This window comes from Kitasatospora sp. NPDC085464, assembly GCF_044541955.1.
GTDB lineage: Bacteria > Actinomycetota > Actinomycetes > Streptomycetales > Streptomycetaceae > Kitasatospora.
In genome coordinates this window covers 57165-109836 of sequence record NZ_JBITTM010000019.1, presented here as the reverse complement: position 1 = coordinate 109836, position 52672 = coordinate 57165, and the positions used below count along the sequence as shown (strand labels likewise).

The following is a 52672-nucleotide window of genomic DNA, read 5'->3' as shown; positions in this document are numbered from 1 at the left end:
TCCAGCTCGTAGATGAACTGCTTGAGGTTGAGCGGCTCGGCGGCGCTGGAGACGTGCTCGGCCGAGACGGTGGTGCCGCGGATGACGAAGACGTCGACGCCGGCGTCCACCACGGCCTTGGAGAACTCGGCGGTGCGCTGCGGGGAGAGCGCGGCGGCGGTGACCACGCCGGAGTCGCGGACCTCCTGGATCCGCTGCTTGATCAGCTCGGCGCGGATCGGCGCGGCGTAGATCTCCTGCAGCCGACGGGTCGCGGTGGCCTCGTCGGTGATCGCGGCGATCTCGTCGAGCAGCGGCTGCGGGTCCTCGTAGCGGGTCCAGAGGCCTTCGAGGTTCAGCACGCCCAGGCCGCCGAGGCGGCCGATGGCGATGGCCTGCTGCGGCGAGACCACGCTGTCCATCGGGGCGGCCAGGAACGGCAGCTCGAAGCGGTAGGCGTCGATCTGCCAGGCGATCGAGACCTCCTTCGGGTCCCGGGTACGGCGGCTGGGGACGACGGCGATGTCGTCGAAGGCGTACGCCCGGCGGCCGCGCTTGCCTCGCCCGATCTCGATCTCGGTCACTTCGAGCCCTTCTGCTGTGTTGCTGTGCCCGCCGGGTCACCCCGGCCGCACCCCAGTATCCCGTACTACCGGCGGCCGCGCCCCGACGGCCCGCTCCCCGGACGCGCCGGAGGGGCCCGCCGCTGCGCTCAGTGCGCTCAGCGACGGGCCCCTCGGTGGCTCGGGTGGTGCGGACCGGTCAGCGGGTCGAGTAGTTCGGCGCCTCGACGGTCATCTGGATGTCGTGCGGGTGGCTCTCCTTGAGGCCCGCCGAGGTGATCCGGACGAAGCGGCCCTTGCTCTCCATCTCGGCGATGGTGCCGGCGCCGACGTAGCCCATGGTCTGGCGCAGGCCGCCGACCAGCTGGTGCAGCACGGCCGACAGCGGGCCGCGGTACTGCACCTGGCCCTCGATGCCCTCGGGGACGAGCTTGTCGTCCGAGGCCACCTCGGCCTGGAAGTAGCGGTCCTTGGAGTACGAGCGGCCCTGGCCGCGGGACTGCATGGCGCCCAGCGAACCCATGCCGCGGTAGGACTTGAACTGCTTGCCGTTGATGAACAGCAGCTCGCCCGGGGACTCCTCGCAGCCGGCCAGCAGCGAGCCGAGCATCACAGTGTCGGCACCGGCGGCCAGCGCCTTGCCGATGTCGCCCGAGTACTGCAGGCCGCCGTCACCGATGACCGGCACGCCGGCCTCGCGGCAGGCCAGGGCGGCCTCGTAGATGGCGGTGATCTGCGGGACGCCGATGCCGGCGACCACGCGGGTGGTGCAGATGGAGCCGGGGCCGACGCCGACCTTGACGCCGTCCACGCCGGCGTCGATCAGCGCCTGGGCGCCGTCACGGGTGGCGACGTTGCCGCCGACCACGTCGACGCCCACGGCCGACTTGATCTTGGCGATCCAGGCCAGCGCGTTGTGGCTGTGGCCGTGCGAGGTGTCGACCACCAGGAAGTCCACGCCGGCCTCGACCAGGGCCTGGGCCCGGTCGAACGCCTCGGCGCTGGCGCCGACGGCGGCACCGACCAGCAGCCGGCCCTCGGCGTCCTTGGCGGCGTTCGGGTACTGCTCGGCCTTGACGAAGTCCTTGACGGTGATGAGGCCCTTGATCCGGCCCTCGTCGTCGACCAGCGGCAGCTTCTCGATCTTGTGGCGGCGCAGCAGCGCCATCGCGTCGACGCCGGAGATGCCGACCTTGCCCGTGATCAGCGGCATCGGGGTCATGATCTCGCGGACCTGGCGGCTGCGGTCCGACTCGAAGGCCATGTCGCGGTTGGTGACGATGCCGAGCAGCTTGCCCGCCTCGTCGGCGATCGGCACGCCGGAGATGCGGAACTTGGCGCACAGCGCGTCGGCCTCGGCCAGCGTGGTGTCCGGGCCGACCGTGATCGGGTCGGTGACCATGCCGGACTCGGAGCGCTTCACCAGGTCGACCTGGTTGGCCTGGTCCTCGACGGACAGGTTGCGGTGCAGCACGCCGACGCCACCCTGGCGCGCCATCGCGATGGCCATCCGCGACTCGGTCACCTTGTCCATCGCCGCGGAGAGCAGCGGGATGTTGACGCGGACGTTCCGGGAGACCCGCGAGGAGGTGTCCACCTGGTTCGGCAGCACCTCGGAGGCCCCGGGCAGCAGCAGGACGTCATCGAACGTGAGCCCGAGCATGGCGAACTTCTCGGGTACGCCTGCGGCGTTGTAAGACATTTGGGGGGTACCTTCCGTGGCCGGCCTTATCCGCTCACGCCCTGAGGGTGGGGGCGCATTCATCGCTCACTCGCGCAGACCGCCGAAAGCCGGGCGCAATAGGAGGATCCTCCAAGGGGACCCCGCGCGCACCCGTGAAACTTTGGCAACCCGCCCAGGCGCCGATACCCCATGGTACTGGCACCGCGAATGTGTCCTCGTGTGCCCTTGACAACAACCCCGCCCGCTGCCTGATTCCGCCTGATTCCGTCCCGCCCGCGGAGCCCCGCCGAGCGGGCACGCCCCGCAACGGCCGAGGTCACGCGCCCCGCAACGGCCGAGGCCAGGGGTCAGGAGGACTCCTCCGCGAGGGCCCGCAGCCGACTGAGCGCCCGGTGCTGGGCCACCCTGACGGCGCCCGGGGACATCCCGAGCACCTCGCCGGTCTCCTCCGCCGACAGCCCGGCGGCCACCCTCAGCAGCACCAGCTCGCGCTGACGGGCCGGCAGGTTGGACAGCAGCTCCTTCGCCCAGGCCGCGTCGCTGCTCAGCAGCGCCTGCTCCTCCGGGCCGAGCGCCTCGTCCGGCACCTCCGGCAGGTCGTCCTGCGGGACGACGGTCGACCCCGGCCCGCGCATCGCGGCCCGCTGCAGGTCGGCGATCTTGTGCGCGGCGATGCCGTACACGAAGGCCTCGAACGGCCGCCCCTGGTCCTTGTACCGGGGCAGCGCGCAGAGCACCGCGACGCAGACCTCCTGCGCGACGTCGTCCACGTGGTGCCGGGCTCCGCCGGGCAGTCGCACGAGCCTGGCACGGCAGTACCGCAGCGCCAGCGGGTGGACGTAGGCGAGCAGGGCGTCGATCGCCGGGCCCTCGCCGCGCACGGCCGCCGCGACCAGCTCGCCCACCAGCGGCGAGCCGCCCGTACCGAGCACCGGAGGGCGGCCCGGTCCGCGGTCGGCGCCGGAGCCGTCCGGACCGCCGGGATCGGCGTACGACGGATCGTGACCCGGACCGGAGGGCTCGGCCTCCACCGGGTCCGCCTGGCCGGCCGCGCCGGCGACGTCGTCGCGCATCGGTCCATGGTGCCTGGTCGAGCGGGAAAACGCGGCACCGCGTCCGGAGTTGTGCACCGGAACGTTATGCGCTGCCGCACCGTGGGGCGTGCCGCGCACCACCGGCCCCTCCTGCACCGTGCCGCCTCCCGCCCCGCCGTCGGTGGTCCCGTCCGTCGCGCCGTCCGCCGAGTGTCCTGCGGCCGCGCGGTTCGCCGCAGTGCCCGTCCGCTGGTCCCCGAGGTGCTCCACTCCTCCATGGTGCAACCTCGGGACCGTGACGTCACACACCTGTGCGGTACCCGCCACGGGGATCACCGGTGGCGCGCCGCACCCGGCGGCGCCGCCGGTGGTCAGCGGACCAGGCCCCAGCGGAAGCCCAGCGCCACCGCGTGCGCGCGGTCGGAGGCCCCGAGCTTCTTGAACAGCCGTCGGGCGTGGGTCTTGACGGTGTCCTCGGACAGGAACAGCTCGCGCCCGATCTCGGCGTTGCTGCGGCCGTGGCTCATGCCCTCCAGCACCTGGATCTCACGCGCCGTCAGGGTCGGCGCGGCACCCATGTCGGGGCTGCGCAGGCGGCGCGGGGCGAGCCGCCAGGTCGGGTCGGCGAGGGCCTGGGTGACGGTGGCCCGCAGCTCGGCGCGCGAGGCGTCCTTGTGCAGGTACCCGCGGGCGCCCGCGGCCACCGCGAGCGCGACACCGTCGAGGTCCTCGGCGACGGTGAGCATGATGATCCGCGCGCCCGGGTCGGCGGACAGCAGCCGCCGGACCGTCTCGACCCCGCCGAGGCCGGGCATCCGGACGTCCATCAGAACGAGATCGGAGCGGTCGGCCACCCAGCGGCGGAGGACCTCCTCCCCGTTCGTCGCGGTGGTGACCCGGTCCACACCGGGTACGGTCGCGACCGCGCGGCGAAGCGCCTCGCGGGCGAGCGGGGAATCGTCGCAAACGAGAACGGAAGTCATGACCGTCGTCCTCCGCAGCTGATCCGCGTCACGTTGAGCCTCCTGGCTGGTACGAACCTCTCCGACACGGCCGATCGGCGACAGACTCCGTGCTGATCGCCCCAACCTGCCCGCGATCGTTCCCGACGTCCGGCGCCCGCTAACCGCCTCCGCACTTCCAACGACCGTCACTCGAATGAGTTACGGCCTTCGGGGCCATCTCCACCACTGTACGTGGCCAACCCGTTACCGATCAGCCGCATCGCGGTGCACACGCCGCACTTTTCCGCAGCTCGCGCGCGGTCGGCGTACGACCCGCACACCGATTCGGCATGTCGTGCGCCCGTCGGCCACCCGATTGCCACGCCCGCGCCCGCCGAGGACCCTTGCCCACTTTGCCCGTTTTTATAGCTTTCGTATGGTCATTGACTGTTGTGCCAGTGTGTGGGTGACTTGTCCATGGAGTTGCCTTAAGTCATATTTCCAGGTGTCCACACCAGTGCATCGAAGCCCCGCCGTATCGCTCGGCAGCAGCCCGCCGAGCGCCCGGCCGACGGCCGACGGCCTCTGAAGGGAATGAGCCATGGCAGATTTCTCCCGCCTCCCCGGTCCCAACGCGGACCTCTGGGACTGGCAGCTCTCCGCAGCCTGCCGCGGCGTGGACAGCTCGCTCTTCTTCCACCCCGAGGGCGAGCGCGGGGCCGCGCGCAGTTCGCGCGAGGCCAGCGCCAAGGAGGTCTGCATGCGCTGCCCGGTGATCGCCGAGTGCGCCGCGCACGCGCTGGCGGTCCGCGAACCGTACGGAGTCTGGGGCGGGATGACCGAGGACGAGCGCGAGGAGATGCTGGGACGCTCGCGGCACCGGCTGGTGGAGGTCCCGCTGACCCCGCCGGCGGTCGCGCAGCGCTAGACCCGCCTCCGCGACGCGCCGTGAAGAAACGTTTCTTCGCGGCGCCTCAGGCCGGTCACGGCCGGTACGGGACCTGCGGGAGTTCCGTCACCCACCGTCAGCGGGCGGCCGCCGCCCCCGCCAGCCGCTCCAGCATCAGCGCCACGGCCGGCACCTCGGCCAGGTCCGGCAGGGTCAGCGCGACCACCTGTCGCACCGCCGGCGCCCCCGAGGCCGTCCGCACCGGCACCGTCGACACGCCGTCAGGGCGCACCGACTGCAGCGCCAGCCGCGGCAGCACCGCGACGCCCAGCCCGGCCGCCACCAGGCCGACCACCGCCGGGTAGTCGTCGGTCGCGAAGTCGATCCGGGGCTCGAAGCCCGCCCCGGCGCACAGCTCCACCAGGTGCCCCCGGCACTGCGGACAGCCGGCGATCCACTGCTCCCCCGCCAGCTCGGCCAGCTCGACCGGCCCGCCCCGCCCGGCCAGCGGGTGGGCGGCCGGCAGCAGGCCGACCAGCGGGTCGTCCAGCAGCGGGGTGACCACCAGATCGGACCAGTCGGTCCCGGCGGTCAGCTGCTGGGCCTCCAGGTTGGCCTCGGCCCGCGCCTCGCGCGGCGTGCCGTGCGCCGACGGCGGCAGCACGACGGCGCCGTCGGACTGCGGGTAGCGGAAGGCCAGCGCGATCTCGCACTCGCCGCCGCGCAGCATCGCCAGCGACTCCGGCGGCTCCGCCTCGACCAGCGACACGCGCACCCCCGGATGGCCGTCCCGCAGCCGGGCGACCGCGGGCGGCACCAGGGTGGAACTCGCGGTCGGGAAGGACACCAGCCGCACCCGGCCGGCCCGCAGCCCGGCGATCGCGGCCACCTCCTCCTCGGCGGCGGAGAGCCCCGCCAGGATCCCGGTGGCATGCTTGAGCAGGACCCGCCCGGCCTCGCTGAGCTGCATCCCGCGGCCCGAGCGGACCACCAGCGGGGTGTCCACGGACTTCTCCAGGGCCTTCATCTGCTGGCTGATGGCGGGCTGGGTGCACCCCAGCTCACGAGCGGCGGCGGAGAAGGAGCCGGTGCGGGCGACGGCACGCAGGACGCGCAGGTGGCGGGCCTCGATCATGCCTTAGTTATAAGGCAATCTTTGCGTTCTGCAAAATTCTACTGATGATTGAAGCGGCCACGACCCGGCGGACGACCGGGCGGGCGACAGCCGGAGGCCCGGCCCGCGTCCCCTCGCGGGGTGCGGACCGGGCCTCCGGTCAGTGGTTCGGGCCTCAGTGCGAGTGGCCGTGACCGTGGGAGTGGCCGTGACCGTTGTCGGCCTCCTCCTCCTTCTTCTCCACCACGAGGGTCTCGGTGGTGAGCAGCAGGGAGGCGATCGAGGCGGCGTTCTCCAGGGCGGAGCGGGTGACCTTGACCGGGTCGATGACGCCGGCCTTCACCAGGTCGCCGTACTCGCCGGTGGCGGCGTTGTAGCCCTGGCCGATCTCCAGCTCGGAGACCTTGGAGGTGATGACGTAGCCCTCCAGGCCGGCGTTCTGGGCGATCCAGCGCAGCGGCTCGTGCAGCGCCTTGCGGACCACGGCGACACCGGTGGCCTCGTCACCCGACAGGCCCAGGCCCTCGTCCAGCACCTTGGCGGCGTGGACCAGGGAGGCGCCACCGCCGGCGACGATGCCCTCCTCGACCGCGGCGCGGGTCGCCGAGATGGCGTCCTCCAGACGGTGCTTGCGCTCCTTCAGCTCCACCTCGGTGGCGGCGCCGACCTTGATGACGCAGACGCCGCCGGCCAGCTTGGCCAGGCGCTCCTGCAGCTTCTCGCGGTCCCAGTCGGAGTCGGTGGCGGCGATCTCGCCCTTGATCTGGGCGACGCGGCCGGCCACGGCCTCGGCGTCACCGGCGCCGTCGACGACGGTGGTCTCGTCCTTGGTGATGGTCACGCGGCGGGCGGTGCCCAGCACGTCCAGGCCGACCTGGTCGAGCTTGAGGCCGACCTCCTCGGAGATGACCGTGCCGCCGGTCAGGGTGGCCAGGTCGCCCAGGATCGCCTTGCGGCGGTCACCGAAGCCCGGGGCCTTGACGGCGACGGCGTTGAAGGTGCCGCGGATCTTGTTCACGACCAGGGTCGACAGCGCCTCGCCGTCGACGTCCTCGGCGATGATCAGCAGCGGCTTGGAGGCACCGCCCTGCAGGATCTTCTCCAGCAGCGGCAGCAGCTCCTGGATGGAGGAGATCTTGCCCTGGTTGATCAGGATGTACGGGTCCTCCAGGACCGCCTCCTGCCGCTCCGCGTCGGTGACGAAGTACGGCGACAGGTAGCCCTTGTCGAACTGCATGCCCTCGGTGAAGTCCAGCTCCACGCCGAAGGTGTTCGACTCCTCGACGGTGATGACACCGTCCTTGCCGACCTTGTCGATCGCCTCGGCGATCAGCTCGCCGACCTGGGTGTCCTGGGCGGAGAGGGACGCGACGGCGGCGACGTCGTCCTTGCCCTCGATCTCGCGGGCGACGGACAGCAGGTGCTCGGAGACGGCGGCGACGGCCTTGTCGATGCCCTTCTTCAGGGCGGCCGGGCCGGCACCGGCGGCGACGTTGCGCAGACCCTCGTTGACCAGGGCCTGGGCCAGCACGGTGGCGGTGGTGGTGCCGTCACCCGCGACGTCGTTGGTCTTGGTGGCGACCTCCTTGACGAGCTGCGCGCCAAGGTTCTCGTACGGGTCGTCCAGCTCGACCTCACGGGCGATGGTGACACCGTCGTTGGTGATGGTCGGGGCGCCGAACTTCTTGTCGATGACGACGTTGCGGCCCTTGGGGCCGATGGTCACCTTGACGGTGTCGGCCAGCTTGTTGACACCGCGCTCCAGCGAGCGGCGGGCGTCCTCGTCGAACTGCAGGATCTTCGCCATGTTCCCTATTCCCTCGGGGCTGCGGCCGGCCCACCGGCCGCCGAACTACGTGAACCAACAACCACGCCCCGGGCCCCTGTCACTTGGGACACGGATCCGGGGCGGGTCGGAACGACTTACTTCTCGATGCTGCGTTTACTTCTCGATGATGGCGAGAACGTCACGAGCCGAGAGGACGAGGTACTCCTCGCCCTGGTACTTCACCTCGGTGCCGCCGTACTTCGAGTACAGGACGATGTCACCGACGGCGACGTCGAGCGGCAGACGCTGGCCGTCCTCGAAGCGGCCCGGGCCGACGGCCAGGACGACGCCCTCCTGGGGCTTCTCCTTGGCGGTGTCCGGGATGACCAGGCCGGAGGCCGTGGTCGTCTCGGCGTCGAGCGGCTGGACCACGATGCGGTCCTCAAGCGGCTTGATGGCAACCTTGCTGCTGGTGGTCACGTCCGAGCTCCCCTTCGGAGATTACGGGGTTTTCTAACGGGTAGGGGCGAGCCTGCGGGTCTGCCGTCGCGGGGGTCAGACACACGTCTTCGCGTTAGCACTCCCCCGGTGGGGAGTGCCAAGGACGACCATAGGCCCGTGTTAGCACTCAGTCAACCAGAGTGCCAACGGCGCGCCCGGACAGCCCCGGCTGACGGATGAGTACCCGTACTCATGTGCGACCGTCGGCGCCCTCGGCACACTCGTGCCATGACCGACACCCCGGCACGCCTCGGCCCGTCCGACGCGCAGGACGCCGTGCTCGCGGTGGCGCTCCTGCCCGTACTGGCCGCCCTCCCGCTCGGCGCCTTCTGGCTGGGCGCCGCGGTGGCCGAAGCCTTCGGCTCCGACAGTGGCGGCTGCGTCGCCTACGGCGCGCTCTGCGCCCTGGTCATCGGCTGGGGCGTGCCGGTCGCCGTCGCCGTGCTCGGCGAACGGGCCGACTACCGGCTGCTGCCGATCTCCGCCGCGGTCGCCCCCTCCGCCCTGCCCGTCGTGCTCTGCCTGGCCGCCCTCGGATGAGCACGCCGCCCGCCGCCCGCAGGGCCCGAGCCGGGCTCCGCCCGCTCGCGCCCGCCCCGGGCACGGCGCCGCGCCGACCGGCGAGAATGACCCCGTGGACACCGAGAACCTCCAGCCCCTGCTGACCCCCGAGGGCCAGGCCCTGCTCGCCGAGCTGCGCGAGTTCACCCCCGAGGAGGAGCTCGCGCTGGCCACCCGGCTGCGGCGGGAGCACCCGGCGGAGCTGGTGTCGGCGGCCTTCGGGCAGGCGCGGCTGCGGCAGCGGGCGCGCGCGAAGTTCGGGGCGGACGCCGACCTGATGTACTTCACGCCCAACGGGGTCGAGCAGTCCACCCGGCGCAGCGTGGCCGAGTGGCGGGCGCGACGGTTCGCCGAGCTGGGCGTACGGCGGCTGGCGGACCTGTGCTGCGGCATCGGCGGGGACGTGCTGGCACTGGCCCGGGCGGGCATCGAGGTGCTGGCCGTCGACAAGGACCCGGCGGCCTGCGCCGCCACCGCCGCGAACGCCGCCGCGCTGGGCCTGGCCGAGCTGGTCGAGGTGCGCTGCGCGGACGTCGCCGAGGTGGACGTCACCGGCTACGACGCGGTGTTCACCGACCCGGCCCGACGGACCTCGCGCGGCCGGGTGTTCGACCCCGAGGCGTACGCCCCGCCGCTCTCCTGGGCGATCGAGGCCGGCCGGCGCACCCCGATCGGGGCGCTGAAGGTCGCACCGGGCATCCCGCACGAGGCCGTCCCGGCGGACGCCGAGGCCGAGTGGGTCTCCGACCACGGCGACGTCAAGGAGGCGGTGCTCTGGTTCGGCACCAGGGCCGCCGGCCCGCACCGCGCGACCCTGCTGCCGCACGGCGACAGCCTCACCGGCGGCGACCTGCCCGACCCGCCGGCCGGCCCGGTCGGGCGCTACCTGTACGAGCCGGACGGCGCGGTGATCCGGGCGCACCTGGTGGCCGAGGTGGCCGAGCAGGTCGGCGGCCGGCTGATCGACCCGAAGATCGCCTACCTGACCTCGGACGAGCTGGTCGCCACCCCGTACGCGCACGCCTTCGAACTCACCGACGTGATGCCCTTCCACATCAAGAAGCTGAAGGCGCTGCTGCGCGAGCGCGGGGTCGGCACGGTGGTGATCAAGAAGCGCGGGATGGCGATCACCCCGGAGGAGCTGCGCCGCCAGCTCAAGCCCTCCGGGCCGAACACCGTCACGGTGATCCTCAGCCGCACCGACCACGGCCCGCTGATGATGCTGGGGCAGCCGGTCCGGGCCTCCGGGGCCTAGGAGGCGGGGGCCTGGATGTAGTCCTCCAGCCGGGCCACCGAGAAGCCCTGCTCCTGGATCCGGGTCAGCAGGTCGCCGAACATCTGGGTCATCGTGGCGCCCTTGAGCTCCTTGGGGCCGCGGAAGTGCGCCAGGATGATGTCGCCGGGCTTCAGCTTCTTGTCCCCCGCCTGGTACTGCATGTCGTGGATCTGCATCGACTCGCGCCACAGCACGACCGCGCGCGGGCCGCACTGCTGCACCGCGGTGTTGAGCGTCGGGGTGTTGGCACCGTCGCCGAACGGCGGGCGGAACAGCAGCGGCGCGGTGCCGTACTGCTGGGTGAGCGCGGCCTGGTCGTCGCAGACCTCGGACTTCTGCTTGTCCGGCGACAGCTTGCTCATCACCGGGTGGTCCACGGTGTGGTTCTGGATGTGGTTGCCGAGCGCCTGGAGCGGCTTGAAGTAGCCGTAGTCGTTCTTGACGATGTCCTTGGTCAGGAACATCGAGATCGGCACCTTGAGGTCGGTCAGCATCTCGACGAACTTCGGGTCCTTCTCGGCTCCGTCGTCGATGGTGATGAAGACCACCTTGTCGGTCGTCTTCACGTCGCTGAACACCGGTACCGGGCCGGTCCGTTCGAGCTTGATGGGCTTGTCGGCGGGCGGCGCCGGGGCGGGCGGGAGCGGGGTGAGGTTCCACTTCGCCCAGGCCGCCGCGTTCGCGCCCGCCGGAGCGGCCCCCGGGGTGGCGGCCGCGCTGCTCGGGGCTGCCGCGGCCGGCTGGGGCGTGCCCGACGCCGCCGACGTGCCGGCCGGCGCGGCCGTGCCGCCGCCTCCGTTGTCGCCGCACGCGGTGGCGAAGGCCAGCAGGGCCAGCGCCCCCGCCGCGTACGTCCTGGTCCTGCTCCGCCCGTCCCTGCTCACCGCACCGCGCTCCCGGTTCCCGTTCAGCTTTCTATCAGCTGATTCACGGTAGCGGCCGGGGTCGCGGTTCCCGGTGACGACCTATTCGACCTGTTCGACCTGTTCGACGTGCTCGCTGGTGAAGGACCAGCGGTGCACCGGCCGGCCCAGCAGCTCGGCCGGCGGGTCGGCGACCGGCACCGGCGCGCCGCTCCACCAGGTGATCAGGAGCACCCGCTCGCCCGGGGCGGAGAACATTTCGAGGCGCTCAAGACCGGCCGTGCCGCGCACCGCGGGCAGCACCGACTCCCGCACCCAGGCGGCGAGCTCGGCCCCGCGGCCGTCCGCCGCCCGGGCCTCCCACATCGCGGCGACGGTCATCCGGCGCCGCCGCCCAGGGCGTCGTAGGCCTGGCCGTGGACGTCCCCGTGCCCGAAGCCCGCGGCCGGCACGTGGACCTCGGTCACCGGCAGCGAGGAGTCGGCGGACAGCTCGAACGCGGACGGCGCACGGTCGCGCCACACCATCTCGGAGCCGAGCGCCGCCACCATCGCGCCGTTGTCGGTGCACAGGCCCGGCCGCGGCACCCGCAGTCGGATGCCGGCCCGGTCGCAGCGCTGCTGGGCCATCTCGCGCAGTCGCGAGTTGGCCGCCACGCCGCCGCCGATCATCAGGTGGTCGACGCCGTTGTCCTTGCACGCCTTGACGGCCTTGCGGGTGAGCACGTCGGTGACCGCCTCCTGGAAGGACGCCGCCACGTCGGCGACCGGCACCTCCTCGCCGGCCCGGCGCTTGGCCTCCACCCAGCGGGCGACGGCGGTCTTCAGACCGGAGAAGGAGAAGTCGTACGCGGGGTCGTTCCGGCCGCTCAGGCCGCGCGGGAAGGCGATCGCCTTCGGGTCGCCCTCGCGCGCCCTCCGGTCGACCACCGGGCCGCCGGGGAAGCCCAGGCCGAGCACCCGGGCGACCTTGTCGAACGCCTCGCCGGCCGCGTCGTCGATGGTCGCGCCGAGCGGGCGGACATCGCTCGTGATGTCCTCGCTGAGCAGCAGCGAGGAGTGCCCGCCGGAGACCAGCAGGGCCATCGTCGGCGAGGGCAGCCGGCCGTGCTCCAGCTGGTCGACGCAGATGTGCGAGGCGAGGTGGTTGACCCCGTACAGCGGCTTGTCCAGCGCCCAGGCGTACGCCTTCGCGGCGCTGACGCCGACCAGCAGCGCGCCGGCCAGGCCGGGGCCGGCCGTGACGGCGATGCCGTCCAGGTCGCTCGCCTTGATCCCGGCGGTGTCCAGGGCGCGCTGGATGGTCGGGACCATCGCCTCCAGGTGGGCGCGGCTGGCGATCTCCGGGACGACGCCGCCGAAGCGGGCGTGGTCGTTGACGCTGGAGGCGACCGCGTCGGCCAGCAGCGTGGTGCCGCGCACGATGCCGACGCCGGTCTCGTCGCAGGAGGTCTCGATGCCGAGGACGAGCGGTTCGTCAGCCATGGCGGGTGTCCTCAATGTCCTTCGGGTCAGTGCTGTCAGTACTGGGGTGGTCGAGGCGCATCACCAGCGCGTCGACGTTGGCGGGCTGGTAGTAGCCGCGCCGGATGCCCACCGGTTCGAAGCCGTGGCGCTCGTACAGCCGCTGGGCCCGCGGGTTGTCCACCCGCACCTCCAGCAGCAGTTCGGCGCAGCCGCGCCGGGCGGACTCCCGGATCAGGTCGGTGAGCAGCGCCGTGCCGAGGCCGGCGCCCTGGTGCCGGTCGTCGACGGCGATGGTCTGGACGTCGCCCTCGCCGGCGATCGCCATCAGGCCGGCGTAGCCGACGACCGAGCCGTCGGCGGCGGTGGCGACGGTGTAGTGGCGGGTGCCGCCGGGGTGGGTCTCCGCCAGCTCGGACCAGAACATCCCGGTGGACCAGGCGTCCTCGGGGAACAGCCGCAGCTCCAGCTCCATCACCGGCGCGATGTCCCACCAGCGCATCGGGCGCAGGGTGGTGCCGTGGTTCACGCCGGGAGCACCGCCTTGTAGGCCGCCGGCACCTGGGCGTCCGGGCGGCGCAGGTACAGCGGCACGTTCGGCAGCAGCTCGCGCCCGGCGGCCAGCTCGGCGGCGGCGAAGCCGGCCAGGGCCCCGGCGGACACGTGCTCCGGGCCGTGCGCGCCCGGGAAGGCGTCCGGGTAGAGCAGCGCGCCGGCGCCGACCGAGCGCGGCGGCGCGGTCAGCTCGGCCGGGCGGTCCACGCCCGGGCCCTCGGTGCGGCGGCCCTCGGCGTCGTACGAGGCCCAGTAGACCTCCTTGCGGCGCGCGTCGGTGGCCACCGTGAACGGCTGCCCCGCCAGCCCCTCGGCGCGGGCCTGGAAGGCGATCGCGTCCAGGGTGCAGACGCCGTGCACCGGCAGCCCGAGGGCGTGGCCGAGTGCGGCGGCGGTCACCAGGCCGACCCGCAGACCGGTGTACGGGCCCGGGCCGACCCCGACCGCGATGCCGGTCAGCCGGTGCTTGTCCACCCCGGCCGTGCGCAGCACCCGGTCGATCGCGGGCAGCAGCAGTTCGCCGTGGCGCCGGGCGTCGACCTGGTGGGTCTCGGCCAGGACGGCGGTTCCGTCGTGGACGGCGGCGGTGACGGCGGGGGTAGCGGTGTCGAACGCGAGCAGCAGCACGGGTCAAGGTTAGACCGACGTTGGGCCGACCGGACGATCGGCAGGACGTGCCAACCGGGAACACACATCCGAGGCGCTGCGACCCGGACGGACGGACCTGGCACGATAAGCCCGTACGAAAAGGGACGGCAGCGGGAGCGGCACGTGGCGAAGATGGGTCCTGGAGTGGTGGTCACGGGGCTGACCCTGGGGGCCCTGGCGGTGGTGAGCCTGCTGGCCTTCCAGGCCAACGGCGCCCAGGACCGGGCGGGCGGCGCCAAGCCGACCCCCACCATCACGGCGACGGGCACGGCCACCGCCGCGGCGCCGACCGCCTCGGCCACCCCGACCGTCCCGCCGCTGCCGGCCACCTCGGGCACCGGCATCCGGGTGGTCTACTCGGTGAGCAGCCACTACGTCTGGCTGGTCGACCCGAAGAAGACCCCGCAGGTCGCGGCGGCCTTCCCGGTCAGCCCGGGCACGGTCGAGCCCGCCCCGGGCAGCTACGCGGTGTACAGCCGCACGGCGACGGCCACCGGCACGGACGGCCGGCAGATCGAGCACGTGGTGCGCTTCGCGCAGCAGAGCGGCGTGGTGTTCGGCTTCAGCGCGGCGGTGGACGGCACGACCCCGTCGGCCGACCCGAAGACCAAGACCGGCGGCATCCGCAGCGGCCGCACGGACGGGCAGCTGCTCTGGGACTTCGCGCCGAAGGACACCAAGGTGGTCGTGGTCGCCTGAGGCGGCCTCACGCGGCCCGGGGTGCCTGCGCCTCGGGCTCCTCGGCCTGCCCAGGCTCGGGTCCGGGCGGGGTGGACACCGCCTCGGCGGCCGCGCGGGCGGCCAGCAGTGCCCGCATCGGCTCCCCCGGAGCGCAACGGGCGGACTCTCCGGCCCCGGCGGCGCGGACGGCGCGCTCCGGGGCGGGGGTGGTGCTCGACATGGCGCCTCCCTAGTTAGGCAGACCTAACCGCAGCACCCATCCCACCACGCCCGGCACTCCGCCCGCAACATCTTGCCGACAGTCTGTCGGCAAGTCGCCGCGACCCGCCGCTACTCCTGCCCCGCCAGCTTCGCCAGCGCCACGTCCGCCCAGCGCGGACCGATGCCGGTCAGCAGCACCCGGCGCGGATCGTGGTCGTCCCCGTCGGCGGTGTCGCCCAGGGCGCGCTCGATCCGGACCTCCAGCCGGTCCTCGGACAGCCGCTCGACCTTGCCCTCGCCCCACTCGACCACGACCACCGACTCCGGCAGCGAGACGTCCAGGTCGAGGTCCTCCATCTCGTCCAGGTCACCGCCCAGCCGGTACGCGTCCACGTGCACCAGCGCCGGGCCGCCGACCAGCGAGGGGTGCACCCGGGCGATCACGAAGGTCGGCGAGGTCACCGCCCCGCGGACCTGCAGCCCCTCCCCCAGTCCCCGGGTCAGCGTGGTCTTCCCCGCCCCCAGCTCGCCGGAGAGCAGCACCAGGTCCCCCGGCCGCAGCAGCGCGGCCAGCTCCCGGCCGAGCCGGCCCATCCGCTCCGGGGTGGGGACGGTGAGAGTGGCGTGCGAGCCCATGCGCGTGTCTTGCCCTTCGGTCCGTACCGGCGCACCGACCACCGGCCGCCACCGCTACCGTGCCACATCGCCGCCCCCGGGTGCGCCGGGCGGGTGCCGGGCCGGGCCTCGGCGGGCGTCGGGCGGGCGTCAGGCGGGGTCGACGACCGGTTCGGCGGCCGGTCCGGCAGCCGTGCCCGCGGCAGGCTCGCGGGTCAGGTCGAGGACGGCCGCGGGCAGCGGCGTGGCCCCCGCGAAGTCGGCGGCCCGGCGCAGCAGCAGCGCCAGCTCGCGGTCGGCCAGCTCCGGCCGCTCCAGCATCACCAGGTGCCCGGCGCCCTCGGCCAGCACCAGCTCGGCGCCCGGCAGCCGCTCGGCCATCGCCTCGCTGTGCGCCGAGGGCGTCAGGAGGTCCTTCGTCCCGGCCAGCACCAGGACCGGCAGGCCGCGCAGGGCGGCCAGCGCCTCGTACTTCTCGTGCGCGCCGAACACCGGGTAGAACTCGGCGACCACGTCGATCGGGGTGGCGTCCAGCAGCTGCTCGGCGAAGCGCACCACGCCGGGGTCGACGTCCCGGCTCCCGAAGGAGAACTTCCGGTAGAAGACGGCGGTCAGGTCCGACCCCAGCCGCCGGGTGGCCTCGACCAGGTCGACCTGACGGCCCAGCAGCTTCACCATCCCGGGCGCGACCTTCTTGAACAGCTTCGCGCCGGCCTTGGGCAGGCCGAGGCTGACGTCGTCCCAGTCGCCCGCGAGCGTGCCGATCAGGGCGACCCCGGCGACCCTCTCCCGGAACAGGTCCGGGTACTGGTCGGCCAGCGCCATCACCGTCATGCCACCCATCGAGTGGCCCACCAGCACCAGCGGCCCGGTCGGCGCGACGGCGTCGATCACGGCCTTCAGGTCGCCGCCCAGCTGGTCGATGCCGGCCGGCTCGCCGGCCAGGTACGAGCGGGAGCGCTCCGAGCGGCCGTGGCTGCGCTGGTCCCAGAAGACCAGCCGCATGCCCTCGCGCAGCGCGGCCCGCTCGAAGTGCCAGCTGTCCTGGTTGAGGCAGTAGCCGTGGCAGAACACCACGGTCAGCGGCTCGGCGCCGGAGCCGTCGCCGTCCGGCTCGGCCCAGCCGGTGCCGTCCAGCTCCACGTACAGCTCGGTGCCGTCCGGCGCGGCCACCGTCCTCGGACGCCCGCGCAGCGAGCCGTACGGGGCGCTCGCGTCCAGCTCGGCCCGGGCCCGGCGGCGCATCGCCCGCCCGACGGTCAGCCGCTCGATCGCCACCCCGGCGGCGGCCCCCGCCGCCAGCACACCGACCGAGATCCCGATCACGCCCGCCCGGCTCACCCCGGAGGCCGCGCCGGCCGCCTTGGCGACCGCCGCGACCGTTCCGTCCCCGGTCGGCGCGCCGGTCATGCCGGCGTGTCCCCGGTGTGGCTGCCGCCCAGGTAGCGGCGCGGCACCCGGGCGCCGATCCGGGTGACGATCTCGTACGCGATGGTCCCGCAGGCGCGGGCCCAGTCCTCGGCGGTCGGCTCGCCGCGCTCGCCGCTGCCGAACAGCAGCGCCTCGTCGCCGATCGCGGGGGCGTCCCCGCCGAGGTCCACGACGAACTGGTCCATCGCGACCCGGCCGGCCACCGTGCGCCACTTGCCGCCGATCTGCACCGGGCCGGTGCCGCTGGCGTGCCGGGGGACGCCGTCGCCGTAACCGAGCGGGACCAGGCCCAGGGTGGTCGGGCCGGGCGTCGTGTAGTGGTGGCCGTAGCTGACCCCGTGGCCTCCGGGGACCTCCTTGACCAGCGCCAGCCGCGCCGCGAGCGACATCACCGGGCGCAGCCCGAAGTCGGCCGGCGAGCCCACCTCGGGCACCGGCGACAGCCCGTACGCGGCCAGGCCGGTGCGGACCAGGTCGAAGTGCGACTCGGGCAGCAGCAGGGTGGCCGGCGAGTTCGCCAGGTGCCGCACCTCGGGGCGCAGCCCGGCCGCCTCGGCCTCGGCCAGCGCGGTGCGGTAGGAGTCCAGCTGGGCCTGGATCGACGGGTGGCCGGGCTCGTCGGCGGCCGCGAAGTGCGACCAGACGCCGACCACGGTGAGCAGCCCCTCGGCCTCGGCGCGCCGGGCTGCGGCCACCAGCCGCGGCCAGTCGTGCGGCTGGCAGCCGTTGCGGCCGAGGCCGGTGTCGGCCTTCAGGTGCACGCGCGCCGGGATGCCGGTCTCGCGTACGGCCGGGAGCAGTTCGTCCAGCGCCCACTGGCCGCTGACCGAGATGTCCAGGCCGGCCCGGAGCGCCTCGCGCCACGGCCCGCCGGGCGTCCACAGCCAGCACAGGATGCGGGCGTGCTCCGGGCGGATGCCCGCGGCCCGCAGCGCCAGCGCCTCGTCGGGCGTCGCGCAGCCGAGCCAGCCGACCCCGTTCGCGACCGCCTCGCGGGCGCACTCGACCGCGCCGTGGCCATAGGCGTTCGCCTTGACCGCGAGCATCACCGCCGCGCCGCCGACGCGCTCGCGCAGCGCCGCGAGGTTGCCGCGCAGGGCGCCGAGATCGATGGTCGCCTCGGCCCGTACGCCGTCGGTCAGGGTGGCGGTGCCGATCGTGTTCGCAGTTGTCATCAGGGTCAGTCTCCCAGACGTCCCGGAGTCCTCGCCGAACGGCCCATCGGCGCGGCGGCCGACGACCGGGCCCCGCCCGCCGCACCACCCCGCGGCGAACCGCTCGTCACCCCCCTCTCGGACGCGGCCGGCGGAGCCTTCGGTTCCGCTCCCGGCCGCGGCCCGCTACCCCGCGCGGACCGCCCGCCACACCGCCGGCAGCGCCTCCGCCACCGCCAGGGCGGTCACCGGTGCGCCCGGGTCCCCCGCCGCCTCGCGGCCCGCCAGGCCGTGCAGGTAGGCGGCCACCGACGCGGCGTCCAGCGGCGGGAGTCCCGCCGCCAGCAGCGAGCCCGCCAGCCCGGCCAGGACGTCGCCGCTGCCCGCGGTGGCGAGCCAGGAGGTGCCGGTGGGGTTCACCCGGACGGCCCCGCCCGGGTCCGCGACCACCGTCGTGGAGCCCTTGAGCAGGACGGTCGCGCGGTAGGCCGCCGCCAGCCGTCGGGCGGTGGACAGCCGGCTGGCGGCCAGGTCGTCGGCGGCCGGCGGCGCGGTGCCCTCCGCGCCGGCGAGCAGCCGGGCGGCCTCGCCGGTGTGCGGGGTCAGCAGGGTGGGTGCGGTGCGGCCGGCCAGCGCCTCCGGGCCGAGCCGGCCCAGCTCGGTCAGGCCGTCCGCGTCCACCAGCACCGGGACGTCGCCGGCCAGCGCCTCGGCCAGTGCCTGCCGCGCCCCCTCGCCGCCGCCCGGCCCGACCACCCAGGCCTGCACCCGGCCGGCCCCGGCCGGCCCGCCCTCGGTGACCAGCGTCTCCGGGAAGCGCCGCACCACCTCCTCGGCCGCCGTGCCCACGTACCGGACGGCGCCCGCACCGCCGCGCAGCGCCCCGGCGACCGCCAGCAGCGCCGCCCCCGGATAGGTCGCCGACCCGGCCGCCACGCCGACCACGCCGCGCCGGTACTTGTCGCTCTCCGCGCCCGGCCGCGGCAGCAGCGCCGCCACGTCCGCGTGCTGCAGGGCCGTCACGCCCGCCTCCGGCAGCTCCAGCCCGATGCCGACCAGTTGCACGGCGCCCGCGTACGAGGCCCCCGGGTCGACCAGCAGGCCGGGCTTGTACGTGCCGAAGCAGACCGTGACGTCCGCGCGCAGCGCCGCGCCCGGCACCTCGCCGGTGTCGGCGTCCACCCCGCTGGGCAGGTCGACCGCGACCACCACCCCGCGCCGCCCGGCCTCCGCGTACGGCCGGGCCCCGGGGCGCAGCCCGCCCCGGCCGCCGATGCCGACGATCCCGTCCAGCACCAGGTCCGCGCGCGAGAAGTCGGCCAGGCCGACGTCCTGCTCCGCCGTCACCCGTCCGCCGGACGCCCGCAGCGCGGCCAGCCCGCCCTCGTGCGCCCGTTCCGGCGCGAGCAGCACCGCCGTCACCCGCGCCCCGCGCCGGGCCAGCGCGGCCCCGGCGTACAGGGCGTCACCCCCGTTGTCCCCGCTGCCGGCCAGCACCACCACCCGGCTGCCGTACACCCGCCCCCGACGCCGGGTCAGCAGCCGCGCGCACGTCGCCGCCAGCCCCGCGGCCGCCCGCTGCATCAACGTCCCCTCCGGCAGCCGCGCCATCGACGCGGCCTCGGCGGCCCGGACGGTTTCCACAGGATGTGCATGACGCATGGCGGGGCTCCTCCGGCCGTCGACGTACGGACGACGCTAGCCCGCGTCACCGCCCCGCGGGAGCCGGGCCTGCGGCACACTTTCGAGTGACAACCACTTCGATCCCCCACCGGTGCCGGTCCGTGCGCCTACCTTGTGGCCCGGCACGGACCCACAGGAGGGAGAAGGGCCATGGTCGCCATGCCAGCAGTCGAGGGCCCGCTGGGCCGGGACGGCCTCCTCCAGGCGTTCCTGGAACTGGACACACCGCCTGGTTACAAGGCCGAGCTCGTCGAAGGGGAGATCGTCGTGACGCCACCGCCGGACGGAGAACACGAGACCGCGTTCTCCCTGCTGAACCGGCAGTTCATGCGCAAGGCCGAGGCCGAGTTCGACCTGTCCGGCAACAAGGGGCTGATCGTGCCGACCGGCCGGTTCGTCCCCGACGGCACCGTCAGCCCGGTCGGACACTTCCTGAACGCCGGTTCCTGGGCGGACGCCTCCGGTGTCCTCCTCGTCTTCGAGGTCACGTCCACCGGTCCGCACCGGGACCGCGAGCAGAAGCGCCGCGGGTACGCCGCCGCCGGAATCCCCTGCTACCTGCTGGTCGACCGGAGCGCGGGCATGGTCACCCTGTTCACCGCCCCCGAGGGGGAGGACTACACGGAGAAGGAGCCGGTCCCGTTCGGCAAGCCGATCGACCTGCCCGCCCCGTTCTCCTTCACGCTCGACACGGCGCCCCTGCGGTAGGACGCAGCCACCGCAGGGGCGCCGTTGCCGACGGGCGTGGAACTACTCGACGGTGACCGACTTCGCCAGGTTGCGCGGCTGGTCGACCTCGTGGCCCTTGGCCGTGGCCAGCTCGCAGGCGAAGACCTGGAGCGGGACGGTGGAGACCAGCGGCTGGAGCAGGGTCGGGGTGACCGGGATGCGGATCAGGTGGTCCGCGTACGGCACGACGGCCTCGTCGCCCTCCTCGGCGATCACGATCGTGCGGGCGCCGCGGGCCCGGATCTCCTGGATGTTGGAGACGATCTTGTCGTGCAGGATCGACCGCCCGCGCGGCGAGGGCACGACCACCACGACCGGCAGCCCCTCCTCGATCAGCGCGATCGGGCCGTGCTTGAGCTCGCCCGCCGCGAAGCCCTCGGCGTGCATGTACGCCAGCTCCTTGAGCTTGAGCGCACCCTCCAGGGCCACCGGGAAGCCGACGTGGCGGCCGAGGAACAGCACCGAGCGGGCGTCGGCCAGCGAGCGGGCCAGCTCGCGCACCGGCTCCATGGTCTCCAGGACCTGCTCGACCTGCTTCGGCGCGTCGCCGAGCTCCTTGATGACGGCGAAGATCTCGTCGCCCCACTTGGTGCCGCGCACCTGGCCCAGGTAGAGGGCGACCAGGTAGCAGGCGACCAGCTGGGTCAGGAACGCCTTGGTCGAGGCGACCGCGACCTCCGGACCGGCGTGCGTGTACAGCACGGCGTCCGACTCGCGCGGGATGGTGGAGCCGTTGGTGTTGCAGATCGCCAGCACCTTGGCGCCCTGCTCACGGGCGTGCCGCAGGGCCATCAGGGTGTCCATGGTCTCGCCGGACTGCGAGATGGCGATGACCAGCGTGCCCGGGCCCATGATCGGGTCGCGGTAGCGGAACTCGGAGGCGACCTCGACCTCGCAGGGGATGCGGGTCCAGTGCTCGATCGCGTACTTGGCGATCATGCCGGCGTGGAAGGCGGTGCCGCACGCGACGATGACGACCTTGTCGACCGACCGCAGGTCGGCGTCGGAGATCCGCAGCTCGTCGAGGGTGAGCCGGCCGTCGGTGCCGATCCGGCCGAGCAGGGTGTCGGCGACGGCCTTCGGCTGCTCGGCGATCTCCTTGAGCATGAAGTAGTCGTAGCCGCCCTTCTCGGCGGCGGAGGCGTCCCAGTCGACGTGGTACTCGCGCACGTCGGCGGGGGTGCCGTCGAAGTTCGTGACGGTCACGCCGTCCTTGCGCAGCTCGACGACCTGGTCCTGGCCCAGCTCGATCGCCTCGCGGGTGTGCGCGATGAACGCGGCGACGTCCGAGGCGAGGAAGTTCTCGCCCTCGCCGCGGCCGACGACCAGCGGCGAGTTGCGGCGGGCACCGACGACGACGTCCGGCGCGTCGGCGTGCACGGCGACCAGGGTGAAGGCACCCTCCAGCCGACCGCAGACCGCCCGCATGGCCTCGGCGAGGTCGCCCTGGTAGGCCTCGCCCAGCAGGTGGGCGACGACCTCGGTGTCCGTCTCCGACCGGAGGGTGTGGCCGCGCTCGGCGATCTCGGCGCGCAGCTGCGCGAAGTTCTCGATGATGCCGTTGTGCACCACGGCGACCCGCAGGTCGTCGTCCAGGTGGGGGTGGGCGTTGGCGTCCGTCGGGCCGCCGTGGGTGGCCCAGCGGGTGTGGCCGATGCCGGTGGTGCCGCCGGGCAGAGGGGACTCGGCGAGCGACTTCTCCAGGTTGGCGAGCTTTCCGGCCCGCTTGTCGGTCGACAGGCTCCACTGCCCGTCGGAGTCCTGAACCTGCACCGCGACACCGGCCGAGTCGTAACCCCGGTACTCCAGGCGCTGCAGGCCTGCGATTACTACGTCGAGGGCGGACTGCGCGCCCACGTATCCAACAATTCCGCACATGCGTGCCAGCATAAGGGCGGTTCTGTGGCCGTATTCCCGCCTCCCGCGAACGCTGCGTGACCGACACCACAACCACCGTGAACGCCGCTACGGCTCACAATGGAGCATGTGCTGACCGAACTCTGTACGCGGGGCGCCGCCACGCCCGGCCCGTCCCCGTCCCCCTACGTGGATCTCAGCCGGGCCGAATGGAGCGCGCTGCGCGAGCGCACGCCGCTGCCGCTGACCGCCGAGGAGGTGGAGCAGCTGCGCGGCCTCGGCACCGCCCTCGACCTCGACGAGGTGCGTGACGTCTACCTGCCGTTGTCGCGGCTGCTGAACCTGTACATCCACGCGACGCACGAACTGCGCGGCGCCGTGGGCACGTTCCTGGACACGCCGGACACCAAACGCACCCGGACCCCGTTCATCATCGGGGTGGCCGGATCGGTCGCGGTCGGCAAGTCGACCACCGCGCGCCTCCTCCAGGCGCTGCTCGCCCGCTGGCCCGAGCACCCCCGGGTCGAACTGGTCACCACCGACGGCTTCCTGCTCCCCAACGCCGAGCTGCGCCGGCGCGGCCTGATGGCCCGCAAGGGCTTCCCCGAGTCGTACGACCGCCGGGCGCTGATGCGCTTCGTCGCGGACGTGAAGGCGGGCAAGGAGCGGGTCAGCGCGCCGGTCTACTCGCACCTGGTGTACGACATCGTGCAGGACGAGCGGCTGACCGTGGAGCGCCCGGACATCCTGATCGTCGAGGGCCTGAACGTGCTCCAGCCGGCCCTGCCCGGCACCGACGGCCGCACCCGCCTCGCGGTGGCCGACTACTTCGACTTCTCGATCTACGTCGACGCCCGGACCGACGACATCGAGCACTGGTACCTGGACCGCTTCAGGAAGCTGCGTCAGACCGCCTTCCAGGACCCGAACTCGTACTTCCGGCGCTTCACCGAGGTGCCGGAGGAGGAGGCGATGGAGTACGGCCGGCAGGTCTGGCGCACCATCAACAAGCCGAACCTGCTGGAGAACGTGCTGCCGACCCGCGGCCGGGCCACCCTGATCCTGCAGAAGGGCCAGGACCACAAGGTCCGCCGGGCGCTGCTTCGCAAGCTCTGAGCGCACGACGGAGGGCCCCCGCCGCACCGGCGGGGGCCCTCCGCACGTCCGGGCTCGGCCCGGGGTCCGGGCTCAGCCCAGGTGGGTGCGCACGGCCTCGGCCAGAGTCTGCGCGACCGCCTCGGCCTGCACCGGGTCGGCGGCCTCGACCATCACGCGGACCAGCGGCTCGGTGCCCGACGGGCGCAGCAGCACCCGGCCGGTGGAGCCCAGCTCGGCCTCGGCCGCGGCGACCGCGGCGGCCAGCTCGGTGCTGGTCCTCACCCGGGACTTGTCGACGCCCTTGACGTTGATCAGGACCTGCGGCAGCCGGGTCATCACGGCGGCCAGGTCGGCCAGCGGCTGCTTGGTGGCGGCCAGGCGGGCGCCCAGCATCAGGCCGGTCAGGGTGCCGTCGCCGGTGGTGGCGTGGTCCAGCAGGATGACGTGGCCGGACTGCTCGCCGCCCAGTGCGAAGCCGTGCTCCTTCATGGCCTCCAGCACGTAGCGGTCGCCGACGGCGGTCTCGACCAGCTCGATGCCCTCGCGCTCCATCGCCAGCTTGAAGCCGAGGTTGGACATCACGGTGGCCACCGCGGTGTTGCCGCGCAGGGTGCCGGCCTCCTTCATGGCCACGGCGAGGATGGCGATGATCTGGTCGCCGTCCACCTCGTCGCCGTCGGCGTCGGCGGCCAGGCAGCGGTCGGCGTCGCCGTCCAGGGCGATGCCGAGGTCGGCCTTGTGCTCCTTCATCGCGGTGCGCAGGCGGTCCAGGTGGGTGGAGCCGACGCCGTCGTTGATGTTGAGGCCGGTGGGCTCGGCCCCCAGGGTGTGGACGACCTCGGCGCCGGCCCGGGCGAAGGCCTCGGGGGCGACGTAGGCGGCCGCGCCGTGGGCGCCGTCGATGACGACCTTGACGCCGTCCAGGCGGTTGGGCAGTACGCCGATCAGGTGGGCGACGTACTTGTCGAAGCCCTCGGTGTACTCGCGGACCCGGCCGACGGCGGCGCCGGTCGGGCGCTTCCAGTCCTCCTCGCCGACCGTGTGCTTGCGGTAGTGGGCCTCGATCGCGTCCTCGATCCGGTCGTCCAGCTTGTGGCCGCCCCGGGCGAGGAACTTGATGCCGTTGTCCGGCATGGCGTTGTGGCTGGCGGACAGCATCACGCCGAAGTCGGCGCCGAGCGCGCCGGTGAGGTACGCCACGGCCGGGGTGGGCAGGACACCGACCCGCAGGACGTCGACTCCGGCGCTCGCCAGACCGGCGATGACGGCGGCCTCCAGGAACTCGCCCGAGGCACGCGGGTCACGGCCGACCACCGCGACCGGCCGGTGGCCGTCGAAGGCGCCGGCCTCTCCGAGCACGTGCGCCGCGGCGACGGACAGCCCGAGCGCGAGCTCCGCCGTCAGTCCCTCGTTGGCCACCCCGCGTACGCCGTCCGTACCGAAGAGTCGTCCCACTGTCCCGTCCTCCATCACCACTGCTCGGAACCACCGATGATCCCGGCCGCCGCACAGTAGCCGGGGAACACGTCGCCCCGGAGTACGCGTGGTACTCCGGGGCGACGGTTGTGCGCATCCAGGGGGTGCGCCGCCAGGGCGGACCGCACCCCCTGGGACGCGATTAGCGCTTGCTGTACTGCGGCGCCTTGCGGGCCTTCTTCAGACCGGCCTTCTTGCGCTCGACGGCGCGGGCGTCACGGGTCAGGAAGCCGGCCTTCTTCAGCGCGCCGCGGTTGTTGTCCACGTCGGCCTCGTTCAGGGCACGGGCGACGCCGAGGCGCAGCGCGTAGGCCTGGCCGGACACGCCGCCACCGCTGATGCGGGCGACGACGTCGTAACGGCCGTCCAGCTCCAGGAGCTTGAAGGGCTCGTTCACGGTCTGCTGGTGCACCTTGTTGGGGAAGTAGTCCTCAAGGGTGCGACCGTTGATCTTCCACTGGCCGGTGCCGGGGACGATGCGCACGCGGGCGATCGCCTCCTTGCGACGGCCCAGGCCGGCGCCGGGGACGGCCTCGCCGAAGCGGCCGGCCAGCGACTCGGAGGTGTAGCTCTCCTCGGAGGTGTACTCGCCCTCGACGACGGTCTCGTCGAAGTCGACCTCAAGGGTTTCAGTGGTCTCGGCCACGGTGTTCCTCAGCTCTTTTCAGTGTTGGGGGGCTTGGTGGCCGAATTACTGCGCGACCTGGGTGATCTCGAACGGCACCGGCTGCTGGGCAGCGTGCGGGTGCTGGTCGCCCGAGTAGACCTTCAGCTTCGAGAGCATCTGACGGCCCAGGCTGTTCTTGGGAATCATGCCCTTGATGGCCTTCTCGACGGCCTTCTCCGGGTTGTTCGCCAGCAGGTCGTCGTAGCGCACCGAGCGCAGACCGCCCGGGAAGCCCGAGTGGCGGTAGGCCAGCTTCTGGGTCTTCTTGTTACCGGACAGGTGCACCTTGTCGGCGTTGATGATGATGACGAAGTCACCAGTGTCAACGTGCGGCGCGTAGATCGCCTTGTGCTTGCCCCGGAGGAGGTTGGCGGCCTGGGAAGCCAGGCGGCCGAGCACGACGTCGGTCGCGTCGATGACGTGCCACTGACGCTGGACGTCGCCGGGCTTGGGGCTGTACGTACGCACGGTCGTAGCCTTCGCTTTTCAGTGAGTGAGTCCTGACAGGAGCACCCGGACGGAAGATCAGCCTGGTCAACCTTGGACGCAATTCAAGGGGGACCGCTGGTCGTCGACCTGATGTCTCCGGCGTACCGACCTCTCACGTGAGATAGAGCGAGCCAATACGCACATCAAGCGTCCAGGTTACCGGCACGATCCTGAGGGGTCAAAAATCGCCGTGGACCCCCCTGGCCGTCACTCAGCGTTCGCGCTCCACCCGGGTCACGTCCCAGACCGGATCCGACGACTCGAACACCTTGCCGTCGGCCCCGAAGACCAGGAAGCGGTCGAAGGTCTTGGCGAACCAGCGGTCGTGGGTCACGCACAGCACGGTGCCCTCGAAGGCCTCCAGCCCGGCCTGCAGCGCCTCGGCGCTCTCCAGGTCCAGGTTGTCGGTCGGCTCGTCGAGCAACAGGGCCGTCACACCGGAGAGTTCGAGCTTGAGGATCATCAGCCGGGCCTGCTGCCCACCGGACAGCGACTCGAACTTCTGCTCCTCCTGGCGGTCCAGCTCGTACCGCCGCAGCGCACCCATCGCGGCGCCACGGCTGAGCGCGTGCTCCTCCTCCACGATCGAGCGGACGGTACGGCCGAACAGCTCCGGGTGGGCGTGGGTCTGCCGGAAGTGGCCGGGGACGACCCGGGCGCCGAGCTTCCAGTCGCCGGTGTGCTCGACCGTCGTGTCGCCGGCCAGCAGCCGCAGCAGGTGCGACTTGCCGGCGCCGTTGGCCCCCAGCACGCCGACCCGCTCGCCGTAGAAGACCTCCAGGTCGAAGGGCTGCATCAGCCCGGTGAGCTCCAGCCGCTCCATGGTGAAGGCGCGCACGCCGGTGCGCCCGCCCTTGAGCCGCATGGTGATGCTCTGCTCGCGCGGCGGCGCCTCGGGCGGGCCGGCGTCCTCGAACTTCTTCAGCCTGGTCTGGGCGGCGGAGTAGCGGGAGGCCATGTCGTGGCTGACGGACGCGGCCTGGCGCAGGGTGACGACCAGCTTCTTGAGCTTGGCGTGCTCCTCGTCCCAGCGGCGGCGCAGTTCCTCGAAGCGCTCGAAGCGCGCCTTGCGGGCCTCGTGGAAGGTGTCGAAGCCGCCGCCGTGCACCCAGACACTGCTGCCGGCCGCGCCCGACTCGACGCTGATGATCTTGTCGGCGGTGCGGGAGAGCAGCTCGCGGTCGTGCGAGATGTACAGGACGGTCTTCGAGGTGGCCTTGATGGCCTCCTCCAGCCAGAGCTTGGCGGGGACGTCCAGGTAGTTGTCGGGCTCGTCGAGGAGCAGCACCTCCTCCGGCCCGCGCAGCAGCGCCTCCAGCACGAGCCGCTTCTGCTCGCCGCCGGAGAGGGTGTTCAGGCCGCGCCACTGGGCCTTGTCGAAGGGCATGCCGAGGGCCGCCATGGTGCAGACGTCCCAGTCGGTCTCGTAGTCGTAGCCGCCGACGTCGGCCCAGTCGGACAGGGCCTGGGCGTAGGCCATCTGGGTCTTCTCGTCGTCCTGGGCGATCATCGCCAGCTCGGCGGCGTCCACCGCGCGGGCGGCCACCGCGATCCGCTCGGGGGCGACCGACACCAGCAGGTCTCGCACGGAGGCGTCGGCCGGCAGCGCGCCCGGCGTGGACTGCTGGTCCTCGCGGCCGGTGGTGCCCACGAACTGGCGCATCACGCCGAGCCCGCCGCTGATCGTCACCGAGCCGCCGTGCGGCTGGAGGTCCCCCGCGATCATCCGCAGCAGAGTGGTCTTGCCCGCTCCGTTCGCGCCGACCAGGGCGACCGCGGCGCCCTCGCCGACCCGGAAGGACGCGTCGTCGAACAGCACCCGCCCGTCCGGCAAGTAGTACTCAAGGTGCGAAATCTCGACGTGTCCCATGAGGAGGATTGTCCCAAGCGGGCGCCCCCGGCCAAAACGGATTACGTCACAGCGGGCTGCCCCGGAAGGGTACGCATCCGCCGGGCCGCCCGGTTGCGCTCGGCCAGCTGGTCGTCCGGCGGGTAGCCGACCTCCTCCAGCGTCAGCCCGTACGGCCGGATCACGTTGACGGCGGAGTTGCGCACCCCGCCGGCCAGCACCTCACCGGGGAACTCCACCGGCCGGTGCCCGTCGCCCACCAGCAGCATCGCGCCGACCAGCGCCCGGACCATGTTGTGGCAGAAGGCGTCCGCCCGGACGGTGGCGACCGCGAGCGAGCCCTCCTGGGCGGCGTACGGGTCCACCGGGACGCGGTCCCAGTGCAGCTCCAGCAGGGTGCGGATGGTGGTGGCGCCCTCGCGCTTCTTGCAGTACGCGGCGAAGTCGTGCTCGCCGAGCAGCAGCTCCGCCGCGGCGTTCATCCGGTCCAGGTCCAGCGGGCGGTCGTGCCAGAGCACGTGCCCGCGCAGCAGCGGGTCCACCCCGCCCGGGTGGTCGGCGACCCGGTACGCGTACCGGCGCCAGACCGCCGAGAAGCGGGCGTCGAACCCGGCCGGCGCCTCGCCGACCCGGTAGATCCGGACGTCCCCGGGGAGCCGGCCGGCCAGCCGGCGCAGCAGCTTCTCCCGGTGGGCCTCCCACAGCTCCGCCGGCAGGTCGACGTGCGCGACCTGGCCGCGGGCGTGCACCCCGGCGTCGGTGCGGCCGGCCACGGTCAGCGGGAACAGCTCCGGGCTGCGGGTGACGATCTGCAGCGCGGTCTCGATCTCCTCCTGGACCGTCCGGCGGCCGCCCTTCTGGCGGGCCCAGCCGGAGAACTCGGCGCCCTGGTAGGCGAGGTCGAGCCGGACCCGGACGTAGCCGTCCGCCGGACCGTCCTTGACCGGCGGCTGCTCGGCGCAATCGTTGACCACTGCTTCTCTTCTCCCGGGAACCTCGCGCGGACAGGCAACGGGCCCGCTCCCCCATCGCTGGGAGAGCGGGCCCGCTTCACACCTGGAGGTGTCAGGCCTGCTCGGCGGCCTCGGCCTCGTCGGCCTTGGTCTCGACGGCGGCGGCCTCGTCGGCCTCCTTGACGGCACGCTTGGTGGCGGCCTCGGCCTCACCCACGGCGGTCTGCGCGACGGTCAGCGCCTCGACCAGCTCGATCACGGCCATCGGGGCGTTGTCGCCACGACGGGGACCGATCTTGGTGATACGGGTGTAACCACCCGGGCGGTTCTCGTAGCGCGGCGCGATCTCGGTGAAGAGGGTGTGCAGCACGGCGATGTCGGTGATCGTCTTGCGAACCAGGCGACGGTTGTGGATGTCGCCCTTCTTCGCCTTGGTGATCAGCTTCTCCGCCAGCGGGCGCATCCGACGGGCCTTGGCCTCGGTCGTGGTGATGCGGCCGTACTGGAACAGCTCCCGGCACAGACCGGCGAGCAGCAGCGGCTCGTGGTGCGGGCCGCCGCCGAGGCGGGCACCCTTGGTGGGACGCGGCATGGATTTACTCCTCGAATCTCCGACTGCGGCCGTACCAGGTACCGCAGCGGGCGTGCGGGCACTGTGCCCGCACGACTTTCACGACGACGGAGGCGGTTCCGGGGAACCGCCCCCGCGGTCAAGTCTTTCAGTACTGCTCGGTCTCCGCGTAACCCGCGTCGTCCAGGTCGTCGGCGCCGAAGGCGTCGGCGGCGGCGGTCGGGTCGAACCCGGGCGGGCTGTCCTTGAGGGCCAGGCCCATGCCGGCCAGCTTCGCCTTGACCTCGTCGATCGACTTCGCACCAAAGTTGCGGATGTCGAGCAGGTCGGCCTCGGAGCGGGCGACGAGCTCACCCACGGTGTGGATGCCCTCGCGCTTGAGGCAGTTGTAGGAGCGGACCGTGAGCTCCAGCTCCTCGATCGGCAGCGCCAGGTCGGCGGCCAGGGCGGCGTCCGTCGGGGACGGGCCCATGTCGATGCCCTCGGCGTCGATGTTCAGCTCGCGGGCGAGACCGAACAGCTCCACCAGGGTCTTGCCGGCCGAGGCCATGGCGTCGCGCGGACGCATGGCGGGCTTGGTCTCGACGTCGACGATCAGCTTGTCGAAGTCGGTCCGCTGCTCGACACGGGTGGCCTCGACCTTGTAGGTGACCTTCAGCACGGGGCTGTAGATCGAGTCGACCGGGATGCGGCCGATCTCCTGGCCGGAGGCCTTGTTCTGGACGGCGGAGACGTAGCCGCGACCGCGCTCGACGGTCAGCTCCATCTCCAGCTTGCCCTTGCCGTTGAGCGTGGCGAGGACCAGCTCGGGGTTGTGCACCTCGACACCCGCCGGCGGGGCGATGTCGGCGGCGGTGACGACACCCGGACCCTGCTTGCGCAGGTACATCACGACCGGCTCGTCGTGCTCCGAGGAGACGACCAGCTGCTTGATGTTGAGGATGAGGTCGGTCACGTCCTCCTTGACGCCCGGCACGGTGGTGAACTCGTGCAGGACGCCGTCGATGCGGATGCTGGTGACAGCGGCACCCGGGATCGACGACAGGAGCGTGCGGCGCAGGGAGTTGCCGAGGGTGTAGCCGAAGCCCGGCTCCAGCGGCTCGATCACGAACCGCGAGCGGAACTCGTCGACGACCTCTTCGGTCAGCGAGGGACGCTGAGCGATAAGCATGGGGGATGTTCCTCCAGTTGTCTTCGGCACCCACTATTTGATGCCGACAGGACCAAGCGTACGGGCTCCCGCAGGAAGCGACGAATCACTGTGTGTGGGAGCCCGTACGAGGTTTCAAGCAGTACTACCGAGTGCCCGAAGGCGCTGCGTCAGACGCGGCGGCGCTTCGGCGGACGGCAGCCGTTGTGCGGGGTGGGGGTGACGTCCTGGATCGAGCCGACCTCCAGGCCGGTGGCCTGGAGCGAACGGATCGCGGTCTCGCGGCCGGAGCCCGGACCCTTCACGAAGACGTCGACCTTGCGCATGCCGTGCTCCTGCGCGCGACGGGCAGCGGCCTCGGCGGCCATCTGCGCGGCGAACGGGGTGGACTTGCGCGAGCCCTTGAAGCCGACGTGGCCGGCGGAGGCCCAGGAGATCACGTTGCCCGCGGGGTCGGTGATCGAAACGATGGTGTTGTTGAACGTGCTCTTGATGTGCGCGTGGCCGTGAGCGACGTTCTTCTTTTCCTTGCGGCGGATCTTCTTCGCGCCGGCAGCCTGACGACCCTTGGGGGGCATAAGTCTGTTCTCCTACTGAGGTGGTCGGTCCGCTGACCCGCGGGCCGGAGGGATGTCCGGTTACGGGACGGACTACTTCTTGCCCGGCTTCTTCTTGCCGGCGATCGCGCGACGCGGGCCCTTGCGGGTACGCGCGTTGGTGTGGGTGCGCTGGCCGCGGACCGGCAGGCCACGGCGGTGACGCAGACCCTCGTAGCAGCCGATCTCGACCTTGCGGCGGATGTCGGCGGCCACCTCACGGCGGAGGTCACCCTCGACCGTGTAGTTGGCGTCGATGTACTGGCCCAGCTTGACCAGGTCTTCCTCGGTGATGTCGCGAACGCGGACATCCGGGTTGACGCCGGTCTCGGCGAGGGTCTGCTGGGCGCGGGTACGGCCGATGCCGTACACGTAGGTGAGGGCGATCTCGATCCGCTTCTCACGGGGGAGATCAACGCCGGCGAGGCGTGCCATTCAAGGCTCCTGTGATTCTTCAGAGGTCTTGCGTGCTACCTACTCCGACACCTCACGGTGAGGGAGCCCCGGCCTCTGACCGGGGGCGGCAGTCCGTTCCGGACGGAACGGATCGGGTAGCCAGCTCATGACGTTTTCGCGTCGCGCGAAGTACTACGAGAAATGCTGGGGAGAGATCAGCCCTGGCGCTGCTTGTGGCGCAGGTTGTCGCAGATCACCATGACCCGGCCGTGACGGCGGATCACCTTGCACTTGTCGCAGATCTTCTTGACGCTCGGCTTGACCTTCATGTTTCAGGTTCTCCGGGTCTAGATCTGACGTTCTTACTTGTAGCGGTAGACGATCCGGCCGCGCGTGAGGTCGTAGGGGCTGAGCTCCACGACGACCCGGTCGTCCGGCAGGATGCGGATGTAGTGCATGCGCATCTTGCCACTGATGTGCGCGAGGACCTTGTGACCGTTCTGCAGCTCGACCTTGAACATCGCGTTCGGAAGAGACTCGATCACGGTGCCCTCGATCTCAATGGCGCCTTGCTTCTTAGCCATGAACTGCGAGATCCACCTTCCGGGACCGGCTACCGTATGCGGAACGCTCGTGCGAACCTGGGTTCACCCCGCCCCCGAGGGGAAGAGGGCGTGCTGAAGCACGCTACGAGTGAGCCGACGGTCCATCCTACGCCAGCGCGTCCGGTGGACCAAAACGGGGGTCCCGGAAAGCGGTACCCGTCACATCTGCTACGTCAGACCCCCGCGGACACCGTCAGCGGCTCGACGTGCGCGGTGCAGGCCGAGCAGCGGCGGGCGGCCTGGGGGATCTCGGTGAGGCACTCGGGACACGGGCGCTTCGCGACCTTCGGCTTCTTCGGCAGGTAGCGCTCGGTCGCCTTGGTGATCGGCAGCACCACGCAGAAGTACAGCACCGCGGCGGTCATGACGAAGGCGATCACGACGTTGAGGAACTGGCCGTACGGGAAGGTGACCCCGGCCACCGTCGCCTTGTACGAGCTGAAGTCGCCGGCCGCGCCGACCACCACGCCCACCAGCGGGGTGAGGAAGGCGGACACGAAGCCGGTCACCACCGCGGTGAACGCGGCACCGATGACCACACCGACGGCCATGTCGACGACGTTGCCGCGCATCATGAAGTCGCGGAATCCCTTGAGCACGTGCTCTCTCCTGCTCGCTCGCAAACCGGTACTGCTGACCACTACCAGCCGATAAAAATAGGACAAAAGCCCTGGAGGTCCAAACCTCCAGGGCTCTGATCCCTTGTCAGCGGCGGCGGCTCGGGCCGCCGCGACTACGCGAGCGGGTCCGGAGCTGCGGTGATGCCCAGCTTCGCCAGTTCGGCCTTGCCGCCGTCGAAGGCGGTCAGGACCAGCGGGCCCTGCTCGGTCACGGCCACCGAGTGCTCCCAGTGCGAGGCCCAGGTGCCGTCGTTGGTGACGACCGTCCACTCGTCGTCCAGGACGGTGGTGTGCGGGGTGCCCAGCGAGACCATCGGCTCGATCGCCAGCACGGTGCCGGGGATCAGCTTCGGGCCCTTGCCGCGGCCGCGCTCGACGTAGTTCAGGACGTGCGGCTCCATGTGCATCGCGGTGCCGATGCCGTGGCCGCCGTAACCCTCGGTGATGCCCCACTTGCCCTTCGGCGGGAGCGGCTGGCGGCGGATGAAGCCCTCGATCGCCTTGGAGACGTCGACCAGGCGGTTGCCCTTCTTCATCTGGGCGATGCCGGCCCACATCGAGCCCTCGGTGACCCGGCTCAGCATCTCGACCTCGGGGCGGACCTCGCCGACCGCCACGGTGATCGCCGAGTCGCCGTGCCAGCCGTCCAGGATGGCGCCGCAGTCGATCGAGATGATGTCGCCCTCCTGCAGCGCCCGGTCGCCGGGGATGCCGTGCACGACCTCGTTGTTCACCGAGGCGCAGATCACGCCCGGGAACCAGAGGCCGCCGTGGTGGGCGCGGAAGTTCGAGGTGGCGCCGTGGTCCGTGATGACCTTGTCCGCGACGTCGTTGAGCTCCTGGGTGGTCACCCCCGGAGCGACCGCCTCGCGGCAGGCCTTGAGGGCCTCGGCGACGACCAGCCCGGCCGCTCGCATCTTCGCGATCTGCTCGGGGGTCTTGATCTCCACCATCTGGTCACGCCTTCCAAGTCCGGATTACCACTGCCTACAACCGTACGACGCCGAAACGGCCGGGCCACCCGCTGGGCGGGCGACCCGGCCGTACCGTCGTACGTTCGCCGAGAGACTCAGCTGTCCTGCTTCAGCGCCTCGATCGCGCGGGCGGTGACCTCGTCCACCTTGCCGAGGGCCGGGATGGTCACCAGGAGACCCTGCTCCTTGTAGTAACCGATGATCGGCTCGGTCTCCGTGTGGTAGACCTCCAGGCGCGTGCGCACCTTGTCCTCGGTGTCGTCCGAGCGCTGGTACAGCTCGCCGCCGCACTCGTCGCAGACGCCCTCGGCCTTCGGCGGGTTGTAGTCCACGTGGAACACGTGGCCACCGTCGTTGCGGCACAGGCGGCGGCCGGCGATCCGGCGGACGACCTCGTCCTCGGGGACCTCCAGGTCCAGCACGCCGTCCAGGTTGATGCCCTGCTCGGCGAGGAACTCGTCCAGCGCCTTGGCCTGGCCCAGGTTGCGGGGGAAGCCGTCGAGCAGGAAGCCGTTGGCGGCGTCCTCCTGGAGCATGCGGTCCTTGGCCATCCCGATGGTGACCTCGTCCGGTACCAGACGGCCCGCGTCCATGTAGCTCTTGGCCTCAAGCCCCAGCGGGGTGCCCTGGCCGATGTTGGCGCGGAAGAGGTCGCCGGTGGAGATGTGGGGAATGGACAGGGTCTTGGCGAGCAGGTGCGCCTGAGTACCCTTCCCGGCCCCGGGAGGACCAACGAGGACGATACGCATCAGCGGAGGAACCCTTCGTAATTGCGCTGCTGGAGCTGGCTCTCGATCTGCTTAACAGTTTCGAGTCCGACGCCGACGACGATGAGAACGCTGGTGCCGCCGAACGGGAAGTTGGTCTGCTGTCCGAAGGCGACCAGGGCGATCATCGGGATCAACGCGATCAGGCCCAGGTAGAGCGAACCCGGCCACGTGATTCGGGTCAGCACGTAGTTCAGGTACTCGGCCGTCGGCCGGCCGGCCCGGATACCCGGGATGAACCCACCATACTTCTTCATATTGTCGGCAACTTCTTCGGGGTTGAAGGAGATGGCGACGTAGAAGAACGCGAAGAAGACGATCAGCAGGAAGTAGGTGGCCATGTAGATCGGGTGGTCACCCTTGACGAAGTTCGTCCGGATCCAGGTGGCCCAGCCCGCCTGGCTGTTGGTCAGCTGGACCACCAGGGCGGGGATGTAGAGCAGCGACGAGGCGAAGATGACCGGGATGACACCGGCCTGGTTCACCTTGAGCGGGATGTAGGTCGAGGTGCCGCCGAACGCCCGGCGGCCGATCATCCGCTTCGCGTACTGGACCGGGATCCGGCGCTGGGCCTGCTCGACGAAGATGACGAGCATCACGACGACGATGCCGACCGCGACCACGGACAGGAACTCGACCCAGCCGTCGCCGATGGTGCCGGACTGCTTGATCGCCCACATCGAGGACGGGAACTGGGCCGCGATCGAGGTGAAGATCAGCAGCGACATGCCGTTGCCGATGCCGCGGTCGGTGATCAGCTCGCCCAGCCACATGATCACCGTGGTGCCGGCGGTCATCGTGAGGACCATGACGGCGATCCGGAAGACGCCGGTGTCCGGGACGATCTGGTTGGCCAGCGGGCAGCCGGAGAACAGCGCACCGCTGGAGGCCGTCGCGACGATGCCGGTGCCCTGGAGCACGGCGAGCGCGATGGTCAGGTAGCGGGTGTACTGGGTGATCTTGGCCTGGCCGGCCTGGCCCTCCTTCTTCAGCATCTCCAGTCGCGGGATCACGACGGTGAGGAGCTGGAGGATGATGCTCGCCGTGATGTACGGCATGATGCCGAGGGCGAAGATCGTCAACTGGAGGAGCGCGCCACCGCTGAACAGGTTGACGAGCCCGAAGAGGCCGCTGTTCTTGGTCTCCTTCACGCACTCGTTCACGGCGGTGAAGCTCACGCCAGGAATCGGAATGTGCGAGCCCAGCCGGAACAGCACCATGATGCCCAGCGTGAACAGCAGCTTCTTGCGCAGGTCGGGCGTCTGGAACGCCCGCGCGAACGCACTGAGCACGGTGCCTCCTGCGCCTCCCGCGCGTCGTCGGCGGGAGGGTCGGTCCTGAATGGGGAGTTTGCGGTTCGGGCCCCCGTACAGACGGCACAGGCGAGCCTACGCGCAGCCTACAAGGGAACTCCACGGACTCTAACAGTGCGCGGCCACTCCGAAGAAGCGCGTACGGCCCGTCCCCCACTCACGGGGTACGGGATGCCCGGATTTGCCACACAAAAAACGACCGGAAAATGGCACGGGCCCCACACCTCCCGGAGGAGGTGCGGGGCCCGAAAGCGGTATTCAGCGGGCTCAGACGAGCTCGGTGACCGTACCGCCGGCGGCCTTGATCTTCTCGGCGGCCGAGCCGGAGACGGCGTCGACCGTCACCTGCAGCGCAACCGAGACCTCGCCGGTGCCGAGCACCTTGACGAGGGAGTTCTTGCGAACCGCGCCCTTCGCGACCAGGTCCTCGACCGTGACCTCGCCACCCTGCGGGTAGAGCTCGGCCAGCTTGTCGAGGTTCACGACCTGGAACGTGATCTTGAACGGGTTCTTGAAGCCCTTCAGCTTCGGCAGACGCATGTGGAGCGGCATCTGGCCACCCTCGAAGCGCTGCGGAACCTGGTAGCGGGCCTTGGTGCCCTTGGTACCACGACCGGCGGTCTTACCCTTGGAACCCTCACCACGACCCACGCGGATCTTGTCGGTCTTGGCACCCGGGGCGGGACGCAGGTTGTGGATCTTGATCGGGTTGTCGCCCATGATCAGTCCACCTCCTCAACCGTCACCAGGTGACGGACCGTGTGGGCCATCCCGCGGATCTCGGGACGGTCCTCCTTCACCACGACGTCGTGCATGCGCTTGAGACCAAGCGAACGCAGGGTGTCACGGTGGTTCTGCTTGCTGCCGATGTACGACTTGGTCTGCGTGATCTTCAGGCGAGCCATCAGGCGCTCACCCCAGCAGCACGCGCCCGCAGCAGAGCGGCGGGGGCCACGTCCTCCAGCGGCAGGCCACGACGGGCGGCGATCTCCTCGGGGCGCACGAGGCCCTTCAGAGCAGCCACGGTGGCGTGCACGATGTTGATCGCGTTGTCCGAGCCGAGCGACTTCGACAGGATGTCGTGGATGCCGGCGCACTCCAGGACGGCGCGCACCGGACCACCGGCGATAACACCGGTACCGGGGGCGGCGGGCTTCAGCAGCACGACGCCGGCGGCCTTCTCACCCTGGATGGGGTGCGGGATGGTGCCCTGGATACGGGGGACCTTGAAGAAGTTCTTCTTGGCCTCCTCAACACCCTTGGCGATGGCGGCCGGAACCTCCTTCGCCTTCCCGTAACCGACACCCACGGTGCCGTCACCATCGCCCACCACGACCAGCGCGGTGAAGGAGAAGCGACGACCACCCTTGACAACCTTGGCGACACGGTTGATCGCGACGACGCGCTCGACGTAAGCGGTCTTCTCGACGGCGGGGGCGTTGCCCCGGTCGTCACGCTTACGGTCACGCCGCTCGCCACCGGTGCCGCCGCCGGCGCCGCTACCGCGGCGCTGGGGTCCAGCCATTGGAATTACCTCTCTCGATTACGTCCGCCGACAGAGTCGACGAGCGGCTTAGAAGTCGAGCCCGGCCTCGCGAGCCGCGTCCGCCAGGGCGGCGATGCGGCCGGCGTACCGGTTGCCCGCGCGGTCGAAGACGACCGACTCGATGCCGGCGGCCTTGGCGCGCTCGGCGACCAGGCTCCCGACCTTCTTGGCCAGCTCGGTCTTGTCGCCCTCGGCGCCCTTGATGGACACGTCGAGGGTGGACGCCGACGCCAGGGTGTGACCCTTGGCGTCGTCGATGACCTGGGCGACCATGTGACGGTTCGAGCGCGTCACGACGAGACGCGGACGCACCTCGGTGCCGACGACGCGCTTGCGAACGCGGATCGCGCGGCGCTTGCGAGCGGCGCTCTTGTAGGCGTTGCCCTTGCCGATCTTGACAGAGACGCTCATCGCTTACTTACCACTCTTTCCGACCTTGCGGCGGATGACCTCGCCCGCGTACTTGACGCCCTTGGCCTTGTACGGGTCGGGCTTGCGCAGCTTGCGGATCTTCGCGGCGACCTCGCCGACCTTCTGCTTGTCGATGCCGTCCACGTGGAACTTGGTGGGCGACTCGACGACGAAGGAGATGCCCTCCGGCGCGGGGACCAGGATCGGGTGGCTGTAGCCGAGCGAGAACTCCATGTCGGAGCCCTTCGCAGCGACTCGGTAACCAACACCGCTGATCTCCAGCGACTTGCGGTAGCCCGCGGTCACGCCGGTGATCATGTTCGCCACCAGCGTGCGGGTCAGGCCGTGGAGGGCCTTCGACATACGCTCGTCGTTGGGGCGGGTGACAGCCAGAGTGCCGTCCTCGCCCTTGCCGATCTCGATCGGCGCGGCGACGACGTGGGTGAGGGTACCCTTCGGGCCCTTCACCGAGACCGTCTGGCCATCGATGGTGACGTCCACGCCAGCGGGGACCTGGATGGGCAGCCGTCCAATGCGCGACATTGCTGTACCTCCGTTTCCCGAATTACCAGACGTAGGCGAGAACTTCTCCGCCTACGCCCTTCTTGGCGGCCTGCTTGTCGGTCAGGAGGCCGGAGGACGTGGAGATGATCGCCACGCCCAGGCCGCCGAGAACCTTCGGCAGGTTGGTGGACTTTGCGTAAACGCGCAGACCCGGCTTGCTGATGCGCTTGATGCCGGCGATGGAGCGCTCACGGTTGGGGCCGAACTTGAGCTCGATGGTCAGCTTCTTGCCGACCTCGCCCTCGGTCGGCTCCTCAACCTTGTAGGAGGAGATGTACCCCTCCTGCTGCAGGATCTCGGCGACGTGCGCCTTGATCTTGCTGGCCGGCATCGCCACGGAGTCGTGGTACGCCGAGTTCGCGTTACGCAGACGCGTGAGCATGTCTGCGATGGGGTCGGTCATGGTCATGATGGCCTCAGGCCTCTCTCGCCGTGGTTTCTCCGCGCCAGGTCCCCCTTCCGCACTCTCGCGAGTTCGGCAGGGGCACAAGCGCAGGGGACCTGCGACGTAGTAAGACTGGGTGCGAGCCCCGGAGAGGGGCCACGGACGTCCATGGGGAAGCCGTGGCAGGGGGCCCGACCCCACTACCTTACGGGAATCCGTGCGGCAGGCCCAAAACGGGCCGGTGTGGGATCGGGCACCTCTGCGTCGCTGTGTGCCTAGGGCGCCTGGCCCCTCTACTTAAAGAGGACTACCAGGAGCTCTTGGTCACGCCCGGCAGCTCGCCGCGGTGCGCCATCTCACGGAGGCAGACACGGCACAGGCCGAACTTGCGGTACACCGAGTGCGGACGGCCGCAGCGCTGGCACCGGGTGTAGGCCCGGACGCCGAACTTCGGCTTGCGCTCGGACTTCGCGATGAGGGACTTCTTCGCCATTGGCTCACGCCTCCTTGAACGGGAAGCCCAGAGCGCGCAGGAGCGCCCGGCCCTCGTCGTCGGTCTGAGCGGTGGTCACGACGGTGATGTCCATACCGCGCTGACGGTCGACCTTGTCCTGGTCGATCTCGTGGAACATAACCTGCTCGGTCAGACCGAAGGTGTAGTTGCCACGGCCGTCGAACTGCTTCGGGGAGAGGCCGCGGAAGTCACGGATTCGCGGCAGGGCCAGCGAAACCAGACGGTCCAGGAACTCCCACATGCGGTCACCACGGAGGGTGACGTGCGTGCCGATCGGCTGGCCCTCGCGCAGCTTGAACTGCGCGATGGACTTGCGGGCCTTGGTGACGGCCGGCTTCTGACCGGTGATCGCGGTCAGGTCCTTGATGGCACCTTCGATCAGCTTGCTGTCGCGGGCAGCCTCGCCGACACCCATGTTGACCACGACCTTGACCAGGCCGGGGATCAGCATGACGTTCTCGTACTTGAACTGCTCGTGCAGCTGGCCCTTGATCTCGGAGTTGTAACGCTCCTTGAGGCGGGGGGCCACCTTCTCAACAGTCGTCTCAGACATCAGATGTCCTCACCGGTTCGCTTGGCAACGCGGATCTTGTTGCCCTCGTCGTCGAAGCGGTAGCCAACGCGGGTGACGACCTTCTTGCCGTCCTTCTCCACGACCAGCTGGACGTTGGAGACGTGAACCGGGGCCTCGACGGTGACGATGCCACCCTGGGTGCCCGGACCCGGCTTGGTGTGCTTCTTGACCCGGTTCACACCCTCGACCAGGACCTTGTTCTCAGCCGGCATGGCCTGGATGACCTTGCCCTGCTTGCCCTTGTCCTTGCCGGTGATGACCTGAACCAGGTCACCCTTCTTGATCTTCATGCTGTTCGCCATGGGTTAGAGCACCTCCGGCGCCAGCGAGATGATCTTCATGAACTTCTTGTCGCGCAGCTCGCGGCCCACGGGGCCGAAGATGCGGGTGCCACGGGGGTCACCCTCGGTGTTCTTCAGCACGACAGCGGCGTTCTCGTCAAAACGGATGTACGAGCCATCCGGACGACGACGCTCCTTGACGGTGCGGACGACGACGCACTTGACGACGTCACCCTTCTTCACCGAGCCACCGGGGATCGCGTCCTTGACGGTCGCGACGATGACGTCCCCGATTCCGGCGTAGCGGCGACCGGAGCCACCGAGAACACGGATGCAAAGGATCTCCTTGGCACCAGTGTTGTCGGCAACACGCAGTCGCGACTCCTGCTGGATCACAGCTTTCTCCTGATCGTCAACGAGAGTCGACGGGCCGGCCGCTGCTCACACCGGCGTCCTGAACGGACCCGGTGCACATACGGCCGTACCTCATCGGCTTCGTTACTTGGCCTTCTCGAGGATCTCGACGACGCGCCAGCGCTTCGTCGCGGACAGCGGGCGGGTCTCCGCGAGGAGAACCCGGTCGCCCACGCCGCACGCGTTCTGCTCGTCGTGCGCCTTCAGCTTGTTCGTACGGCGGATGACCTTGCCGTACAGAGCGTGCTTGACGCGGTCCTCGACGGCGACGACGACGGTCTTGTCCATCTTGTCGCTGACGACGAGACCCTCACGGGTCTTGCGGAAACCGCGCGTCTCGTTGGTGTTCTCAGTCATCAGGCGTTCTCCACCGTCTCGATGCCCAGCTCGCGCTCGCGCATCAGGGTGTAGATCCGCGCGATGTCCTTGCGGACGAGCTTGAGCCGTCCGTGGTTGTCGAGCTGCCCGGTCGCCGCCTGGAAGCGGAGGTTGAACAGCTCCTCCTTGGCCTCGCGCAGCTTGGCAACGAGACCCTCGTTGTCCAGCGAGCGAAGCTCAGCAGCCTTGGTAGCGGCCGACATCAGCTCTCACCGTCCTCGCGCCGGACGATCCGGCACTTCATCGGCAGCTTGTGCGCGGCGCGGGTGAGCGCCTCGCGAGCAACCTTCTCGTTCGGGTACGACAGCTCGAACATGACCCGACCCGGGTGCACGTTCGCGATCCACCACTCCGGCGAACCCTTACCGGAACCCATGCGGGTCTCGGCCGGCTTCTTGGTGAGCGGGCGGTCCGGGTAGATGTTGATCCAGACCTTGCCGCCACGACGGATGTGACGGGTGATCGCGATACGAGCGGACTCGATCTGACGGTTCGTCACGTAGGCCGGGGTCACGGCCTGGATGCCGAACTGGCCGAACGCCAGCTCGGTGCCACCCTTGGCAGCGCCACGGCGCTTCGGGTGGTGCTGCTTGCGGTGCTTGACCCGACGGGGGATCAGCATTGGGGTCAGGCCTCCGTTCCGGTGTTCTCGGCAGCCGGAGCCTCCGCGACCGGGGCCGCGGGGGCCTCGGCAGCGGCGGGACGGCGGCCACGGCCACCGCGCTCGCCACCACGGCGCTCGCCACCGCGGGCGGGACGACCACCCTCGGGACGGGCCGGGCGGTTGCCCGAGCGGGCAGCGGCGTTCTCAGCGCGGACCTCGGCGATGTTCTTGACGTCGCCCTTGTAGATCCAGACCTTCACGCCGATGCGGCCGAAGGTGGTCTTGGCCTCGAAGAAGCCGTAGTCGACGTTCGCACGCAGGGTGTGCAGCGGCACGCGACCCTCGCGGTAGAACTCCGAACGGCTCATCTCGGCGCCGCCGAGACGACCGGAGCACTGGACCTTGATGCCCTTGGCGCCGGACTTCATGGTGCCCTGCATCGACTTGCGCATGGCACGGCGGAAGGAGACGCGGGAGGACAGCTGCTCCGCGACGCCCTGAGCCACGAGCTGGGCGTCCAGCTCGGGGTTCTTGACCTCAAGGATGTTCAGCTGGACCTGCTTGCCGGTCAGCTTCTCCAGGTCGCCGCGGATGCGGTCGGCCTCGGTGCCACGGCGACCGATGACGATGCCGGGACGCGCGGTGTGGATGTCAACGCGGACGCGGTCGCGGGTGCGCTCGATCTCGACCTTGGAGATGCCGGCGCGCTCCATGCCCTTCGTCATCATGCGACGAATGGCGACGTCTTCCTTGACGTAGTCCTTGTACAGCTTGTCGGCGTACCAGCGGGACTTGAAGTCCGTGCTGATGCCGAGGCGGAACCCGTGCGGGTTAACCTTCTGGCCCATTACCGGGTCCCTTCCTTGCTGCTGACGACCACGGTGATGTGGCTGGTCCGCTTGCGGATCCGGTAGGCGCGGCCCTGGGCGCGCGGACGGAACCGCTTCAGGGTCGGGCCCTCGTCAACGTACGCCTCGGAGATGTAGAGGTCGTCCACGTTGGAGTGGTTGTAGTTGTGCGCGGCGTTGGCAATGGCGCTGTCGAGCACCTTGCCGACCGGCACGGTGGCTGCCTGCGGAGCGAAACGCAGGACGGCCTGGGCCTCCGTGGCATTCATGCCACGGATGAGGTCCACCACGCGGCGGGCCTTCATGGGCGTCACGCGGATGTACCGCGCCTGAGCCCTGGCTTCCATGGTTGTCCCCTTAATGGAGTAAGTCATTGAGTCGTTTTGGCGCGTCAAGCTCAGGCGCTTAGCGACGCTTCGACTTCCGGTCTTCCTTCACGTGACCACGGAAGGTGCGGGTCGGAGCGAACTCGCCGAGCTTGTGGCCGACCATCGACTCGGTGACGAACACCGGGACGTGCTTGCGGCCATCGTGGACCGCGATCGTGTGACCGAGCATGCTCGGCGAGATCACGGAACGACGGGACCAGGTCTTGATGACGTTCTGGGTACCCGCCTCGTTCTGAGCGTCCACCTTCTTGATGAGGTGGCCGTCGATGAAGGGGCCCTTCTTGAGACTGCGCGGCATCTGACCTGCTCCTAGCGCTTCTTGTTGGTCTTGCGGCGGCGCACGATGAGCTTGTCCGACGCCTTGTTCGGGCGACGGGTACGGCCCTCGGGCTTACCCCACGGCGAGACCGGGTGGCGACCACCGGAGGTCTTACCCTCACCACCACCGTGCGGGTGGTCGATCGGGTTCATGGCGACACCACGCACGGTCGGGCGGACGCCCTTCCAGCGCATGCGGCCGGCCTTGCCCCAGTTGATGTTCGACTGCTCGGCGTTGCCGACCTCGCCGACGGTGGCGCGGCAGCGCGCGTCAACCAGGCGGATCTCACCGGAGGGCATGCGCAGGTGCGCCATCTTGCCCTCACGAGCCAGCAGCTGGATGCCGGAGCCGGCGGAGCGGGCCAGCTTGGCACCGCCACCGGGACGCAGCTCCACAGCGTGGATGGTGGTACCGACCGGGATGTTGCGCAGCGGCAGGTTGTTGCCCGGCTTGATGTCGGCGCCAGCGCCGTTCTCGATCCGGTCACCCTGCGCGATGCCGCGCGGCGCGATGATGTAGCGCTTCTCGCCGTCCGCGTAGTGCAGGAGCGCGATGCGCGCGGTGCGGTTCGGGTCGTACTCGATGTGCGCGACCTTGGCCGGCACGCCGTCCTTGTCGTGACGACGGAAGTCGATCACGCGGTAGGCGCGCTTGTGACCGCCACCCTGGTGGCGAGCAGTGACACGACCGGCGTTGTTACGGCCGCCCTTGCTGTGCAGGGGGCGAACCAGCGACTTCTCCGGCGTGGACCGCGTGATTTCTACGAAGTCGGCCACGCTGGAGCCACGACGGCCCGGCGTAGTCGGCTTGTACTTGCGGATGCCCATTTGGCTCTCTCGTCCTCGTCCTAATCGACGATCACGATCTCCCTATTCAGGAGACCGGACCACCGAAGATGTCGATGCGGTTGCCCTCGGCCAGCGTCACGATGGCGCGCTTGGTGTCCTTGCGCTTGCCAAAGCCCGTCTTGGACCGCTTGCGCTTGCCCTGACGGTTGATCGTGTTGACAGCCTCGACCTTGACCGAGAAGACCGCCTCGACGGCCTGCTTGATCTGGGTCTTGTTGGCGCCCGGCGACACGATGAACGTGTACTTGTTCTCGTCGAGAAGGCTGTAGCTCTTCTCGGAGATGACCGGCTTCACCAGGACGTCACGGGGGTCCGTGAACGTCTTGCTCGTAACGTCGCTCATCAGGCGGCGCTCCCTTCGAGCTCGCCCTCAGCGGCAACGGCCTTGGCGGACGCGACCGGACCGGCCACGAAACGCTCGAAGGCGGCCTGGGTGAAGACCACATCGTCGGAGACGAGCACGTCGTAGGTGTTCAGCTGACCGGCGTCCAGGATGTGGACGTGCGGCAGGTTGCGAGCGGACTTCAGGCCCAGCTCGTCCTCGCGCTCGACGACCAGGAGGACGTTCTTGCGCTCGGTGATCTTGCCGAACAGGCTCTTCGCGGCCTTGGTCGACGGCGCCTCGGTCGCGGTCACGCCGGTGACGACGTGAATGCGGTTGTGGCGGGCCCGGTCGGTGAGCGCACCGCGCAGGGCGGCGGCGATCATCTTCTTCGGGGTCCGCTGCGAGTAGTCGCGCGGCACGGGACCGTGCACGACGCCACCGCCGGCGAACTGCGGCGCACGGGTCGAGCCCTGACGGGCGCGGCCGGTGCCCTTCTGGCGGTACGGCTTCTTGCCGCCACCGCGGACCTCGCCGCGAGTCTTGGTCTTGTGGGTGCCCTGACGGGCCGCAGCGAGCTGCGCCACGACGACCTGGTGCATCAGCGGAACGCTGACCTTCGCGTCGAAGATCTCGGCCGGCAGCTCGACGCTGCCGGTCTTGTCGCCAGCCGGCGACAGGATGTCAATGGTGCTCATTTCCTCACAGCCCCTTCGCCGCGGTGCGGACGAGGACGAGGCCGCCGTTCGGGCCCGGGACGGCGCCCTTGATGAGCAGCAGACCCTTCTCCGCGTCGACCGCGTGCACGGTCAGGTTCTGGGTGGTCACACGCTCGTGGCCCATCCGACCAGCCATGCGCAGGCCCTTGAACACACGGCCCGGGGTGGCGCAGCCACCGATGGAACCGGGCGAACGGTGCTTGCGCTGGGTGCCGTGACCGGCGCCGAGACCCTTGAAGTTGTGACGCTTCATGACACCGGCGAAGCCCTTGCCCTTGGAGGTGCCGGTCACGTCGACCTTGACACCCGCCTCGAACAGCTCGGCGGTGATCTCCTGGCCCAGGGTGTACTCGGACGCGTCCGAGGTACGGATCTCGACCAGGTGGCGGCGCGGGGTGACACCGGCCTTGGCGAAGTGGCCCGCGAGGGGCTTGTTCACCTTGCGGGGGTCGATCTCGCCGAAGCCGAGCTGGACGGCGCTGTAGCCGGCCGGGCTGTCGGCGGTGTGGACCTGGGTCACGACATTGGGCCCAGCCTTGACGACGGTCACCGGGACGACCCGGTTGTTCTCGTCCCAGACCTGGGTCATGCCGAGCTTCTCGCCCAGGATGCCCTTAATCTGCTTAGCCATCTTCGGTGCGCCTCTCAGAGCTTGATCTCGATGTCGACGCCCGCCGGCAGGTCGAGACGCATGAGCGAGTCAACCGTCTTCGGCGTGGGGTCGAGGATGTCGATCAGACGCTTGTGAGTACGCATCTCGAAGTGCTCGCGCGAGTCCTTGTACTTGTGCGGCGAGCGGATGACGCAGTACACGTTCTTCTCAGTGGGCAGCGGCACCGGGCCTGCGACCTGCGCACCAGTACGGATCACCGTCTCGACGATCTTCTTCGCCGAGGAGTCGATGACCTCGTGGTCGTAGGCCTTGAGCCGGATGCGGATCTTCTGTCCCGCCATGGCTACTCAGTAGTCCTTTGTCCTTAGTCACTGCACGACTCCCCCTCCGACCCCCGCGCTCGGGCGTGTCGCCTTCGCGCTTGCAAAAAACCGGCGAAATACTTCGTCGGTTTCGAACTTTCGGGGTGAGGGGTGCCGGATCGAGGCCCCGCACACGCTTCCCGGAAGATTCCCGTACTTTCGCCCCGCAGCTGCCGTGGCGTAGAACTCACGCTTGACGGCCATCACGGGAACGACGAGTAGATGGGACTCGCTTCCGGTCCTCCCGGCGGGAGGCGCGCAGCATCGGCACTCAACCGAGCAACTTGGACATACTGCCACATGGAGCAGCCCGGATGCCAATCGGGGCCGGTGAGGCGTACCTCACCGGCCCCGACGGGGTGATCCCGCAGGTCAGTTCTTGGGCGGGCGCCCGCAGGTGGCGTCCACGTCCTTCGAGGTCGTGTTGGCGCACCACAGGTGGCCCTGGTCCGGACCGAAGGTGTACTCGGCCAGGTCCATGTTGACCGGGTTGCAGGCCTGCTTGCCCTTGTACGGCGAGTACTTGGGGCAGTCCCCGTTGTCGAGCTGCTGCAGGTGGGCGCGCAGCGCGTCCAGGCCCATGTCCTCGACGCCCGGGTTGGTGGACGGCATGAAGCGGTTCGCCGACCAGGAGCCGCCCATGGTGGCGAACAGGGCGAGCGCGCACACCAGGCCGGCCGCCAGCTGCGACATCACCCGCGGCGAGATCCGCGCGGCCCGGCTCGGGGCCACCTCGCGCAGCGTGTCGCGGACCCAGCCGAAGCCGCGCTCGTAGGTCAGCATCACGCCCATGACCGCCAGGATCATCAGGCAGTAGAGGATGATCCAGGTCGTCCGCGGGTACAGCTGGACGGCCTGGTTGTGCTCCATGTGGGAGGCGAACCAGAAGCGCAGCAGCCAGGCGCCGGCGAGGACGAAGCCCGCCGTGCGGACCACCATGTTGCGCAGGCCCAGGCCGACACCGATGCCCACGGCGACCAGCAGCAGGATGCCGAAGCCGGTCTGCCCGGCGATGTCACCGTTGCCCGGCCAGTTGTGGTAGGTCAGGTCGCCGGTGCGGTCCGACGCCCAGCCCATGACGTAGGCCGGGTCGATGTAGGTGTTGATGTAGGCGTACCGGTCCATCGTGGAGGCGCCCAGGCGGGCCAGCTGGTACAGCAGCGGGGCGCCGATCACGCCGGCGGTGACCAGCATGGTCGCCAGGAAGACCAGCGCGCGCTTGAGGGCCGTGCGGCCGCGGCGCCACGGGAAGAGCATCAGCACGAGGATGAACGAGCCCGGCGCCGCCCAGAGGTACCAGCCCGAGTACCAGAGGAACATCACGCCGAACGCGGCACCGAAGCCGAGGCCGCGCAGCACCGCGGAGCGGGTCGACAGCTCGCCGGCCCGGCGGATCTCGCGGAAGCAGGCCGCCAGCAGCGGCAGCAGCACCAGCATGGAGCCGTGGCTGTACGGACGGATCGGGTCGAGGAAGACGATCGACGTCGGCACCGCGACCGCCATCGCCCAGAACGGGCGCAGCAGCATCCGCCACGAGAGGTAGGCCATCGGGCCGACCAGCGCGCTGAGGATCAGCTGCAGGTCCTTGAGGGCGTGGCCCACGCCGGCGATGCCGTTGTGGAAGAACTTGGCCCAGACGGCGAGCAGGGCCGGGAACAGCGGGGGGTACACCCCGGGCAGGCCCTGGCCGCGCAGCATGTCGTTGGCCATGCCCATGAGGTTGCCGGGGTCGCCCTCCTGGCCGCCGAGGCCCCAGGGGGTGCCGTGCAGGGCGACCACGATGCCGCCGGCCACGACGCCGGTGCCCAGGCCCGCGACGGCGGCGCACGCCAGTCGCTGGGCGACCCGGTAGTAGCGCAGCGTCCCGCGGTAGGCGAGCAGCAGCAGCACCGCGAGGACGGGGATGCCGAGCAGGGCGGCGTACTGCTGGATCTTGGCGAGGCCGCTGACCTGGCCGATCCGGGTGGTCGGGTTGACGCTGATGTGGGTGCACAGCAGCATGAAGCCGACCGCGACGCCGACGCTGACCACGGCCTCGGCCAACGGGAGGAACCAGCGCTTCTCGGTCCACCGTGAGAAGCGGTCGGCCCGGCGGCCGCTCGGCGATCCGTCGGAGGACGCCGTGGTCGCCTCGTCGTCGGGTGCGTTGGCACGGCCGCCGACGACGTCCGGGGCCAAATCCGTCATGTCTCTTCGCTTCCGTGAAGCGGCACACTGCCGCGGGTCGGACCGACTCGCCGGATGCGGGCGAGCTCTGCGGGCGGCGGCCGGGCGCCCGATCGGCACAGGTCGGCCGAAACTCCTGAAGTGCTGTGGGCGTCCGGCGGATCGATCATCGCCCTCGGCGGTGCCGGGCCCGGGCCGGGACTCATGGTAATCGCACCGCGAAGAGCGTGTCATGGCGTGCCGCCCGGCCGTCACGGGCCCCTTCCCGCCCCGGGGGGAGCGGGACCCCGGCGGATAGGGTGAGCTGCGCTCAGTCCTCGTCCGCCCAAGACCACCGGCCCGGAGTCCCCCGCCCATGTCGCACACCGCACGCAAGAGATCGGTTCTGACGGCCAGTCCGCCCCTGGCCGAGGCCCTCGGACGGAAGAACGGCTTCGGCCTCCTGCGGCTCGTCCTCGCCCTCGCCGTGATCTTCGCCCACGCGATGCCGCTCGGGCTCGGCAAGCCCGACCTCGGGCTGCTGGAGAGCCGCGGTCAGACCAACGTCGGAGCGATCGCGGTGAGCGGCTTCTTCGTGCTCTCCGGGCTGCTGATCACCCGCAGCGGCATGCGGTTGAGCCCGGCCCGCTTCCTGTGGAACCGGGCGATCCGCATCCTCCCCGGCCTCTGGGCCTGCCTGCTGCTGACGGCGTTCGTGGTCGCCCCGGTCGTCGCGTACCACCAGGGCCGGCTGGCCGGCTTCTGGTCGCACCCGCAGGGCCCGCTGGCGTACCTGGAGGCCAACTGGTCGATCGGAGTGAACCAGTGGGGGATCTCCGGGCTGCTCGACCACGTGCCGCACCCCACCGCCTTCAACGGCTCGGTGTGGTCGCTGGCGTACGAGGTGCTCTGCTACCTGCTGGTGGTCTCGCTGGCCGCGGTCGGCGTGCTGCGGCGGGCGCGCTGGGCGGTCGCCCTGATGGTCCTCGGGCTGTACGGGTACATGGTCCACCTGGCGTCCGGCTTCCACCTGCTGCGGGCCCCCGAGTACGCGCCGACCGGCCTCACCGGCTGGCAGCTGCCGTTCCTCGGCCCGATCAGCCTGGACATGTTCATCCCGCTGACCTTCATGTTCGGCCTCGGCGCGCTCGCCGAGCTGTACAAGAAGCGCCTGCCGATCAACGACCCGGCCGGCGTGCTGGCCGCGGTGGTCTTCCTCGGCACCGCGCGGTTCGGCGGCTTCACCCTGTTCGGCCTGCCCGCCTTCGCCTACCTGCTGATCTGGCTCGCCTGCCGGATGCCCGGCCCGCTGACCAAGGTCGGCACCAAGGTCGACCTGTCGTACGGGGTCTACATCTACGCGTTCCCGATCCAGCAGTGCCTCGCCCTCTGGGGCGTCAACAAGCACGGCTACTGGACCTACACGGCGGCCTCGGTGGCGCTCTCGGTCACCGCGGCGTTCTGCTCCTGGTACGCCGTGGAGAAGCCCGCGCTGAAGCTGAAGGACCTGGGCCTGCGCAAGCCGCCGCGGCAGGAGCAGCCGCCGGCCGCCGAGCCGGCCCGGCCCCTGTCGCAGGTCTCGACCTGATCCGCCCCCGAAACGGATCCGGGCCCGGTACGCAGTGCGCGTACCGGGCCCGGTCCGTTCGGTCCGCCGGGGACCGCCGGGAGCTAGCCGGAGACCTTCTCGTCGAAGCGCTCCTGGTTGAGCCGCGCGCCCTCGGTGATGGCGACGGTGCGGGCCATGTCGGTGAGCTTCTTCTCCAGGGAGCGGAAGCGCAGGTAGGTGTTGAGCGCCAGGAAGGCCAGCGCCAGCACCATCAGGTACAGCACCAGGTCGGTGCCGCGGCCGACGCCGAACCGGTTCGCGACCCAGGTGACGTCGTTCGGACGCAGCACCGCGTAGATGTTCGCGAGCACGAACAGCACGAAGGCGATGCGCTTCCAGGCCCTGGTGTTGGTCCGGTCCCAGCGCCGGATGAAGATGAGCGCCGCGGTGCCGGCGCCCAGCACCAGCACCAGTTGGATCCAGAAGTACTTCATCGCCGGCCACGCTCCCGGAGCGAGATGTCGAAGAGGATGTTGACGCCGTTGATCAGGGACTGGCCCTTGGCGCGTGAGTAGTCGGTGTAGAGGATGTCCACGGGGACCTCCACCACGCGCAGCGAGGACTTCGCCAGCAGGCCGACGATCTCCGAGGCGTGGGCCATCCCGTTCATGGTGATCCGCAGCTGGGAGGCCGCCTCGCGGTTGATCACGCGCAGCCCGTTGTGCGAGTCGGTGAGCTTCAGCTTGCGGGCGGTCGGGCTGACCGCGGCCGCCGTGCGGAGCACCACGCGCTTGATCATCGGGACCTGCTCGGACTGCTCGATGAAGCGGGAGCCGAGGACGACGTCCGCGGTCCCGTCGCGCAGCACGGCGACCATCTTCTCGACGTCGTGCGTCTGGTGCTGGCCGTCCGCGTCGAAGGTGGCGAAGTACTGGGCGCCGGGCTGCTGCAGTGCGTAGGAGAGCCCCGTCTGCAGGGCGGCGCCCTGGCCGAGGTTGACCGGGTGCCGCACCAGGTGGGCACCCGTGGTCATGATGTGCTCGGCCGAGCCGTCGGTGCTCCCGTCGTCGACCACGACGATGTTCGGGAACGTCTTGCGGGCGTTCTCCACCACATCGGCGATCACCTGGCCTTCGTTGTAGGCGGGGATCACCAGCCAGACGTCGTCGTATTGGGACATGGTCGCTTCCTGGGCGCTGGGACGGAATTGCTGGAGGGATCTCACGGGTCAGGCCCGGCGACCGGCCACGTGGCTCAGCATCGCCCCGACACCCCGCAGGCCCGCCTTGCGGCCGGCCGCGGGGATCATGCTGAGCGCGTGCAGCCGCGAGGAGACGAAACGGCGGGAGATGGTGGCCGCCCGGTGCCAGCCGTGGCCGTCCAGCCGGTCCGCGGTCTCCCGGAAGAAGCGGCGGGCCTCCTCGAAGCGCTTGCCCGTGAAGGCGGTGACCGAGGACTCGCTGACGGCGTGCCGGCGGTAGCTGAAGCACACCTCGGGCACGACCGCCAGGGAGACGTCCGCGAGGAGCAGGTCGACGATGATCGCGAGGTCCTGGATGACGCCCAGGTCCGCGCGGAAGCTCGTCGCCTGCATGTCCTTGGTGCGCCAGCACACGGACGGGAAGTACAGCCAGTCGCCGCGCATCAGGCTCATCGCGAGCGGCTCGCCGGACATCAGCAGCGGGCCCGGGTCCTTCGGCGCGTACAGCCGGCGCTTGACGGTGTCGGCGAGGCTGCCGACCGGGTTCCCGTCGGCGCCGATGACCAGCACGCCGGGCTGGACCATGCCCGCCTCCGGGAAGCGCTCCAGCGCGTCCCGGACCACCTTCAGGTAGTTGGGGTGCATCAGGTCGTCGCAGCCCATGAGCACGAGGTAGTCGTACTCGGCGAGCTGGACGCAGCGGTTGAAGTTGCCGCTGACGCCGAGGTTGGACTCGTTGCGCAGGTACCGGACCCGCGGGTCCGCGAGGGACTCGAACCAGCCGGGGACGTCCGGCTCCTTGCCGTCGTCGACGACCGTGAGGCGCCAGTCGTCGCCGTCCTGGGCCAGCACGCTGCGGACCGCGTCCTGCATCAGCCGGACGTCGCCGTAGTACGGCATCAGGATCTCGAAACGGGACATCGGGTACCTAGACCTTGCCAATGAGCTCGGGCCGGCGGGCGGCGGCGCGGGTGGCGGGCTCGATCGCCTTCACGTTCGCCGGCATGCGGCGGATGAGGGCGAGCAGCAGCACCAGGCCGGCCCGGGCCAGGTAGATCGTCGCCTTGATCGGGGAGGCGGAGGGCGTGCCGGTGGTCCGCTCGCGCATCGCGACCGGGACCTGGCGGATGACGAAGCCGCAGCGGGCGGCGCCCACCATGCTCTCGATGGTGTCGCCCAGGTACTCGACCGGGTACCAGTGCGAGAAGAACTCGATCATCGGCTTGTTGCAGGCCTTGAAGCCCGAGGTGGTGTCGGTGAGCCGGGTCTTGGCGACCCGCGACAGCACCACCGAGAGCAGCTTCATCGCCCAGGAGCGCGGGCCGCGCACCTTGTACGAGCCCTCGCCGGCGAAGCGGGCGCCGATGACCAGGTCGGCCTCGTCGCGGAGCTTCTCCAGCAGCGCGGGCACGTAGGCCGGGTCGTGCTGGCCGTCGGCGTCACACTGGATGGCGACGTCGTAGTCGTGCAGGTGCGCGTAGCGGTAGCCGAAGCGCATGGCGCCGCCGACACCGAGGTTGTACGGCAGCTGCGCGACCCGGGAGCCGCAGGCGGCGGCGACGGCGGCGGTGCTGTCCGTCGAGCCGTCGTCGACGACCAGGGTGTCCACGCCGGGGAGCTTCTGCTGGATCTCGCGGAGGATCTTCGGCAGGCCCTCGGCCTCGTTCCAGGCGGGGAGGATGATGAGTACCCGCTTGCCGTCGATCATGCCTTCACCTCGGGGTCGTTCACGTCGCTGCCCGAGCGGGCAATCGGGAAGTCGTGGTGCTCGGCGAGGTGGGCGCGCATCATCGCGACGTCCTCGGCCAGCGTGCGGGTCTCGGCCTCCAGTCGGCTGGTCTCCCAGCTGAGGTGCACGCAGACCAGCAGGACCAGCACGAAGCCGGCGAACAGCACGAGGCTGACGCCGGAGGCGACCCCGAGCCGCCGTGCGGTCGAGTCCAGCAGCCGCGGGAAGAAGCCCAGCGGG

General features: G+C 70.6%; 67 protein-coding genes (2 of these 67 only partly in view). 7 read left to right on the top strand and 60 right to left on the bottom strand.

Features of this window, described 5'->3' with window-relative positions:
• The 4 genes from ACIGG8_RS18835 to ACIGG8_RS18820 form a co-directional block, all read right to left on the bottom strand.
• Positions 1–563: the start of a GuaB3 family IMP dehydrogenase-related protein gene (locus tag ACIGG8_RS18835; protein WP_360254715.1), read on the bottom strand. Its footprint begins 565 nt before the window's first position; 563 of the gene's 1128 nt are visible here — the first part of the coding sequence; the start codon lies at positions 561–563; its stop codon lies off the left edge, out of view.
• Between the two features lie 178 nt (positions 564–741).
• Positions 742–2244, bottom strand: a complete 1503-nt coding sequence (guaB, locus tag ACIGG8_RS18830) for an IMP dehydrogenase (RefSeq protein WP_350519942.1) — start codon at positions 2242–2244, stop codon at positions 742–744.
• 329 nt (positions 2245–2573) lie between these two features.
• On the bottom strand, positions 2574–3299 hold the full coding sequence (locus tag ACIGG8_RS18825; RefSeq protein ID WP_396549215.1) for a sigma-70 family RNA polymerase sigma factor: 726 nt from the start codon (positions 3297–3299) through the stop codon (positions 2574–2576).
• Between the two features lie 332 nt (positions 3300–3631).
• On the bottom strand, positions 3632–4243 hold the full coding sequence (locus ACIGG8_RS18820; protein WP_014136228.1) for a response regulator transcription factor: 612 nt from the start codon (positions 4241–4243) through the stop codon (positions 3632–3634).
• A 562-nt stretch (positions 4244–4805) separates the two neighbouring features.
• Here ACIGG8_RS18820 and ACIGG8_RS18815 point away from each other — a divergent pair.
• Positions 4806–5132 (top strand): WhiB family transcriptional regulator, encoded by a 327-nt coding sequence (locus tag ACIGG8_RS18815; RefSeq protein ID WP_350519940.1) that lies wholly within the window; start codon positions 4806–4808, stop codon positions 5130–5132.
• A 97-nt stretch (positions 5133–5229) separates the two neighbouring features.
• Here ACIGG8_RS18815 and ACIGG8_RS18810 read toward each other — a convergent pair whose 3' ends face one another.
• From ACIGG8_RS18810 to groES, 3 genes are all read right to left on the bottom strand, one after another.
• On the bottom strand, positions 5230–6228 hold the full coding sequence (locus ACIGG8_RS18810) for a LysR family transcriptional regulator (protein ID WP_396549213.1): 999 nt from the start codon (positions 6226–6228) through the stop codon (positions 5230–5232).
• A gap of 154 nt (positions 6229–6382) precedes the next feature.
• Complete coding sequence (gene groL, locus ACIGG8_RS18805) at positions 6383–8014, bottom strand: chaperonin GroEL (RefSeq protein WP_350519938.1); 1632 nt, start codon at positions 8012–8014, stop codon at positions 6383–6385.
• A gap of 135 nt (positions 8015–8149) precedes the next feature.
• Positions 8150–8455 carry a co-chaperone GroES gene (gene groES / locus ACIGG8_RS18800; protein WP_014136232.1) on the bottom strand — a complete coding sequence of 102 codons (306 nt, stop codon included), beginning with the start codon at positions 8453–8455 and terminating at the stop codon, positions 8150–8152.
• 249 nt (positions 8456–8704) lie between these two features.
• Between groES and ACIGG8_RS18795 the strand changes: the two genes are divergently transcribed.
• Complete coding sequence (locus ACIGG8_RS18795) at positions 8705–9016, top strand: hypothetical protein (RefSeq protein WP_396549211.1); 312 nt, start codon at positions 8705–8707, stop codon at positions 9014–9016.
• 94 nt (positions 9017–9110) lie between these two features.
• On the top strand, positions 9111–10292 hold the full coding sequence (locus ACIGG8_RS18790; protein ID WP_396549210.1) for an SAM-dependent methyltransferase: 1182 nt from the start codon (positions 9111–9113) through the stop codon (positions 10290–10292).
• Here the strand turns inward: ACIGG8_RS18790 and ACIGG8_RS18785 are convergent.
• The 5 genes from ACIGG8_RS18785 to tsaB all read right to left on the bottom strand — a co-directional run bounded on the left by ACIGG8_RS18785 (position 10289) and on the right by tsaB (position 13821).
• Positions 10289–11197 (bottom strand): polysaccharide deacetylase family protein, encoded by a 909-nt coding sequence (locus ACIGG8_RS18785; RefSeq protein ID WP_396549209.1) that lies wholly within the window; start codon positions 11195–11197, stop codon positions 10289–10291. The two genes, ACIGG8_RS18790 and ACIGG8_RS18785, sit on opposite strands and share 4 nt — an antisense overlap.
• Before the next feature lie 81 nt (positions 11198–11278).
• Entirely contained in the window at positions 11279–11557 is a 279-nt protein-coding gene (locus ACIGG8_RS18780; RefSeq protein ID WP_396549208.1) for a hypothetical protein, read from the bottom strand.
• On the bottom strand, positions 11554–12660 hold the full coding sequence (tsaD, locus tag ACIGG8_RS18775) for a tRNA (adenosine(37)-N6)-threonylcarbamoyltransferase complex transferase subunit TsaD (protein ID WP_396549207.1): 1107 nt from the start codon (positions 12658–12660) through the stop codon (positions 11554–11556). The genes ACIGG8_RS18780 and tsaD overlap by 4 nt, the downstream gene beginning before the upstream one ends.
• The gene (gene rimI / locus ACIGG8_RS18770) at positions 12653–13141 is read right to left on the bottom strand and encodes a ribosomal protein S18-alanine N-acetyltransferase (RefSeq protein WP_350520093.1); all 489 of its coding nucleotides are present in this window, start codon (positions 13139–13141) and stop codon (positions 12653–12655) included. The genes tsaD and rimI overlap by 8 nt, the downstream gene beginning before the upstream one ends.
• A 23-nt stretch (positions 13142–13164) precedes the next feature.
• Positions 13165–13821: a tRNA (adenosine(37)-N6)-threonylcarbamoyltransferase complex dimerization subunit type 1 TsaB gene (gene tsaB / locus ACIGG8_RS18765; RefSeq protein ID WP_396549205.1), complete on the bottom strand. Its 657-nt coding sequence runs from the start codon at positions 13819–13821 to the stop codon at positions 13165–13167.
• Positions 13822–13974: 153 nt separating this feature from the next.
• Between tsaB and ACIGG8_RS18760 the strand changes: the two genes are divergently transcribed.
• Positions 13975–14541, top strand: coding sequence for a hypothetical protein (locus ACIGG8_RS18760; protein ID WP_396549268.1), 567 nt, complete (start codon positions 13975–13977; stop codon positions 14539–14541).
• A gap of 7 nt (positions 14542–14548) precedes the next feature.
• Here the strand turns inward: ACIGG8_RS18760 and ACIGG8_RS18755 are convergent, their stop codons facing one another.
• The 5 genes from ACIGG8_RS18755 to ACIGG8_RS18735 all read right to left on the bottom strand — a co-directional run bounded on the left by ACIGG8_RS18755 (position 14549) and on the right by ACIGG8_RS18735 (position 19586).
• Positions 14549–14743, bottom strand: coding sequence for a hypothetical protein (locus tag ACIGG8_RS18755; protein ID WP_350519931.1), 195 nt, complete (start codon positions 14741–14743; stop codon positions 14549–14551).
• Between the two features lie 110 nt (positions 14744–14853).
• A complete protein-coding gene (gene tsaE / locus ACIGG8_RS18750) occupies positions 14854–15360 on the bottom strand; it encodes a tRNA (adenosine(37)-N6)-threonylcarbamoyltransferase complex ATPase subunit type 1 TsaE (protein ID WP_350519930.1) in 507 nt (168 codons plus the stop codon).
• Between the two features lie 129 nt (positions 15361–15489).
• Positions 15490–16749, bottom strand: coding sequence for an alpha/beta fold hydrolase (locus tag ACIGG8_RS18745; protein WP_396549203.1), 1260 nt, complete (start codon positions 16747–16749; stop codon positions 15490–15492).
• Positions 16746–17945, bottom strand: coding sequence for an alanine racemase (gene alr, locus ACIGG8_RS18740; RefSeq protein ID WP_350519928.1), 1200 nt, complete (start codon positions 17943–17945; stop codon positions 16746–16748). Before alr ends, ACIGG8_RS18745 begins: the two co-directional genes overlap by 4 nt.
• 165 nt (positions 17946–18110) lie before the next feature.
• On the bottom strand, positions 18111–19586 hold the full coding sequence (locus ACIGG8_RS18735; protein ID WP_396549201.1) for an NAD(P)H-hydrate dehydratase: 1476 nt from the start codon (positions 19584–19586) through the stop codon (positions 18111–18113).
• Positions 19587–19757: 171 nt separating this feature from the next.
• On the opposite strand from ACIGG8_RS18735, the gene ACIGG8_RS18730 reads away from it, so the two are divergent.
• Positions 19758–20315 (top strand): Uma2 family endonuclease, encoded by a 558-nt coding sequence (locus ACIGG8_RS18730; protein WP_396549199.1) that lies wholly within the window; start codon positions 19758–19760, stop codon positions 20313–20315.
• A 42-nt stretch (positions 20316–20357) separates the two neighbouring features.
• On the opposite strand, the gene glmS is transcribed toward ACIGG8_RS18730, so the two are convergent.
• Complete coding sequence (gene glmS / locus ACIGG8_RS18725) at positions 20358–22214, bottom strand: glutamine--fructose-6-phosphate transaminase (isomerizing) (RefSeq protein WP_350519925.1); 1857 nt, start codon at positions 22212–22214, stop codon at positions 20358–20360.
• 99 nt (positions 22215–22313) lie between these two features.
• Between glmS and coaA the strand changes: the two genes are divergently transcribed.
• Positions 22314–23309: a type I pantothenate kinase gene (gene coaA, locus ACIGG8_RS18720; RefSeq protein ID WP_396549197.1), complete on the top strand. Its 996-nt coding sequence runs from the start codon at positions 22314–22316 to the stop codon at positions 23307–23309.
• A 72-nt stretch (positions 23310–23381) separates the two neighbouring features.
• Here coaA and glmM read toward each other — a convergent pair whose 3' ends face one another.
• From glmM to ACIGG8_RS18535, 37 genes are all read right to left on the bottom strand, one after another.
• A complete protein-coding gene (gene glmM / locus ACIGG8_RS18715; protein ID WP_350519923.1) occupies positions 23382–24746 on the bottom strand; it encodes a phosphoglucosamine mutase in 1365 nt (454 codons plus the stop codon).
• Positions 24747–24909: 163 nt separating this feature from the next.
• Entirely contained in the window at positions 24910–25413 is a 504-nt protein-coding gene (gene rpsI, locus ACIGG8_RS18710) for a 30S ribosomal protein S9 (RefSeq protein WP_350519922.1), read from the bottom strand.
• A gap of 45 nt (positions 25414–25458) precedes the next feature.
• The gene (gene rplM / locus ACIGG8_RS18705) at positions 25459–25902 is read right to left on the bottom strand and encodes a 50S ribosomal protein L13 (protein ID WP_030055846.1); all 444 of its coding nucleotides are present in this window, start codon (positions 25900–25902) and stop codon (positions 25459–25461) included.
• Positions 25903–26134: 232 nt separating this feature from the next.
• Entirely contained in the window at positions 26135–27793 is a 1659-nt protein-coding gene (locus ACIGG8_RS18700) for an ABC-F family ATP-binding cassette domain-containing protein (protein WP_396549194.1), read from the bottom strand.
• Between the two features lie 41 nt (positions 27794–27834).
• Positions 27835–28746, bottom strand: a complete 912-nt coding sequence (truA, locus tag ACIGG8_RS18695; protein WP_396549192.1) for a tRNA pseudouridine(38-40) synthase TruA — start codon at positions 28744–28746, stop codon at positions 27835–27837.
• A 91-nt stretch (positions 28747–28837) separates the two neighbouring features.
• Positions 28838–29317: a 50S ribosomal protein L17 gene (rplQ, locus tag ACIGG8_RS18690; RefSeq protein ID WP_350519919.1), complete on the bottom strand. Its 480-nt coding sequence runs from the start codon at positions 29315–29317 to the stop codon at positions 28838–28840.
• 127 nt (positions 29318–29444) lie between these two features.
• Positions 29445–30467: a DNA-directed RNA polymerase subunit alpha gene (locus ACIGG8_RS18685; RefSeq protein WP_030055844.1), complete on the bottom strand. Its 1023-nt coding sequence runs from the start codon at positions 30465–30467 to the stop codon at positions 29445–29447.
• A gap of 149 nt (positions 30468–30616) precedes the next feature.
• Positions 30617–31024, bottom strand: coding sequence for a 30S ribosomal protein S11 (gene rpsK, locus ACIGG8_RS18680; RefSeq protein WP_030232513.1), 408 nt, complete (start codon positions 31022–31024; stop codon positions 30617–30619).
• Between the two features lie 72 nt (positions 31025–31096).
• The gene (gene rpsM / locus ACIGG8_RS18675; RefSeq protein ID WP_148644398.1) at positions 31097–31477 is read right to left on the bottom strand and encodes a 30S ribosomal protein S13; all 381 of its coding nucleotides are present in this window, start codon (positions 31475–31477) and stop codon (positions 31097–31099) included.
• A 176-nt stretch (positions 31478–31653) separates the two neighbouring features.
• Positions 31654–31767: a 50S ribosomal protein L36 gene (rpmJ, locus tag ACIGG8_RS18670; RefSeq protein ID WP_003956441.1), complete on the bottom strand. Its 114-nt coding sequence runs from the start codon at positions 31765–31767 to the stop codon at positions 31654–31656.
• Between the two features lie 33 nt (positions 31768–31800).
• Positions 31801–32022: a translation initiation factor IF-1 gene (gene infA, locus ACIGG8_RS18665; RefSeq protein WP_003956442.1), complete on the bottom strand. Its 222-nt coding sequence runs from the start codon at positions 32020–32022 to the stop codon at positions 31801–31803.
• A gap of 194 nt (positions 32023–32216) precedes the next feature.
• Positions 32217–32642: a large conductance mechanosensitive channel protein MscL gene (gene mscL, locus ACIGG8_RS18660; RefSeq protein WP_396549189.1), complete on the bottom strand. Its 426-nt coding sequence runs from the start codon at positions 32640–32642 to the stop codon at positions 32217–32219.
• A 134-nt stretch (positions 32643–32776) separates the two neighbouring features.
• Entirely contained in the window at positions 32777–33616 is an 840-nt protein-coding gene (gene map, locus ACIGG8_RS18655) for a type I methionyl aminopeptidase (protein WP_350519917.1), read from the bottom strand.
• A gap of 116 nt (positions 33617–33732) precedes the next feature.
• Positions 33733–34386: an adenylate kinase gene (locus ACIGG8_RS18650; protein ID WP_350519916.1), complete on the bottom strand. Its 654-nt coding sequence runs from the start codon at positions 34384–34386 to the stop codon at positions 33733–33735.
• On the bottom strand, positions 34386–35696 hold the full coding sequence (gene secY, locus ACIGG8_RS18645) for a preprotein translocase subunit SecY (RefSeq protein ID WP_350519915.1): 1311 nt from the start codon (positions 35694–35696) through the stop codon (positions 34386–34388). Before secY ends, ACIGG8_RS18650 begins: the two co-directional genes overlap by 1 nt.
• Positions 35697–35984: 288 nt before the next feature.
• A complete protein-coding gene (rplO, locus tag ACIGG8_RS18640; RefSeq protein WP_030280790.1) occupies positions 35985–36437 on the bottom strand; it encodes a 50S ribosomal protein L15 in 453 nt (150 codons plus the stop codon).
• A 2-nt stretch (positions 36438–36439) separates the two neighbouring features.
• Positions 36440–36622 carry a 50S ribosomal protein L30 gene (rpmD, locus tag ACIGG8_RS18635; RefSeq protein WP_030055835.1) on the bottom strand — a complete coding sequence of 61 codons (183 nt, stop codon included), beginning with the start codon at positions 36620–36622 and terminating at the stop codon, positions 36440–36442.
• On the bottom strand, positions 36622–37242 hold the full coding sequence (gene rpsE / locus ACIGG8_RS18630; RefSeq protein ID WP_030393306.1) for a 30S ribosomal protein S5: 621 nt from the start codon (positions 37240–37242) through the stop codon (positions 36622–36624). The genes rpmD and rpsE overlap by 1 nt, the downstream gene beginning before the upstream one ends.
• 48 nt (positions 37243–37290) lie before the next feature.
• Positions 37291–37674: a 50S ribosomal protein L18 gene (rplR, locus tag ACIGG8_RS18625; RefSeq protein WP_030280785.1), complete on the bottom strand. Its 384-nt coding sequence runs from the start codon at positions 37672–37674 to the stop codon at positions 37291–37293.
• A 3-nt stretch (positions 37675–37677) separates the two neighbouring features.
• Positions 37678–38217 carry a 50S ribosomal protein L6 gene (rplF, locus tag ACIGG8_RS18620; RefSeq protein ID WP_350519914.1) on the bottom strand — a complete coding sequence of 180 codons (540 nt, stop codon included), beginning with the start codon at positions 38215–38217 and terminating at the stop codon, positions 37678–37680.
• Positions 38218–38239: 22 nt separating this feature from the next.
• On the bottom strand, positions 38240–38647 hold the full coding sequence (gene rpsH, locus ACIGG8_RS18615) for a 30S ribosomal protein S8 (protein WP_033213994.1): 408 nt from the start codon (positions 38645–38647) through the stop codon (positions 38240–38242).
• 283 nt (positions 38648–38930) lie between these two features.
• Positions 38931–39116: a type Z 30S ribosomal protein S14 gene (locus ACIGG8_RS18610; protein ID WP_030055830.1), complete on the bottom strand. Its 186-nt coding sequence runs from the start codon at positions 39114–39116 to the stop codon at positions 38931–38933.
• A 4-nt stretch (positions 39117–39120) separates the two neighbouring features.
• On the bottom strand, positions 39121–39690 hold the full coding sequence (gene rplE / locus ACIGG8_RS18605; RefSeq protein WP_350519913.1) for a 50S ribosomal protein L5: 570 nt from the start codon (positions 39688–39690) through the stop codon (positions 39121–39123).
• Positions 39690–40001, bottom strand: a complete 312-nt coding sequence (gene rplX / locus ACIGG8_RS18600; protein ID WP_030232484.1) for a 50S ribosomal protein L24 — start codon at positions 39999–40001, stop codon at positions 39690–39692. The genes rplE and rplX overlap by 1 nt, the downstream gene beginning before the upstream one ends.
• Positions 40002–40016: 15 nt before the next feature.
• A complete protein-coding gene (gene rplN, locus ACIGG8_RS18595; RefSeq protein ID WP_030232481.1) occupies positions 40017–40388 on the bottom strand; it encodes a 50S ribosomal protein L14 in 372 nt (123 codons plus the stop codon).
• 102 nt (positions 40389–40490) lie between these two features.
• Positions 40491–40763: a 30S ribosomal protein S17 gene (rpsQ, locus tag ACIGG8_RS18590; RefSeq protein WP_030280777.1), complete on the bottom strand. Its 273-nt coding sequence runs from the start codon at positions 40761–40763 to the stop codon at positions 40491–40493.
• Positions 40763–40987 carry a 50S ribosomal protein L29 gene (rpmC, locus tag ACIGG8_RS18585; RefSeq protein ID WP_030232478.1) on the bottom strand — a complete coding sequence of 75 codons (225 nt, stop codon included), beginning with the start codon at positions 40985–40987 and terminating at the stop codon, positions 40763–40765. The genes rpsQ and rpmC overlap by 1 nt, the downstream gene beginning before the upstream one ends.
• Positions 40987–41406, bottom strand: a complete 420-nt coding sequence (gene rplP / locus ACIGG8_RS18580) for a 50S ribosomal protein L16 (protein ID WP_030232476.1) — start codon at positions 41404–41406, stop codon at positions 40987–40989. Before rplP ends, rpmC begins: the two co-directional genes overlap by 1 nt.
• A 5-nt stretch (positions 41407–41411) precedes the next feature.
• Complete coding sequence (gene rpsC, locus ACIGG8_RS18575; protein WP_030055823.1) at positions 41412–42236, bottom strand: 30S ribosomal protein S3; 825 nt, start codon at positions 42234–42236, stop codon at positions 41412–41414.
• Positions 42236–42583, bottom strand: a complete 348-nt coding sequence (gene rplV, locus ACIGG8_RS18570; protein ID WP_030280773.1) for a 50S ribosomal protein L22 — start codon at positions 42581–42583, stop codon at positions 42236–42238. Before rplV ends, rpsC begins: the two co-directional genes overlap by 1 nt.
• A gap of 58 nt (positions 42584–42641) precedes the next feature.
• Positions 42642–42923, bottom strand: a complete 282-nt coding sequence (rpsS, locus tag ACIGG8_RS18565; protein ID WP_030280772.1) for a 30S ribosomal protein S19 — start codon at positions 42921–42923, stop codon at positions 42642–42644.
• Between the two features lie 11 nt (positions 42924–42934).
• Positions 42935–43771, bottom strand: coding sequence for a 50S ribosomal protein L2 (gene rplB, locus ACIGG8_RS18560; RefSeq protein ID WP_030232466.1), 837 nt, complete (start codon positions 43769–43771; stop codon positions 42935–42937).
• Between the two features lie 46 nt (positions 43772–43817).
• Positions 43818–44135 carry a 50S ribosomal protein L23 gene (gene rplW / locus ACIGG8_RS18555; RefSeq protein ID WP_030280768.1) on the bottom strand — a complete coding sequence of 106 codons (318 nt, stop codon included), beginning with the start codon at positions 44133–44135 and terminating at the stop codon, positions 43818–43820.
• Entirely contained in the window at positions 44135–44812 is a 678-nt protein-coding gene (gene rplD, locus ACIGG8_RS18550; RefSeq protein ID WP_350519912.1) for a 50S ribosomal protein L4, read from the bottom strand. The genes rplW and rplD overlap by 1 nt, the downstream gene beginning before the upstream one ends.
• Positions 44813–44816: 4 nt before the next feature.
• On the bottom strand, positions 44817–45464 hold the full coding sequence (gene rplC, locus ACIGG8_RS18545; RefSeq protein WP_207810335.1) for a 50S ribosomal protein L3: 648 nt from the start codon (positions 45462–45464) through the stop codon (positions 44817–44819).
• 14 nt (positions 45465–45478) lie between these two features.
• Positions 45479–45787, bottom strand: coding sequence for a 30S ribosomal protein S10 (gene rpsJ, locus ACIGG8_RS18540; protein WP_012785157.1), 309 nt, complete (start codon positions 45785–45787; stop codon positions 45479–45481).
• Positions 45788–46180: 393 nt separating this feature from the next.
• Positions 46181–47995: a hypothetical protein gene (locus tag ACIGG8_RS18535; protein ID WP_396549184.1), complete on the bottom strand. Its 1815-nt coding sequence runs from the start codon at positions 47993–47995 to the stop codon at positions 46181–46183.
• A gap of 334 nt (positions 47996–48329) precedes the next feature.
• Here ACIGG8_RS18535 and ACIGG8_RS18530 point away from each other — a divergent pair, with 334 nt between their 5' ends.
• A complete protein-coding gene (locus tag ACIGG8_RS18530) occupies positions 48330–49541 on the top strand; it encodes an acyltransferase family protein (RefSeq protein WP_396549182.1) in 1212 nt (403 codons plus the stop codon).
• Between the two features lie 83 nt (positions 49542–49624).
• Here the strand turns inward: ACIGG8_RS18530 and ACIGG8_RS18525 are convergent, their stop codons facing one another.
• The 5 genes in view from ACIGG8_RS18525 to ACIGG8_RS18505 are tightly spaced (at most 48 nt apart) and all read right to left on the bottom strand, a layout consistent with a single transcriptional unit that may run on beyond the window.
• Positions 49625–49996, bottom strand: a complete 372-nt coding sequence (locus ACIGG8_RS18525; protein WP_350519909.1) for a DUF2304 domain-containing protein — start codon at positions 49994–49996, stop codon at positions 49625–49627.
• Positions 49993–50682, bottom strand: a complete 690-nt coding sequence (locus ACIGG8_RS18520) for a glycosyltransferase family 2 protein (protein ID WP_350519908.1) — start codon at positions 50680–50682, stop codon at positions 49993–49995. The genes ACIGG8_RS18525 and ACIGG8_RS18520 overlap by 4 nt, the downstream gene beginning before the upstream one ends.
• 48 nt (positions 50683–50730) lie before the next feature.
• Complete coding sequence (locus ACIGG8_RS18515; protein WP_350519907.1) at positions 50731–51624, bottom strand: glycosyltransferase; 894 nt, start codon at positions 51622–51624, stop codon at positions 50731–50733.
• A 7-nt stretch (positions 51625–51631) separates the two neighbouring features.
• Positions 51632–52411: a glycosyltransferase family 2 protein gene (locus ACIGG8_RS18510; RefSeq protein ID WP_350519906.1), complete on the bottom strand. Its 780-nt coding sequence runs from the start codon at positions 52409–52411 to the stop codon at positions 51632–51634.
• On the bottom strand, positions 52408–52672 hold the 3' portion of the coding sequence (locus ACIGG8_RS18505) for a DUF2304 domain-containing protein (protein ID WP_360254645.1). 128 nt of this gene lie beyond the right edge of the window; the window shows 265 of its 393 coding nt (coding positions 129–393); its start codon lies off the right edge, out of view — the gene reads right to left on this strand; it ends in the stop codon at positions 52408–52410. The genes ACIGG8_RS18510 and ACIGG8_RS18505 overlap by 4 nt, the downstream gene beginning before the upstream one ends.

Excerpts from the sequence above, each read along its gene's own strand:
- guaB (WP_350519942.1), bottom strand. The coding sequence starts at position 2,244 with ATGTCTTACAACGCCGCAGGCGTACCCGAGAAGTTCGCCATGCTCGGG.
- ACIGG8_RS18825 (WP_396549215.1), bottom strand. The coding sequence starts at position 3,299 with ATGCGCGACGACGTCGCCGGCGCGGCCGGCCAGGCGGACCCGGTGGAG.
- ACIGG8_RS18820 (WP_014136228.1), bottom strand. The coding sequence starts at position 4,243 with ATGACTTCCGTTCTCGTTTGCGACGATTCCCCGCTCGCCCGCGAGGCG.
- ACIGG8_RS18815 (WP_350519940.1), top strand. The coding sequence starts at position 4,806 with ATGGCAGATTTCTCCCGCCTCCCCGGTCCCAACGCGGACCTCTGGGAC.
- ACIGG8_RS18810 (WP_396549213.1), bottom strand. The coding sequence starts at position 6,228 with ATGATCGAGGCCCGCCACCTGCGCGTCCTGCGTGCCGTCGCCCGCACC.
- groL (WP_350519938.1), bottom strand. The coding sequence starts at position 8,014 with ATGGCGAAGATCCTGCAGTTCGACGAGGACGCCCGCCGCTCGCTGGAG.
- ACIGG8_RS18795 (WP_396549211.1), top strand. The coding sequence starts at position 8,705 with ATGACCGACACCCCGGCACGCCTCGGCCCGTCCGACGCGCAGGACGCC.
- ACIGG8_RS18780 (WP_396549208.1), bottom strand. The coding sequence starts at position 11,557 with ATGACCGTCGCCGCGATGTGGGAGGCCCGGGCGGCGGACGGCCGCGGG.
- tsaD (WP_396549207.1), bottom strand. The coding sequence starts at position 12,660 with ATGGCTGACGAACCGCTCGTCCTCGGCATCGAGACCTCCTGCGACGAG.
- rimI (WP_350520093.1), bottom strand. The coding sequence starts at position 13,141 with ATGCGCTGGTGGGACATCGCGCCGGTGATGGAGCTGGAGCTGCGGCTG.
- ACIGG8_RS18760 (WP_396549268.1), top strand. The coding sequence starts at position 13,975 with ATGGGTCCTGGAGTGGTGGTCACGGGGCTGACCCTGGGGGCCCTGGCG.
- ACIGG8_RS18755 (WP_350519931.1), bottom strand. The coding sequence starts at position 14,743 with ATGTCGAGCACCACCCCCGCCCCGGAGCGCGCCGTCCGCGCCGCCGGG.
- tsaE (WP_350519930.1), bottom strand. The coding sequence starts at position 15,360 with ATGGGCTCGCACGCCACTCTCACCGTCCCCACCCCGGAGCGGATGGGC.
- ACIGG8_RS18745 (WP_396549203.1), bottom strand. The coding sequence starts at position 16,749 with ATGACCGGCGCGCCGACCGGGGACGGAACGGTCGCGGCGGTCGCCAAG.
- alr (WP_350519928.1), bottom strand. The coding sequence starts at position 17,945 with ATGACAACTGCGAACACGATCGGCACCGCCACCCTGACCGACGGCGTA.
- ACIGG8_RS18735 (WP_396549201.1), bottom strand. The coding sequence starts at position 19,586 with ATGCGTCATGCACATCCTGTGGAAACCGTCCGGGCCGCCGAGGCCGCG.
- ACIGG8_RS18730 (WP_396549199.1), top strand. The coding sequence starts at position 19,758 with ATGGTCGCCATGCCAGCAGTCGAGGGCCCGCTGGGCCGGGACGGCCTC.
- glmS (WP_350519925.1), bottom strand. The coding sequence starts at position 22,214 with ATGTGCGGAATTGTTGGATACGTGGGCGCGCAGTCCGCCCTCGACGTA.
- coaA (WP_396549197.1), top strand. The coding sequence starts at position 22,314 with ATGGAGCATGTGCTGACCGAACTCTGTACGCGGGGCGCCGCCACGCCC.
- ACIGG8_RS18700 (WP_396549194.1), bottom strand. The coding sequence starts at position 27,793 with ATGGGACACGTCGAGATTTCGCACCTTGAGTACTACTTGCCGGACGGG.
- rplQ (WP_350519919.1), bottom strand. The coding sequence starts at position 29,317 with ATGCCGCGTCCCACCAAGGGTGCCCGCCTCGGCGGCGGCCCGCACCAC.
- ACIGG8_RS18685 (WP_030055844.1), bottom strand. The coding sequence starts at position 30,467 with ATGCTTATCGCTCAGCGTCCCTCGCTGACCGAAGAGGTCGTCGACGAG.
- rpsK (WP_030232513.1), bottom strand. The coding sequence starts at position 31,024 with ATGCCCCCCAAGGGTCGTCAGGCTGCCGGCGCGAAGAAGATCCGCCGC.
- rpsM (WP_148644398.1), bottom strand. The coding sequence starts at position 31,477 with ATGGCACGCCTCGCCGGCGTTGATCTCCCCCGTGAGAAGCGGATCGAG.
- rpmJ (WP_003956441.1), bottom strand. The coding sequence starts at position 31,767 with ATGAAGGTCAAGCCGAGCGTCAAGAAGATCTGCGACAAGTGCAAGGTG.
- infA (WP_003956442.1), bottom strand. The coding sequence starts at position 32,022 with ATGGCTAAGAAGCAAGGCGCCATTGAGATCGAGGGCACCGTGATCGAG.
- map (WP_350519917.1), bottom strand. The coding sequence starts at position 33,616 with ATGGTGGAGATCAAGACCCCCGAGCAGATCGCGAAGATGCGAGCGGCC.
- ACIGG8_RS18650 (WP_350519916.1), bottom strand. The coding sequence starts at position 34,386 with ATGCGTATCGTCCTCGTTGGTCCTCCCGGGGCCGGGAAGGGTACTCAG.
- rplO (WP_030280790.1), bottom strand. The coding sequence starts at position 36,437 with ATGGGCGACAACCCGATCAAGATCCACAACCTGCGTCCCGCCCCGGGT.
- rpmD (WP_030055835.1), bottom strand. The coding sequence starts at position 36,622 with ATGGCTCGCCTGAAGATCACGCAGACCAAGTCGTACATCGGCAGCAAG.
- rpsE (WP_030393306.1), bottom strand. The coding sequence starts at position 37,242 with ATGGCTGGACCCCAGCGCCGCGGTAGCGGCGCCGGCGGCGGCACCGGT.
- rplR (WP_030280785.1), bottom strand. The coding sequence starts at position 37,674 with ATGAGCGTCTCTGTCAAGATCGGCAAGGGCAACGCCTACAAGAGCGCC.
- rplF (WP_350519914.1), bottom strand. The coding sequence starts at position 38,217 with ATGTCGCGCATTGGACGGCTGCCCATCCAGGTCCCCGCTGGCGTGGAC.
- rpsH (WP_033213994.1), bottom strand. The coding sequence starts at position 38,647 with ATGACCATGACCGACCCCATCGCAGACATGCTCACGCGTCTGCGTAAC.
- ACIGG8_RS18610 (WP_030055830.1), bottom strand. The coding sequence starts at position 39,116 with ATGGCGAAGAAGTCCCTCATCGCGAAGTCCGAGCGCAAGCCGAAGTTC.
- rplE (WP_350519913.1), bottom strand. The coding sequence starts at position 39,690 with ATGTCTGAGACGACTGTTGAGAAGGTGGCCCCCCGCCTCAAGGAGCGT.
- rplX (WP_030232484.1), bottom strand. The coding sequence starts at position 40,001 with ATGAAGATCAAGAAGGGTGACCTGGTTCAGGTCATCACCGGCAAGGAC.
- rpsQ (WP_030280777.1), bottom strand. The coding sequence starts at position 40,763 with ATGACTGAGAACACCAACGAGACGCGCGGTTTCCGCAAGACCCGTGAG.
- rpmC (WP_030232478.1), bottom strand. The coding sequence starts at position 40,987 with ATGTCGGCCGCTACCAAGGCTGCTGAGCTTCGCTCGCTGGACAACGAG.
- rplP (WP_030232476.1), bottom strand. The coding sequence starts at position 41,406 with ATGCTGATCCCCCGTCGGGTCAAGCACCGCAAGCAGCACCACCCGAAG.
- rpsC (WP_030055823.1), bottom strand. The coding sequence starts at position 42,236 with ATGGGCCAGAAGGTTAACCCGCACGGGTTCCGCCTCGGCATCAGCACG.
- rplV (WP_030280773.1), bottom strand. The coding sequence starts at position 42,583 with ATGGAAGCCAGGGCTCAGGCGCGGTACATCCGCGTGACGCCCATGAAG.
- rpsS (WP_030280772.1), bottom strand. The coding sequence starts at position 42,923 with ATGCCGCGCAGTCTCAAGAAGGGCCCCTTCATCGACGGCCACCTCATC.
- rplB (WP_030232466.1), bottom strand. The coding sequence starts at position 43,771 with ATGGGCATCCGCAAGTACAAGCCGACTACGCCGGGCCGTCGTGGCTCC.
- rplW (WP_030280768.1), bottom strand. The coding sequence starts at position 44,135 with ATGAGCGACGTTACGAGCAAGACGTTCACGGACCCCCGTGACGTCCTG.
- rplD (WP_350519912.1), bottom strand. The coding sequence starts at position 44,812 with ATGAGCACCATTGACATCCTGTCGCCGGCTGGCGACAAGACCGGCAGC.
- rplC (WP_207810335.1), bottom strand. The coding sequence starts at position 45,464 with ATGGCTAAGCAGATTAAGGGCATCCTGGGCGAGAAGCTCGGCATGACC.
- rpsJ (WP_012785157.1), bottom strand. The coding sequence starts at position 45,787 with ATGGCGGGACAGAAGATCCGCATCCGGCTCAAGGCCTACGACCACGAG.
- ACIGG8_RS18535 (WP_396549184.1), bottom strand. The coding sequence starts at position 47,995 with ATGACGGATTTGGCCCCGGACGTCGTCGGCGGCCGTGCCAACGCACCC.
- ACIGG8_RS18530 (WP_396549182.1), top strand. The coding sequence starts at position 48,330 with ATGTCGCACACCGCACGCAAGAGATCGGTTCTGACGGCCAGTCCGCCC.
- ACIGG8_RS18525 (WP_350519909.1), bottom strand. The coding sequence starts at position 49,996 with ATGAAGTACTTCTGGATCCAACTGGTGCTGGTGCTGGGCGCCGGCACC.
- ACIGG8_RS18520 (WP_350519908.1), bottom strand. The coding sequence starts at position 50,682 with ATGTCCCAATACGACGACGTCTGGCTGGTGATCCCCGCCTACAACGAA.
- ACIGG8_RS18515 (WP_350519907.1), bottom strand. The coding sequence starts at position 51,624 with ATGTCCCGTTTCGAGATCCTGATGCCGTACTACGGCGACGTCCGGCTG.
- ACIGG8_RS18510 (WP_350519906.1), bottom strand. The coding sequence starts at position 52,411 with ATGATCGACGGCAAGCGGGTACTCATCATCCTCCCCGCCTGGAACGAG.